Origin of the sequence: Streptomyces sp. NPDC047049, from assembly GCF_040643995.1 — a bacterium.
GTDB classification, from domain to species: domain Bacteria; phylum Actinomycetota; class Actinomycetes; order Streptomycetales; family Streptomycetaceae; genus Streptomyces; species Streptomyces mooreae.
The window spans coordinates 630,369-687,683 of the sequence record NZ_JBEYVM010000003.1; the positions used below are offsets into that span (position 1 = coordinate 630,369).

The 57,315-nt window shown below is 67.5% G+C and carries 49 protein-coding genes, 2 tRNA genes and 2 pseudogenes (2 of these 53 running past the window's edge); 41 read left to right on the forward strand and 12 right to left on the reverse strand.

The genetic code is table 11. The features are described 5' to 3' along the window. On the forward strand, positions 1-235 hold the 3' portion of the coding sequence (locus ABZ851_RS10770) for a cytochrome P450 (RefSeq protein ID WP_361124723.1). The gene continues 1,052 nt to the left of window position 1, outside the view; 235 of the gene's 1,287 nt are visible here — the last part of the coding sequence; its start codon lies off the left edge, out of view; it ends in the stop codon at positions 233-235. A 238-nt stretch (positions 236-473) separates the two neighbouring features. After that, complete coding sequence (locus tag ABZ851_RS10775; protein WP_361124962.1) at positions 474-1,358, forward strand: aminoglycoside phosphotransferase family protein; 885 nt, start codon at positions 474-476, stop codon at positions 1,356-1,358. Positions 1,359-1,612: 254 nt separating this feature from the next. On the opposite strand, the gene ABZ851_RS10780 is transcribed toward ABZ851_RS10775, so the two are convergent. Continuing rightward, positions 1,613-1,689 (reverse strand) — tRNA-Arg (locus tag ABZ851_RS10780). Positions 1,690-1,762: 73 nt separating this feature from the next. After that, a complete protein-coding gene (locus tag ABZ851_RS10785) occupies positions 1,763-2,146 on the reverse strand; it encodes a hypothetical protein (protein ID WP_361124725.1) in 384 nt (127 codons plus the stop codon). A gap of 588 nt (positions 2,147-2,734) precedes the next feature. Between ABZ851_RS10785 and ABZ851_RS10790 the strand changes: the two genes are divergently transcribed. From ABZ851_RS10790 to ABZ851_RS10805, 4 genes are all read left to right on the forward strand, one after another. Then, on the forward strand, positions 2,735-4,588 hold the full coding sequence (locus ABZ851_RS10790) for a Druantia anti-phage system protein DruA (protein WP_361124727.1): 1,854 nt from the start codon (positions 2,735-2,737) through the stop codon (positions 4,586-4,588). A gap of 107 nt (positions 4,589-4,695) precedes the next feature. After that, entirely contained in the window at positions 4,696-6,288 is a 1,593-nt protein-coding gene (locus tag ABZ851_RS10795; protein ID WP_361124729.1) for a hypothetical protein, read from the forward strand. Continuing rightward, positions 6,285-7,775: a hypothetical protein gene (locus tag ABZ851_RS10800; protein WP_361124731.1), complete on the forward strand. Its 1,491-nt coding sequence runs from the start codon at positions 6,285-6,287 to the stop codon at positions 7,773-7,775. The genes ABZ851_RS10795 and ABZ851_RS10800 overlap by 4 nt, the downstream gene beginning before the upstream one ends. 20 nt (positions 7,776-7,795) lie before the next feature. After that, positions 7,796-12,310, forward strand: a complete 4,515-nt coding sequence (locus tag ABZ851_RS10805; protein ID WP_361124733.1) for a DNA translocase FtsK — start codon at positions 7,796-7,798, stop codon at positions 12,308-12,310. Between the two features lie 366 nt (positions 12,311-12,676). Here ABZ851_RS10805 and ABZ851_RS10810 read toward each other — a convergent pair whose 3' ends face one another. After that, positions 12,677-13,006 (reverse strand): hypothetical protein, encoded by a 330-nt coding sequence (locus tag ABZ851_RS10810; protein ID WP_361124964.1) that lies wholly within the window; start codon positions 13,004-13,006, stop codon positions 12,677-12,679. Positions 13,007-13,053: 47 nt separating this feature from the next. Continuing rightward, on the reverse strand, positions 13,054-13,431 hold the full coding sequence (locus ABZ851_RS10815; protein WP_361124735.1) for an ATP-binding protein: 378 nt from the start codon (positions 13,429-13,431) through the stop codon (positions 13,054-13,056). On the opposite strand from ABZ851_RS10815, the pseudogene ABZ851_RS10820 reads away from it, so the two are divergent. After that, positions 13,388-14,302 (forward strand): annotated as a pseudogene (locus tag ABZ851_RS10820) (site-specific integrase); the annotation flags it as partial. The gene ABZ851_RS10815 and the pseudogene ABZ851_RS10820 overlap by 44 nt on opposite strands. 2,476 nt (positions 14,303-16,778) lie before the next feature. Here ABZ851_RS10820 and ABZ851_RS10825 read toward each other — a convergent pair. Next, the gene (locus ABZ851_RS10825; RefSeq protein ID WP_361124737.1) at positions 16,779-18,026 is read right to left on the reverse strand and encodes an XRE family transcriptional regulator; all 1,248 of its coding nucleotides are present in this window, start codon (positions 18,024-18,026) and stop codon (positions 16,779-16,781) included. Positions 18,027-18,185: 159 nt separating this feature from the next. After that, the gene (locus ABZ851_RS10830; RefSeq protein ID WP_361124739.1) at positions 18,186-18,521 is read right to left on the reverse strand and encodes a winged helix-turn-helix domain-containing protein; all 336 of its coding nucleotides are present in this window, start codon (positions 18,519-18,521) and stop codon (positions 18,186-18,188) included. 219 nt (positions 18,522-18,740) lie between these two features. On the opposite strand from ABZ851_RS10830, the gene ABZ851_RS10835 reads away from it, so the two are divergent. The 4 genes from ABZ851_RS10835 (at position 18,741) to ABZ851_RS10850 (ending at position 21,868) form a co-directional block, all read left to right on the forward strand. Continuing rightward, a complete protein-coding gene (locus tag ABZ851_RS10835; protein ID WP_361124741.1) occupies positions 18,741-19,133 on the forward strand; it encodes a hypothetical protein in 393 nt (130 codons plus the stop codon). Then, the gene (locus tag ABZ851_RS10840) at positions 19,130-19,897 is read left to right on the forward strand and encodes a hypothetical protein (protein ID WP_361124743.1); all 768 of its coding nucleotides are present in this window, start codon (positions 19,130-19,132) and stop codon (positions 19,895-19,897) included. The genes ABZ851_RS10835 and ABZ851_RS10840 overlap by 4 nt, the downstream gene beginning before the upstream one ends. A 316-nt stretch (positions 19,898-20,213) precedes the next feature. Continuing rightward, positions 20,214-20,408, forward strand: a complete 195-nt coding sequence (locus ABZ851_RS10845) for a helix-turn-helix domain-containing protein (RefSeq protein WP_361124745.1) — start codon at positions 20,214-20,216, stop codon at positions 20,406-20,408. A 5-nt stretch (positions 20,409-20,413) separates the two neighbouring features. Next, positions 20,414-21,868 (forward strand): tyrosine-type recombinase/integrase, encoded by a 1,455-nt coding sequence (locus ABZ851_RS10850; RefSeq protein ID WP_361124966.1) that lies wholly within the window; start codon positions 20,414-20,416, stop codon positions 21,866-21,868. Positions 21,869-22,001: 133 nt separating this feature from the next. Here the strand turns inward: ABZ851_RS10850 and ABZ851_RS10855 are convergent. Continuing rightward, positions 22,002-22,073 (reverse strand) — tRNA-Arg (locus tag ABZ851_RS10855). A gap of 245 nt (positions 22,074-22,318) precedes the next feature. Between ABZ851_RS10855 and ABZ851_RS10860 the strand changes: the two are divergent. From ABZ851_RS10860 to ABZ851_RS10980, 25 genes and pseudogenes are all read left to right on the forward strand, one after another. Continuing rightward, positions 22,319-22,663, forward strand: a pseudogene (locus tag ABZ851_RS10860) (response regulator); the annotation flags it as partial. A gap of 443 nt (positions 22,664-23,106) precedes the next feature. Further along, positions 23,107-24,252, forward strand: coding sequence for an ArgS-related anticodon-binding protein NrtL (gene nrtL / locus ABZ851_RS10865; RefSeq protein WP_361124747.1), 1,146 nt, complete (start codon positions 23,107-23,109; stop codon positions 24,250-24,252). 26 nt (positions 24,253-24,278) lie between these two features. Beyond that, positions 24,279-25,670 (forward strand): diaminopimelate decarboxylase, encoded by a 1,392-nt coding sequence (lysA, locus tag ABZ851_RS10870; protein ID WP_361124749.1) that lies wholly within the window; start codon positions 24,279-24,281, stop codon positions 25,668-25,670. A gap of 137 nt (positions 25,671-25,807) precedes the next feature. Beyond that, positions 25,808-27,100 (forward strand): homoserine dehydrogenase, encoded by a 1,293-nt coding sequence (locus ABZ851_RS10875; RefSeq protein WP_088800031.1) that lies wholly within the window; start codon positions 25,808-25,810, stop codon positions 27,098-27,100. An 8-nt stretch (positions 27,101-27,108) separates the two neighbouring features. Next, complete coding sequence (thrC, locus tag ABZ851_RS10880) at positions 27,109-28,194, forward strand: threonine synthase (protein ID WP_361124751.1); 1,086 nt, start codon at positions 27,109-27,111, stop codon at positions 28,192-28,194. Positions 28,195-28,555: 361 nt separating this feature from the next. Next, a complete protein-coding gene (gene thrB, locus ABZ851_RS10885; RefSeq protein ID WP_361124753.1) occupies positions 28,556-29,473 on the forward strand; it encodes a homoserine kinase in 918 nt (305 codons plus the stop codon). A 372-nt stretch (positions 29,474-29,845) separates the two neighbouring features. Continuing rightward, entirely contained in the window at positions 29,846-31,879 is a 2,034-nt protein-coding gene (gene rho, locus ABZ851_RS10890; RefSeq protein ID WP_361124755.1) for a transcription termination factor Rho, read from the forward strand. Between the two features lie 391 nt (positions 31,880-32,270). After that, the gene (locus ABZ851_RS10895) at positions 32,271-33,398 is read left to right on the forward strand and encodes an LCP family protein (protein WP_361124968.1); all 1,128 of its coding nucleotides are present in this window, start codon (positions 32,271-32,273) and stop codon (positions 33,396-33,398) included. Positions 33,399-33,573: 175 nt separating this feature from the next. Then, positions 33,574-33,798: a 50S ribosomal protein L31 gene (rpmE, locus tag ABZ851_RS10900; RefSeq protein WP_086716401.1), complete on the forward strand. Its 225-nt coding sequence runs from the start codon at positions 33,574-33,576 to the stop codon at positions 33,796-33,798. Positions 33,799-33,970: 172 nt separating this feature from the next. Further along, positions 33,971-35,050 carry a peptide chain release factor 1 gene (prfA, locus tag ABZ851_RS10905; RefSeq protein WP_088800040.1) on the forward strand — a complete coding sequence of 360 codons (1,080 nt, stop codon included), beginning with the start codon at positions 33,971-33,973 and terminating at the stop codon, positions 35,048-35,050. Positions 35,051-35,160: 110 nt separating this feature from the next. Beyond that, a complete protein-coding gene (gene prmC / locus ABZ851_RS10910; RefSeq protein ID WP_088800042.1) occupies positions 35,161-36,006 on the forward strand; it encodes a peptide chain release factor N(5)-glutamine methyltransferase in 846 nt (281 codons plus the stop codon). 70 nt (positions 36,007-36,076) lie between these two features. Then, positions 36,077-36,724: an L-threonylcarbamoyladenylate synthase gene (locus ABZ851_RS10915; RefSeq protein WP_088800044.1), complete on the forward strand. Its 648-nt coding sequence runs from the start codon at positions 36,077-36,079 to the stop codon at positions 36,722-36,724. Continuing rightward, positions 36,724-37,404 (forward strand): protein-tyrosine-phosphatase, encoded by a 681-nt coding sequence (locus ABZ851_RS10920; RefSeq protein WP_361124759.1) that lies wholly within the window; start codon positions 36,724-36,726, stop codon positions 37,402-37,404. Before ABZ851_RS10915 ends, ABZ851_RS10920 begins: the two co-directional genes overlap by 1 nt. Positions 37,405-37,547: 143 nt before the next feature. Beyond that, positions 37,548-38,930 carry a serine hydroxymethyltransferase gene (gene glyA, locus ABZ851_RS10925; protein ID WP_361124761.1) on the forward strand — a complete coding sequence of 461 codons (1,383 nt, stop codon included), beginning with the start codon at positions 37,548-37,550 and terminating at the stop codon, positions 38,928-38,930. 98 nt (positions 38,931-39,028) lie between these two features. Continuing rightward, entirely contained in the window at positions 39,029-40,372 is a 1,344-nt protein-coding gene (locus ABZ851_RS10930) for an MraY family glycosyltransferase (protein ID WP_361124763.1), read from the forward strand. A 289-nt stretch (positions 40,373-40,661) separates the two neighbouring features. Next, positions 40,662-41,099 (forward strand): hypothetical protein, encoded by a 438-nt coding sequence (locus ABZ851_RS10935; RefSeq protein ID WP_361124765.1) that lies wholly within the window; start codon positions 40,662-40,664, stop codon positions 41,097-41,099. Between the two features lie 279 nt (positions 41,100-41,378). Continuing rightward, positions 41,379-42,173, forward strand: a complete 795-nt coding sequence (atpB, locus tag ABZ851_RS10940; RefSeq protein ID WP_311622721.1) for a F0F1 ATP synthase subunit A — start codon at positions 41,379-41,381, stop codon at positions 42,171-42,173. 75 nt (positions 42,174-42,248) lie between these two features. Next, positions 42,249-42,497 carry an ATP synthase F0 subunit C gene (gene atpE, locus ABZ851_RS10945; protein WP_190839367.1) on the forward strand — a complete coding sequence of 83 codons (249 nt, stop codon included), beginning with the start codon at positions 42,249-42,251 and terminating at the stop codon, positions 42,495-42,497. A 40-nt stretch (positions 42,498-42,537) separates the two neighbouring features. Beyond that, positions 42,538-43,107 carry a F0F1 ATP synthase subunit B gene (locus tag ABZ851_RS10950; RefSeq protein ID WP_311622646.1) on the forward strand — a complete coding sequence of 190 codons (570 nt, stop codon included), beginning with the start codon at positions 42,538-42,540 and terminating at the stop codon, positions 43,105-43,107. Beyond that, positions 43,104-43,919, forward strand: coding sequence for a F0F1 ATP synthase subunit delta (locus ABZ851_RS10955; RefSeq protein WP_361124768.1), 816 nt, complete (start codon positions 43,104-43,106; stop codon positions 43,917-43,919). The genes ABZ851_RS10950 and ABZ851_RS10955 overlap by 4 nt, the downstream gene beginning before the upstream one ends. Before the next feature lie 217 nt (positions 43,920-44,136). Then, positions 44,137-45,729, forward strand: a complete 1,593-nt coding sequence (atpA, locus tag ABZ851_RS10960) for a F0F1 ATP synthase subunit alpha (protein WP_361124770.1) — start codon at positions 44,137-44,139, stop codon at positions 45,727-45,729. A 20-nt stretch (positions 45,730-45,749) separates the two neighbouring features. Further along, on the forward strand, positions 45,750-46,670 hold the full coding sequence (locus ABZ851_RS10965) for a F0F1 ATP synthase subunit gamma (RefSeq protein ID WP_336050209.1): 921 nt from the start codon (positions 45,750-45,752) through the stop codon (positions 46,668-46,670). A 5-nt stretch (positions 46,671-46,675) separates the two neighbouring features. Next, complete coding sequence (gene atpD / locus ABZ851_RS10970) at positions 46,676-48,118, forward strand: F0F1 ATP synthase subunit beta (protein WP_088800057.1); 1,443 nt, start codon at positions 46,676-46,678, stop codon at positions 48,116-48,118. Between the two features lie 108 nt (positions 48,119-48,226). After that, the gene (locus ABZ851_RS10975; protein ID WP_018087383.1) at positions 48,227-48,610 is read left to right on the forward strand and encodes a F0F1 ATP synthase subunit epsilon; all 384 of its coding nucleotides are present in this window, start codon (positions 48,227-48,229) and stop codon (positions 48,608-48,610) included. 148 nt (positions 48,611-48,758) lie between these two features. Further along, a complete protein-coding gene (locus ABZ851_RS10980) occupies positions 48,759-49,202 on the forward strand; it encodes a DUF2550 domain-containing protein (RefSeq protein WP_088800059.1) in 444 nt (147 codons plus the stop codon). 286 nt (positions 49,203-49,488) lie between these two features. Here ABZ851_RS10980 and ABZ851_RS10985 read toward each other — a convergent pair whose 3' ends face one another. Then, positions 49,489-50,181, reverse strand: a complete 693-nt coding sequence (locus ABZ851_RS10985) for a response regulator transcription factor (RefSeq protein ID WP_361124774.1) — start codon at positions 50,179-50,181, stop codon at positions 49,489-49,491. Continuing rightward, on the reverse strand, positions 50,178-51,413 hold the full coding sequence (locus ABZ851_RS10990) for a histidine kinase (protein WP_361124776.1): 1,236 nt from the start codon (positions 51,411-51,413) through the stop codon (positions 50,178-50,180). Before ABZ851_RS10990 ends, ABZ851_RS10985 begins: the two co-directional genes overlap by 4 nt. Before the next feature lie 171 nt (positions 51,414-51,584). Here ABZ851_RS10990 and ABZ851_RS10995 point away from each other — a divergent pair, with 171 nt between their 5' ends. After that, complete coding sequence (locus ABZ851_RS10995; protein ID WP_361124778.1) at positions 51,585-52,169, forward strand: hypothetical protein; 585 nt, start codon at positions 51,585-51,587, stop codon at positions 52,167-52,169. Between the two features lie 30 nt (positions 52,170-52,199). On the opposite strand, the gene ABZ851_RS11000 is transcribed toward ABZ851_RS10995, so the two are convergent. From ABZ851_RS11000 to ABZ851_RS11010, 3 genes are read right to left on the reverse strand one after another with little or no spacing between them, the layout of a single operon-like run. After that, positions 52,200-52,772: a cob(I)yrinic acid a,c-diamide adenosyltransferase gene (locus ABZ851_RS11000; RefSeq protein ID WP_088800066.1), complete on the reverse strand. Its 573-nt coding sequence runs from the start codon at positions 52,770-52,772 to the stop codon at positions 52,200-52,202. A 9-nt stretch (positions 52,773-52,781) separates the two neighbouring features. Next, the gene (locus ABZ851_RS11005; RefSeq protein ID WP_361124781.1) at positions 52,782-53,576 is read right to left on the reverse strand and encodes an ABC transporter permease; all 795 of its coding nucleotides are present in this window, start codon (positions 53,574-53,576) and stop codon (positions 52,782-52,784) included. Positions 53,577-53,585: 9 nt separating this feature from the next. Beyond that, positions 53,586-54,368, reverse strand: coding sequence for an ATP-binding cassette domain-containing protein (locus tag ABZ851_RS11010; RefSeq protein WP_361124783.1), 783 nt, complete (start codon positions 54,366-54,368; stop codon positions 53,586-53,588). A gap of 80 nt (positions 54,369-54,448) precedes the next feature. Between ABZ851_RS11010 and ABZ851_RS11015 the strand changes: the two genes are divergently transcribed. From ABZ851_RS11015 to ABZ851_RS11030, 4 genes are all read left to right on the forward strand, one after another. Beyond that, positions 54,449-55,090, forward strand: a complete 642-nt coding sequence (locus ABZ851_RS11015) for a TetR/AcrR family transcriptional regulator (RefSeq protein ID WP_361124785.1) — start codon at positions 54,449-54,451, stop codon at positions 55,088-55,090. A 212-nt stretch (positions 55,091-55,302) separates the two neighbouring features. After that, the gene (locus tag ABZ851_RS11020) at positions 55,303-56,151 is read left to right on the forward strand and encodes a 3-hydroxyacyl-CoA dehydrogenase family protein (protein WP_336050218.1); all 849 of its coding nucleotides are present in this window, start codon (positions 55,303-55,305) and stop codon (positions 56,149-56,151) included. A 147-nt stretch (positions 56,152-56,298) separates the two neighbouring features. Further along, complete coding sequence (locus ABZ851_RS11025; RefSeq protein ID WP_086718276.1) at positions 56,299-56,622, forward strand: STAS domain-containing protein; 324 nt, start codon at positions 56,299-56,301, stop codon at positions 56,620-56,622. A gap of 389 nt (positions 56,623-57,011) precedes the next feature. Beyond that, positions 57,012-57,315: the beginning of an ATP-binding protein gene (locus ABZ851_RS11030; protein ID WP_361124788.1), read on the forward strand. Its footprint extends 2,333 nt past the window's final position; the window shows 304 of its 2,637 coding nt (coding positions 1-304); it begins with the start codon at positions 57,012-57,014; its stop codon lies off the right edge, out of view.

Consider the following 57,315-nt stretch of genomic DNA (forward strand, 5'->3'; position numbering starts at 1 on the left):
GGAAATGGAACAGTTCGACCCCACCCGCAATGTCCCCTCCCACCTCGCCTTCGGCTACGGAATCCACCGCTGCGTAGGCGCCGAGTTGGCCCGCATGGAACTCCGCGCCGCCTACCCCGCTTTGGTGCGCCGCTTCCCGAACATGCGCCTCGCCGCCACACCGGAGGAACTGGAATTCCGCAAACTCTCGATCGTCTACGGAATCGAATCCCTCCCGGTCCGGCTGGACGGCTGACCACAACCCCTGCGGCGCCGCGGCGGTGTCCGGCACCGGCGCGGCACTGCCCCGCGCCCCGGGCCGACCGGCCGCCCTCCGCGCCGAACAGAAGCGCAAGCGCAACCTCATCCGCCTCTTGGGCCGGCGCGGCGTGTGACCGGGAAAGCGGCGGCACGGCTCGGAAAAGGCGTTCCGGAAAAGCGATTGACGCTCGCCCGCCCCGGCGATCGGATGGCGCCTCATGAGCCCAGCGCCGATGCATCCCGGCCAGCACCCCATCGACGACCACCTCGTACGGCAACTGACCGCCGGGCAGTTCCCGCAGTGGGCGGGGCTGCCAGTGGAACGGTTCCCGTCCGGCGGCACGGTCAACGCCATGTACCGGCTGGGCGAGGACATGGTCGTACGGCTGCCCCTGGTGGAGGGCGGAGCCCAGGACATCTCGCTGGAGCAGCAGTGGCTGCCCCGCCTCGCCTCCCGGCTGCCCACGGCGATCCCCGAACTGCTCGGGGCCGGGGAGCCCGCCGAGGGGTATCCGTGGCCCTGGTCGGTGTACCGGTGGCGGGAGGGCGAGAACCCCGCGGCGGGGGCGCTGAGCGAGCCCGTGCCGCTGGCCGAGGATCTGGCTGGCTTCGTGAGGGCGATGCGGAGCATCACCCTGCCCCGGGCGCCGATGGCCCACCGCGGTGGACCGCTCGCCTCGCTCGACGCATCGACCCGCGCGGCGATCGAGGAACTGCGCGGGCTCCCGCAGGAAGGCGTCGACTGCGATGCCGCGGCCGCCGTTTGGGAGGACGCGCTGCGGACGCCGGACTGGGAGCGCCCGCCGGTATGGCTGCACGCCGATCTGATGCCGGGCAACCTGCTGCTGAACGACGGCAGGCTGACCTCGGTGATCGACTTCGGGTGCACGGGGCGGGGCGATCCGGCCTGCGATCTGTTCCCCGCCTGGAACCTGCTGCCGGCCCACGCCAGGGAGACCTTCCGCGAGGCACTTGGCGTGGACGACGCCACCTGGCACCGCGGCCGCGGACGCACGCTCTCCCAGGCCCTGATCGCGCTGCCGTACTACCGGACGACGAACCCCGCGATGGCACACAACGCCCGGCACGTCATCCGAGAGGTGCTGGGAGAGGGCTGAGACCTCCTGACTCCGGGAGGGCTCAGCCGTCCTGGCACCGAGCCCGCCACCACGGCTCGGTGACCGCCGTAACCGCGGCCGCCCGAAGGCCTTTAGAGGAAACCCATGGCACATCAACACGACTGATCAAGGAGAAGCGACGCGTGCGGCTCGGCGGAGCAGGACCGCCTCCGGCGGCACACGGCTGCCCATACGCGAAGACCCCGTTCTCAGCGTTTCCGCTGGTGACGGGGTCTTGGGCACCTCATACAGGGTGCCCCCGGCAGGATTCGAACCTGCGCACACGGCTCCGGAGGCCGTCTGGCCTGAGCGCATCACCGCAGGCCGGGGCGCCTGAGGCTTCTGCGCCGCCCCTTTCCGTCCACGGGTGGTCCGTTACGGACTGTCGCCCTGAGCGAGTTCGATCAGGTGGAGGGTTCCCTGACCCAAAACGCAATGCGCTTGGTTTTTGCAGGCTCAGCGAGCGTCAAGGCAAATCCGTTACTGAAAGTGAATCTCCCCGTGGGATTCTTACTGACAGAATCACTGTCGATAGTATGCCAGGCCACGGAGCCCGTCCGCTGCAAGTCGATATCAATCGAATGACGTGTAAAGTTCAGACGCAGGATGTTTTCGACTGTTTCCGCAGACTCAAGGACTTGATCCATGAGTACATCAAGGTCCAAGTAGGTTTTTAGACTATTGATTCCGAACACTCGAAACGAACTCAGGGTTGCTCCGACTGCATGATCGGAGATCAACTTTGCGGCGGTGGCTACATCGGTGGCCTTGTTGGGCGAGCCGGGCATCCTGATTCCCTAAGGGGCGAGACGGTCATGTAAGGGGTTTGGTTTGTGATGAACCCTACCAACGCGGTCCGGGCGGCCGAGCCTGCTTGCTCAGTGTCGTGAGAGTGGGAGAGGTCGCCTACACGTCACTGCCGCGGCCTCTTGACACGCAGTCGTCGTCTCGGCGACCTGACGCACCCACCCGTCACGTCAGGGCAAGACCCCCTCCCTTGCGGCGCACAGCCACCTGCGCGAGTCAACCCATGGACTAGAGGTGGCGGAGCGACGCGAGGGCTGCGTCCGGGCCGTGGCGACCCTTGGCGCCGCTGGCGACCACGGCCCACTTGGCGGCTGCATACGATCTTCGTCTTGGCCCAGCGACGGGGACTAAGTCGCCTGCATAGCCGCCTGATGCTGAAGAACCGCGGTGAGCCGGTAGCCTTCACGGTGCGCAGCCAGCGGCAAGGTCATGATCGGAGGAGTCCACTGAACGCGGATGACAGGGGAACGCCGGCAGATGGGCGACCGGTGCAGGTCCAGTGGCACGAGGCCGATGGGTCTCTGTCCCTAACGTTCCCTCACGATGACTCGAGCAGCTACCCTGTGCTTATGGATGACCGCACCACTTTGCTTGTTCCCGTGGATAAGCTAGTTGACTTCCAGCCGCAGGAACTTGGCGCTCTTGGACCCAAGTTCAAGGAGATCGTCAAATCGCTAGACGGAGCACTCCCCAGTCAGATCCGCGAAGTGCTCAAGCGGGAGGCTGATAGCTGCCGACAAGACACTCCAACTGCTAAGTCATTCCGTGTAACCCTCCTCATCCTTCGGGATTACGTTGACTCGGGCTACTACCCTTTGATGCAGGGTGACGCCCTCGTTCTGGCGCCTCTACTCGAGGCAGAGAACGCTGACGAAGCGCAACGCCGTGAAGCGCTCCGAAAGTTGTATCGGCAAGCACGAACGAACGCTTTGAGGATTCCGGGACAGCGTAAGTCGCTTGAGCGCCTCTTGGGGACACTCACCAAGAGTCAGTATCGCTCGGAGGAATGCATCGCTTCGCTTGCGGACGGTCCACCAGAGTTGCAGCTCACTGTGGCAGGACAGGGCGCTGGGAGGGCGGTGTGGCGAGCCGTAAGAGCCACATGGTCCATGACTCCGGATGCTAGCGCACCAGGCCGCGAGGTCTCGGTGGTACTGGAGGACAGAAAGTTCCCGGGAACTCCTCTGGGGGTTGCGCAATTCCGCAACGTGGTCCCTGAGATCCGCTGCAGGGACTCATGGCTTGGTCTCACTTCGCGAAACTCAGAAGGCGGCCCCGGAGGTTTTGTTGACCGGTTGGATGGAGTTCCTGACGCCAAGGATAAAATTTCTGCCACGGTAGAGGTGCTGACATCTTTGCTTGACGCAGTCAATCCAGATGGGCTTCCGCCTATCGATCTTTCTGGCGGCACGCAGCAAGCGGAAAGCTTGCAAAAACTGGCTGCCCGATTGCGTATCGCCTACAACAACGCCCGCAAGTTGGGTCAGCGGGAGTTTTCCCGTCAACTCCTGGCGCAGACCAAGCGCGCTGAAACTGCTGCCGAGCTCAGCCTTGGGCTTGCCGGTCTCCGGGCCTGCCTTGAATCTCCGAATGCCGCTCAATTCCTTCGTGAGAATGTTCTGATGCGACGTTTGGTGGATTCAGGTCTGCGAAAGATCTGGCACTATCACATGGGTTTTGTTGCTCTCGAAATGAGTGTCTGTGGAGCTGCGCCACCCTTCGGCCCTATGAGGGCGGGCAAACTGGCGGCTTCGGTAGCCGGCAGCGAGACGGTACTCGAAGCCTGGGGTCGGGATCGCCCTCTGGGGCAGATCGCCGCCACCGTATATAAGCCCGAGGTGCGAGAGAAAATTCCAAATCCGGGTCCACTCGTAGTATTCACCAGCGGTCTATACCCAGGTCACAGTTCCCAGTACAATCGAGCTACTAGCGGCGGGCGTAGATGGATCCGGATCGGTGAAACGCGCGGTTTTGGATCGTTCCATGTTGCAGCCGACACCATTGATGCGATCGATGAATACAACGTGGCAGCCGATGGGTACTCGCACATCACAAGAACGTTTGGCGAAGGAGCTAGTGCACGCTTTAGGGCAATTGGAAAGGCTTTGTCCGGATTGGGGCTTCCTGATCTGAGGAGACACGACACCCGTCGCCCCATGTATGCCCTGCCTCTGGTCCATGACCCAGGAGGTGTGCTGCTGGGGTGGGAGGCTGCCAGGGACGTGTCTGGGGCAACAGCGATCGATCTCGCGAAGCAGTGGTGGGATCGGTGGGTCAGCGCGCGAGGCACCCTCCTGGCCGAACAAGCCCGATGCACCCCAGACCTCATCGATGAACTTGCCGGGATGATGCGAGAGGTCGGGCCAGTTCCCGATGAACCGAAGCGCCCCGACGAGCCGGAGCAACTAACGCTCGCCCTCTGATCGTTTTGCTTGAAGTTGCAGGTGATTGTCAGTCGCCTTCTGTAACGTGACCCGTGGGGAAACGTGGACAGAGCACAGGGGAGACGGCCATCATCCGCGACTCATCGATGACAGACCTAGCGACGCTGTTCCGACGCGGCGAAGTGTACGCAGACTCCTGGTCTGTTGAGGTCAGACGGCAACTCAACGTCGAGGACTCCCTAGTTGGGCTTGTGACACAGGCTCTCAACGACGGCCGACACGTAGTGATCACTGGCAACGCAGGAGACGGAAAGAGCCATCTCCTGTCGATGGCCCTCGACGCGAGTGCGCCGAAGCCATCCATTGAGGCGGACGATCGCTCTCCCGCGGCCCTGGCTCCAGGGGATCGCCTGTTCATCCGTGACGCGGCAACGCTGGACGATGAAGCGATCCTTGCCTGGACCCATGCGGCTACTGCGAACGGCAGCCAACTCGTCATCACCCTCAACGAGGGCCCGCTGTCGTCGCTGGCGCGGCTCCAAGGCGAAGGGCTCTACGAGCAGGTGCGTGAGGTCACGCACGCCCGCGCTCGGGGCGAGAAGATGGACGATCCGAGCGGTGTCCTCCTGGTCAACCTTGCGGGCCGGCAACTGGTTCACGCGGGTTTCGTCACGCGTGCCCTCGACCGCCTACTGCCTGCAGTCGATCCTTGCCGCACATGTGGTGATGACACTACGTGCCCGCGTACCGCTGGCCGAGACCTGTTGGCTCGGTCGCCCCAGGCGGCTGACCGCCTCACAAAGCTCCTATCACTGCTGGGGCAGTCCGGACTCCGACTCACGGCCCGAGAATTGTGGGTATTCCTTGCGGAACTGTTCTTCGGCTGGCAATGCCCGCCTCGTGGACGTGACGTCCAGAAGCTGGCTGGATGGTGGTGGTCCAGAGTCTTCGACCCTGCCACATCTCTGGGTCGAATGATTAGCCGAGAATTCGACCCTATCCACACCGCGAATTCGTCCGTTGACAGTCATCTATGGCTAGGCAACAACGAACGAGTTGGCGTCACACCCGAAGTACCGCTGTTCAATCCTGCTGTCATCCACAGAAAAGATCGAAACGGGGCACTCAAGGCCTTCGCGGCGGCCAAGCGTGCCAGATTCTTTCTTGCATCCGACTTGCGTGTTGAGGAAATCATCGACAGGCAGTCGCATATCCCAGACTACGTGGATCTCCTTCAGGAAGCTCGAGATGAGCCGCACCGCGCAGTCCAGCGGGTAGTCGCTGAAATAAATCGATACCGCCTCACGGTAGGCACAGGTAAGCAACTACATCTCAGTCGACACCATCGACTCACGGCTGTGACTCGGCCATCCGTACTTGCTGCTAGCGCATCCATTAGTTCGGATGAACTTACAGTGCGGTTGCCGTATCTCCACGAAGATCACGGGGTCGAATCCGCCGGATTTAAACCGTCAAAACTTGAGCTTTCATGGAAACAAGGTCGCGGCGCCGTCCTCTCGCTGGACTATGCAACATGGCGTCAGCTGCATCAGCCTCGAACAGTTCATTCGGATAGGACTCAGGAGGCGCTCGACATGGCGCTTGATCTCTTCATTGGTCAGGCGCCGGCCAGACCCGAAACTGATCCCGAGATCATTGCAGTTGATCACGCTACTGGTGTGGTTACGAAAGTTACCGTGCGAGGCGGGCGCCGCCCCGAAATTGAGGTGAATCCATGACGTTCGTAGCTGGCATCGAGCTAACCCCATGGTTCAGAGAGAACGTCACGGATACTCTTGTTTTCAGCACGGCCACCACGAATGCGGAGCCTGTCCATGTGCTGAATGGCTTCCTCGCGCAGTGTCTGGTAGGCCCTCGAGCGCCGAAACTGGCGAGCGCTCTGATTGCCAGAAACAGCAGTTCGTGGGCGACAGCTGAACAACCTCTTCGGCAAGTACTTGCGCGGGCACCAATTCCCTTCAAGGTCCCGGCATGTTCTGCCGAGCTAGACTCAGTTCGCCATTTGCTGAGGGCGCTGCTAGCAGGCGATAAAGCAGTATTCGCTTCTATGCAGTCATACCAAGTTGCGCATCCGGCCTTTATCACAAACGACCGTACGGGTGCGGCAATGGGGATTCTCTGCGCCTCCCTCCTACTTAATCACGCCTCTGGGGCTGGTGCGCTCACGTCTTTGGTGGAGCGCCTTTGTGAGACGCAGCCAAACCCGTACTGGGTGCTGCAGTCAGCCCTTGCAGGGCCGATTGATCCGAGCAATTTCAGCATCTCGGAGGTCCGCCCGGTTCCGTGGGTAACGAACCATGTCACCGAAGAGTTCGCGAATAACCTCGGCAGTTTGCTACGCCGAGCGGTGCAACTAGGCAGTGTGGCTGCTGATAGCCTCGACGCGCTGAAAGTGCTCGCCAATGCCATAGAGTTCGTATGTGTTCTCGCATACGCCCAAGTTCCGAACTTGTCGGTTACTGGCAGCCTGACACCGCTTCTGGCAGTAGTTTCCCCAGATGCAGATACTGTTCTCGACTCATCCGCTCGAGGCTCACTCCCTCTGATGCACAGTGCTATGGACAACTGGATCGCATCAAGATTGCAGCGGACCGTTCGCGAGCGACTTGGGGATGCGGTGCAAGACAAGAATGCTGCGGAAGCCTTTCTCCTGCAGACGGTCCCGTTCTCAGCAGGAGCAAAGGAGAAGCGCCTCGAGCGTAGCCGGCTGTTGGTTGAGAAGACTCCCGAGGCCCTCGAACGCTTGACCCCTAAAGCGAGTACGACACATGCTCCGCAGGATCTCAGCGGACCAGTCGCGCTGGTGCTGCTTGATCTCCTCAAGACAACAATGGCGCAGAGCTATTCGCAGTGGTTTGACCATCATGCTCGACGTTGCGGCTTTTTGGCGCCGCGTAGGGGGAACACGAGTAAGCGCTTCTGCATTGAAGCGAACCTAATAACGACGCTCATCCTGGCTGTGCTCGAAGAGCAAGAGTCAGAAGTCTCCTATGACGAGTTTCTAACGAGGCTTGAAACTCGGTTCGGCATCGTAGTGGGCCCAACAGAACAAACGCGCTCCATGGCGCCGCGAGCATCGGAGTCGGAGCTGGAGTCAAACAGGGATGTATTGGCAGACCTTCTGACGCGCCTTGGCCTAGCTCGTGCCTACAGCGATAACACAACAGAGGTGCTAAACCCGCTCAAGATTTGGAACGTCCGGTGAACCGTGCAGAGGGGTCGGCAATGGATGCTCAGGATGTCCTCACCGAGGCAATTTGCGTAACCGTCAGAAGTAAGTTTGAGACAGGCTACGGTTACCTACGGCTTCCCTTCCTATCACCTGAAATGCCTCTGGAGCGGGTCATCAGCCGGCTCTCTGAAGAGGTGGCTGGACTTAATGTTGCAAATTTCGCCTCTACTCGGATCGAGCGCGACAATGTGACAGATCGGGTCACGGTAGCCATCCGCTGGCGAAACGAGGGGAGGCGCCCAATCCTCGTAGTTGGTGACCTTCATCGGAATAGGGCCCATGGGCTGATGAATGTGCCACAGGTAACTGCCGATGAAGTAAGGCGCGCAGCTTTTGCCACCCTGGGAGCCGAAGACGCGCAGGGAGTTAGCGATAACGTTGTGCCGCTTTTGGCTGCCTTGCAAGAGCGCAACGTTCCACTGGACTACGTGGCAGATTATTGCGCTGCCCTGAACCCGCTGAAGCCGGGGAGTGGCGATCTCTCGCGCAAGTTCCTTTGGCGGCTGGGTTTGCTGCCCGATCACCGAACTGCCCAATCAATCGATCCGAATCGTCTGCAGTTGAATGAGCAGACGGTGGATTCTGTCAGGATGGCAGATCCGGGAACTCTCCAGCGGTTCATCGCAAACTCCACTGCCGAGTACGCCAAGCTCCGAGAATTCGGCAGGTCTGGCAGGAGAGAACTGCTTGCAGGGTTGAACCTGGACGACGTCATTGATGCTATGCGAGTTGCCGCGATCCGCTCACGTACGAGATTCAGAGATGACACCCACGGTCCGGACGACCGAGTTGATATCTTGGAGTTGGTCGATTCAGGAGAGGTCTCAGAAGCGGATCTACTTGAAGCTGTTCGAGATCATGACGGCGGTAATCAACTCGACCTCAATAGCGGCGGTGTGACATGGGATGCTCCGAGCTTGGAGCAGGTGCTTAACGACCCGTCTCTGGTCGCCGCTGAGCCGGGCGCTTCGGTGCAGGCAGCAGATGAGTCCAGCACGCTGTTTGACAGTCCGGATGGCGAGGAGCCGGCCGCTGAGGATAGCCTAGCGACGTTTTACGGCTCTATGGCTGGCGGAACTACCTCAAAATTCGGCACATCCACACAGTGGCAGTCACTGGGAGATCTTCGCCAGGATCTCGAGGATCTGGCTGATGATGCGCCCGTTGCTGGACGTCTGGCTCTGAATGCTTTCGACCGGTTGGCCGATAGCAGAATGGCTCTGGCTCACTTCGCACCGTCCATCGCAACCGAAGGCCTCAGGCTTTTCGTGAGTTCACAGACTCTGCGTAGCCAAGGTGATGAGCTCGTATCCTCGTGGGAAGACCTTTGGTCAGCTCTCAGGCAGATGCGCCAGGAGATCCCCAACGAACAAGCCACTTTCGTGAAGCGCTTGGCTGACTCTCTCACGCTGGTGGACGTCGTTGCAGAGCGCGACTCCGAGGGAACTCGCGCCCGCCTTCTGCCGCTGCACCCTGTCGTCCTCGAGCCGCGGGTTCGGGCGGCGACGATGCTCCGCGAAATGCAATCGGTTGGTGAACTGGACAGCGAGTTCATCGATACTGTGTCAGCCAACATCGATCCTGCTGCACCCTCATTGGGAATCGTAATAGGGAAAGATCCGGAGGCCTTGGCTTTCTCCGGTATTTCTGAGACTGGAGAACCAGTCTATGGAAAGAGGCGACTCGCGTCGGGTACGCCTGAGACGACGCATGCTGTCCAGCAAGTCATCGATCGGTTCCTTGTAGCCTATCCGTTCGCGCAGCTTAGTCTGTGCGTTGCCTTGATCCGTCCCACTCCGACGGTAGTGCGACGTCTTTTCGAGCGGTTGCAAGATCCTAAGTTTTGTTCTGCGATGCGCATTGTCTTGCGCGTTTTCAGCCGGGAGAACGCTACCGAGATCAGGAACTTGGTTGCGGCAGCTGCAGCGGAACACGATGACCGCAGCCGTGTAGATGTGCAGATCTTCGAAATGGATCCTGACCTGACTGCGCTTCAGGACGGCGGAGCGCCGCACGTGACCTTCCTGTTTGACGTCTCCGACAGTGGGACCGCTGGGTTCGGAAGCCTCCTGCAGTCGGAGCAGCAGGGGAGCGTTGTCACAGAGTGGACATTTGTTACGCACAAACGCACGACCGTCATTAAGCCCGCGGCGTCTGGTCGTCTGGCTGCGCTCCTAAATCAGCAGAGTGAACTGTCCAGTGCCGATCCAGCCGAACTGGATCGCAGTCCGCTGCTTTCACCCGGGGAAACCACTCATCTTTCAGAGCTCGGGCAGGCAACCAGTTGGCTAGTACTAGTTGAGTCAACGAGTGCCCTCGCTGCACCAGAGACCATTGAGCCGCCGGAGTCTGTTGATGAGCAACTCTCCGAGGGCGGATATGACGGACGACTCCACCTTCTTGGGCGGGTAGGAACAGGTTCGCACACGGCCTACGTTTACTGTCGGGACCTGACGTTGTTGGTCGACCCGCCTTTGCGCATGATGCAAGGAAACAGTTGGCTTGACCCCGAACCTAACAGTCTGATGACTTTCCTTACCAACACGGTTCGCCGTGCTCTTCCTGAAGGGCTTCTAGGGTTTTTCGGGACTAAGGGACCGCTCAGCGATGATGCGATCCTCGGAAGGATCGGGGTTGCTGCAGTCCTAGCTGAGCTACAGGAGGACGAAGGCAGTCTGGTTATGAGCCTGGACACTGATGCTGCGCGCAAATGGCTGCAACGTCGTCGCAGCAACAGGCGTGCTGATCTTCTGCAAATCAAATGGACCGAAAGCGGACCATGCGTCAAGGTAATTGAGGTTAAGTCAACTCGCGATGCCTTGGACGGCGGAACCATTCCTCCGCATGTGCACGAGGCCTCTGGCCAAGTACTCGAGATGATGGATGTCCTGCGCGGCGTCTTTGCTCAGTCCAGCAGGGACCTCTTCGCCGCGAGCCGTCGCGAAATTCTTAAGCGTCAGGTCTTCCTGGAAGCGTTGCAACAGTGGGAAGAGACTCGCGTTCAGGACTGGCCTGAGTACAGGAAACGTCTACGTAGTCTGAACGATCTTTTCAAGCTGGATTCTTCTTCGGCGCCGGTCCATCTGGATGGCGAGGTCGTGGTGGTGGGTATTGATGCCCCACAGACCAACCTCCCTGACCGGATCGGAGAGGCCGGCCTGCCATTGAAGGTCCTGGGCGGCGATTGGTTGCGACGTGCACTGCGTCATGGAAGAGATCAAGTAGCCGTCCCCGGCTACCTTGGTGAACTCATTTCCAGCCTCGGCGGAGAAACGCCTCAGGATGCCATGACGGCGACAGCAGTCGAACCTCAGACGTCTAGGACGCCCACCACTGATGTCGAGCAAGATACACAGACGCGGTCAGAGTCTGAGAAGGTGGCGGAGAAGCGGGATGACGAAGCGCAGCGCGCCGGACTAGCTCAGCAAGTGGTCAATGCTTTGCGAGCCCGTAATGTTCCCCTGCGTAGTCTGAACGAGAAGGACATTGTTACCGGCCCATCAGTTTTGCGGGTTCCGTTTGAGCTGGAGCCGGGAGCCAGGCTTTCAACACTGGCAAATCAAGAAATGGATATTGCTCGCGATCTTGGAGTTTCCGGGATCCGGGTCGATAACCTTGCCGGACGGGCGCGCTATGCAGTCCTTGAAATCCCGCGGCAGCAGCGGAGCATCGCAGATGTATCAGAATTGGTGGCTCCGGCTGGGCATGCCATCTCGGTAGCTCTCGGTACAGACTATGAATTCAACCCGTTCTGGGTGCCGCTGCACGAGCTTCCCCATCTCCTGATCGCTGGCACAACTGGGAGCGGAAAGAGTACTTTGCTCCGCTCCATCCTGTGGCAACTTACGCGAATGTACCCTTTCGATGCTCTCGACCTAGTGCTCCTGGACGCTAAGGGTATGGGGGACTTCAGGGATCTCGCCAGAGCGCCTCAGATTCGGCAGAGCAGTGACTATCATCTCGGGGCCGACGGAGCTCTGGATCTACTCGGTGACATCGTGGAGAGGCGCATTCCGGAGCGCATCGAAACCTTCAATCAGTATGCCGAAGCGGCGATGTATCGTCCTGATCCGAAGAACATCACCGATGTGGTTTCACTCTGCGAGGATGCAGCCGCACGCGGTATGGATGCTCCGCTGAGGCCGCTAGTTGTTGTGATTGACGAGTTCTCCGAAATTGCACTTTCCTCTTCGGATCGTCGACGCTTCGAAACTCTGGTTACCCGTTTCGTTCAGCGGGCTCGAGCCGTTGGGGGGCATCTGATCACTGCGACGCAGCGTCCAAGCGTAGAGATCGTGCCTGGGGTAATGAAGGCCAACTTCGCGCGCCTCTCTCTCATGGTGAGGAGTGCGACGGATAGCAGAGTCATCCTCGATGCGTCAGGCGCAGAAAGGCTGCTACCAATGGGCGACATGCTTTTTGCGTCTCCGCACCAAGGTCTGGTTCGTCTACAGGGTTTCTCTGCACCAGGGCCATATCTTCCTGTCTCTGGCGGTACAGCGGTTTAGATGCAGCAGACGCTTGTAACTCTTAGGTCGGCGGAGCGGCTTTGGGCTGGAGTTGCTTTGGCGCGAGTGATCCTGGCCCCGTAAGCTTCCGGCGCGTCGGGCAGTCTGTGGACCTGCCGGTAAAGCACGACGTTGGGGCCATGATCTTCGAGGCTCGCGCCAAAGTGGCTGCCTAAAGCCGTGGAGCCGACCGCCCCAGCCACGACGTATCCCTTCTCTGGCATCAAGTGGCTGATTGCTCTGAGCGCGGTACGGGCGCCGGCCGGGCTGGAGCGGGGCGGAGACAGGAGCGCAGGCCCGGCCGGGGGCCGGGCCGCGCGCGGGGAGCGGAGCGAGCCGCCTTGAACCAGTAGAGAAAGTTGTAACTCACCCCGTCGAGTGTGGCTTGAAGGTCTGGGCGCAGGCCGGGAGTTCGGCGCCGTGTCGGTGCATGAGTGGCAGGAAGAGCACCGGACGGATCATCCACGTGATCCGCGTGCTGGCGTGGGTCACCGACACCGTGCACGGCTCGGATCGCAGCAGAGCTCGACGGGTCTCGATACGGCCCTCGTACAGCCACTCCCAAGCCTCGTCAGACGCGTCCGCGTCCAGGGCCGGTGAGATCGTCCGCAGCGTGACCGCCACCCAACGGTCCGCCTGCGGTGCCGAGTAGGCGTCGAACGCTGCCAGCCGTGCCGGCTGCCATCCGTCGGCCAGGTCCTCGGTCCAGCACTCGCACCAGTAACCCCACTACGGTGGCTTCATCAGCACAGGTGGTCTCCCCGCCGTGCGTCCGCGTACAGCTCGGCGGTGACCGTGTGCCCCTGGTCGCTGTGGTGGACGACGACTCGATGAGCGATCGCGCTGATCATGCCCAGTCCCCGGCCGTGCTCGGCGTCCTGGTCCTGGTGCTCGACCTTAGGTGCTGTGTCGGCGCCTCCGTCGTCCGTGACGGACAGGGCGACTACCTGCGCCGAGACCGCAACGGCTAGGTGGAAGCTGCCGTATGCCTGGCCGCTGGCCGTGTGGAGAATCGCGTTCGCGCTCAGCTCGCTCACGATCAACTCGGCGTCCTCGGCTAAGGGCGAGCCTCGCACGTCCAAGGCGGCTCGACCGCTCGCTGATCTCAGCGAACCTGCCACGGCACGCGCAGTCCTCGACTCGTTGAAGCTCAAGCTCAAGCTCGACGGCACGGCAGCAGCGGCAGAAACCGTGCGGCGTAAGCGTCGGACGCTCGTCAACGCGGCGAACTACGCCGTCGACCTGGGGGAACTGCGAGAGAACCCCATCACGGCTGTTCGCTGGCGGTAGCCCAAGGTGTCCAGCCAGGTGGACCCGCGGGTTGTCGCCAATCCGGAGCAGGCTCGCAACCTCCTGGCGGCGGTGTCCTACGTGGGCGGCTATCGGCGTGCTCGCGGTCGGCGTCTCGTCGGTTTGCTCGCGGCGATGTACTTCGGTGGCCTGCGGCCTGCTGAGGCGGTCGGCCTGGTCGAGACTGACCTTGTCCTCTCTGAGCAGGGCTGGGGATCGGCGTTGCTCCACCGGACCTGGCCTTCGGTCGGCAAGCAGCGGACCGACTCGGGGGAGACCCACGACGACCGCAGGCTCAAGAATCGGCCGACTGAGGACGTTCGGCGTGTACCTATTCCGCCCCAGTTCGTCGCCGTGCTGCGCGAGCATCTGGCCACGTTCGGCACGGCGGAAGACGGGCGGCTCTTCTTCAGCGAGAAGGGTTCGGTCGCCCCGTCCTCGACCTAATACCGCGTGTGGCAGGAGGCTCGTCTCCTGGCGCTTCCGCCGGCCGGCGCGGCCTCGCCGCTCGCGAGTAGGCCGTACGACCTTCGGCACTCGGCGCTGTCAACGTGGCTCAATGCTGGTGTGGATCCCACTGAGGTTGTCGAACGCGCCGGCAACAGCGTTGAGGTCCTGCTGACCCGGTACGCGAAGTGCCTCGACGGACGGCAGGACGTCGCCAACCCGCGCATTGAGGACCTGCTCCGCGAGTACGGGTGAGACCAGTTGCACGCGTCCGAGGCCTCTGGCATCTCCCAGGGGCCTCATTGCTGCGCTGCCTGTCAGTCGCGTCCAGCGGCCTGGGATCGTTCTGTCGTGAGCAGGCGATCGAGGTCATTCCGCGCGTTGCGGAGCGCGGAGAGAATCTGCATACGGGTCTGTGCGAAGTGGGGATCGACCTCGACACCCAGTTCGTGCCGCAACGTGACCCGTAGTAGATAGACGCCATCGGACAGAGGGCCGCCGAACCATGTCTTCGCCCGCTGGTACGCCCCGCCGAGATCGGGGCTGCTCGGCAACTGTTTGACGACTGAGTACCCAACTCCGAGCGACCTGTTGAGTGCCGAGGCTACTTGTAGGACATCCTTCGCCAGTGTCATTTGGGCCTGGGAGTACTGGTCAGCCCAGGCATCTTTGGCGGCGTTGAGGAGCGCCGAGTCGAGGCTTTCACCGCGTTCGGCTGCTAGGACAGCGTCTCGGGCGGCGACTCGATAGGCGCGAGCTGCGGTGTTCAGACGGGCATAGAGTTCGCGCTTTGCTTGTAGCGCTTGCTCATCACGGTCGGCACGCCGGTTCTGCTCCGCCGCTTCAGCCTAACTGGCGCGCCGGCTGAGCACTGCCCCACCCAGGGTCCCCCGACACTGATGAGCGTGACCGCAAGCGTTGTCACATCCACGAGATCCCCAACTCGTCCAGGTGTGAGTCGGCAGGCGACGCGACGGCTACCTGCCATGCCCATGCTCCCTACCCTTCGGCACATGGTTCAAGACCGAGCCGACAGGAAGGTAGGTCTGTTTGACTCTCAGAAGACTCATCACCTGCGGGAATGCCCCAAGATCCCGTCCACGCCTCGTCCACAGACCCCGACATAGGGTCGCTTCGGGCCGCATACACCTGCACATACGCGAAGACCCCGTCTCAGCGAAAGCGCTGATGGCGGGGTCTTTAGGCACCTCATACAGGGTGCCCCCGGCAGGATTCGAACCTGCGCACACGGCTCCGGAGTGATTGCGCCGTTGATGCCTCACACCTGCTATGACCTGCGGCGGAGCGGATCAGGGGGAGTGTGGCGACGCAGAGTGTGTCGGAGGTGTGTCGCACGCCCTGAAGAACAACCGAACCGACTGCCTGACGCGGGCCGCCGGAACGCCGCCGCATGAGCGGCCAATGCACTAGCCCGGCACGGCCGAGAATCGTTCCGCTTCCGCGGGGAGGTGCACAGGGAGGTGCCGGGGAGGCAGGGAGTTCTCCCTGACTGCCTCCCTGGGGTGCCTCCCCGTATCTGACCTGCGAAGATCAGCGATGAGGGAGGCAGGGAGGCGCGCAGGTCACACCCGTAAAACCCCCTCCAGGCGCCTTCCGGGAGGGGGTGTCTCTGCCTCCCTGAGTCGTGCGGGCAGGATTCCGCTTCTGCGCATAGAGCAAGGCTGAGCCAGCACGTACAGGGGGCCCAGGGGAGGGTGCCGTGCCACCCCACCAACGCTGCTAGGCCTAGCGGTGCGGGCTGCTAGGTCTAGCACCCCCGCTAGCGCCCCAAAGGGCCTGTGATCAGGCACCTAGCGTCTAGCGCCCGTCTGGCCCAACCCCCGAAAGCCGCCCTGGAACGGGAGTTGACCCATGGTCCTTCCCGCTAGCTCGGCAAGGGACGCCTTCGGCGGACGACTCTCGGGCGTCAAGGACGTACCCCTTGCCGGCCGTCTTGGAGCCTTGGTCCGCGTGTGTCCGAGGTTCGAATTTCTGCGTCACCGCGTCACCTGCGACACCCGGCACCTCTGACCTGCACTTTTCGGGTGACGCAGAGGTTCGGAGGTGCGTCAACGGTGACGCGGGCGTCCGTCAACGGTGACGTAGGTGACGCAGCGGTGACGCAGGATTCGCCGTCTGCGTCACCGCTGTATGCGCAGGTCACAGGGCGTTTTTCATGATCAGGTGACGCGGTGACGCAGCTTTCCCCTTCTTAGGAAAAAAGAGGGGGTGGTTTCTGTTGTGGTGCGGCGTCGCTTCAAGCGTGAAGAAGGAGCCGCTGCGCGGCACGACCGTTGGGCGGCGTTCCGCCGAACAGCAAGAGGAGCACCCCCCACCATGCCCGGGGTGCTCCTCTTGCTGTTCGGCGCGGCGCTCTAGGGGCGGCTCACTGCGTGGGCGACCTTCCCTGCGGTGGTGGATGAGGAGGCTCTTCAGTGGGGGGCATCGGGCTGACACCTTCCGGGTGCCGCTCGACGATCCGCAGCGGACGGAATGGGCGCCCACTGAAGAGCCCCCCCGCCGCTGGCGACCCCAGCTCCGCCGAACCGGCCCGCGCGCCGTCCGGCAGTGGTGCGCCGAAGGTCGTCCGCCGAAGGCGGTCCTTCTCAGCTCTGGCGGTCAGAAGCCCGGTAGCGGGAGTTATCCGCTACCGGCCCCCCTTGCCGCTACCTCGATCATGCCCCTGACCTGCACGGTAGCGGAGGTAGCGGACATGGGAGGAGGGAGGTGATTACTGCGGCAGGAACCCAGGCTTGGCCTGTCCAAGCTCGCGCAGGTGCGCAAGGTACTCCTGTGCGGCGGGTTCCGACGCGTACCTGCGCCTCATCTCGGCGGCCAACTCGCGGCTGGTCATGATGAGCGAAGGCACCGACTGACGGTCACCTTCGAGGGCCCGCTCACCCATGATGAGTGCTTGTTCGAGGTCGCCTCCCCGCGCAGCGGTCACGCCCAGCGTGACGCGCGCCTCCGCGTTGCGCATGGGCATGCGCTCCGTGCCGTCGAAGTCTGTACCCGCGCGGAGGACTTCCTCAGCAAGCGTCTGGGCAAGCTTGTCCTCGCCGACCAGGCGGTAGCAGTCCATCGCGTAGAAGTCGAACTTCGCGGGATCCACCACGAAGTGGTTGTCCAGGTTCTCCGGGTGCGGCATCCCTTCGAGCAGTCTGCGCCCCTTGTCGAGCGCTACCTCAACCTGCCGTCGGTCCCCCAGCCGGGCCCACGCCTTCGCCTCTTGTCCAGCAAGCTGCACGGCGACCCCGTGGTGTGCTGCCAGCTCCGTCCCGGCCTGCGCCGCCGCGATGACGCCGCGATAGTCGCCGGTGGTGAGGGCGAACCACGCCCGCATCTCGTGAGCCCACCCGCCAACCTCGGCGTGGTCAGCCTCGGTAGCGAGCGACAGAGCGGCCCGGCGCGTCGACTCAGCGGCATGACGAGCACCCGTGTCGTACTCAACACAGCCCACCAAGAGGGCGAGCCAGCCAGAGAGCGCCAGGACCTCGCGATGCTGTGCGAGCGTGAGGCTCTTCGAGTGGAGCTCCACGACTCGTCGCAGCCATTGCCGCCCCTCGATAAGGAGCTGTTCGCTCGGCATGTACGGGTACTCCGAGCAGAGCCGATCCGTCGTCATGCGCAGAGCGTCGAGCGTGGCTGTATCCACGTCGGAGCGGTTGAGACGGCTCACGATCTCAAGCGTCTCCATGCCGCTCGCCGCGAGAATTTCCCTGTCCCCGTCCCTGCGCGCCGGCGCTGGGAAGAGCGCATGCGTCACGGTGCCGAAGACTGCTGCGATGAGTGGCCGGTAGAACTCGTTCGGGATCTGCCCGGACTCCCACCGCTTCCACTGCCGGATCATGCTGTCGTCGGCGGGAAGTTCATCTGTGGAGTGTGCCCGGAGCGCCTTCACAGCGTCTCGTTGTGACCAGTCGCGAGCCGCCCGCTCAGCCGCGATGCGCCGCGCCCACGCGGGCCTGTCCTCGCTCATACGCCCTCCTCCGAGTGCCTACCTGCCGAGTCTCGCGCACCGACCGAGGGGACAGGGAAGGGGACAGCCAGGTGACACTGAGCATGTCCCCGCCCCACTTCGCTGCCCCCTCTGTGTCACTTACCTCACACGCTCCGTTCCCCGCATGCTGGTTGCAGATCACGCACCACTGGGGGCGGAGCGGCTTTCGAGTTCTGCGACCCGTTCAGTCAACGCCTGAATCTGGGAGCGGATTTCCTTGATGTCATCGCGCACGTGGTCGTTGGGGGCGGAACCGTCGCTGACGAAGTTGCCGAGGTTGCCGGCCGAGACAATCAGCCCTTCGGTCCGGAGCGCGGCCAAGCCATTCTGGATGGTCTGGCTGGCGAACCCGAAGCGGTCGATCAACTCACGCTGGGACGGTAGGCGGTCACCCGGCTTCATCTTCTTGATGTCCTCGCGGAGCGCGTCCGCGACCTGCACCGCCTTCGGTTTGGGCCCACCTGTGACAGTCATGCTCTGAGGGTACCCACCACAGCGAACTAGCGCACAGCACCGCACGAGGGTTGTGCATCACAGCGGACTAGTGCAGGCTAGTCAATAAGCGGGTCACTCCCTCTCGGGAGGGTGGTTTTCCGCAGAAAAGCCCTGGTCAAAGCCAGGGCCCGTACAGGGAGCGGCGCTCGCGGCCAAGCAAAGTCACCGCTCCCCGACCCACGAAGGGGCACTTCCATGATGCCTGGAATCGTTAGCGAGCCGTCCACCGCTGGTCAGATCGTGGACAACGTCGATGTCTTCGGTGAGCCCGAGCCGGGCACGCCGACACGCGTCGAGGTGCAGGTCCGAGCCTGCCTTTCGTTCGGTGAGCTGCTTGCGCTGCTGGCGTTCACGCCCGGTCTGAACCTCCTGTGGGAGGAACTGGACGACGATGACGCGGTCCAGCACGCAGTGCGGTTCGCTGCGCTGACCGTCGACATCATGGGCCTGCATTACCTGGCTGCGTACGCCACGGCCCTCTATCAGGGCGCTGAGGTGCTGGACACGGGGCGCGTGTACCCGACCGTGGACGACGAGTATCTGACGGCCGTCGGCCGTGCCGTCACGCGCGTATTCGGGGTGGCGGCATGAGCGCCCTTACGCAGCAGGTGCGAGCCCTGTTCGCTCAGATGCCCCTCGACCCGGACGGTGCGCTCCTGGTCCGCCGTACGGGCGCCACGGGGGTGCTGTCGGTCCCCGTGGCCGGAATGGAGCTGTGCCGGGAGGAGACGGCCGCAGCGCTGTTCGAGGTCTACAGCGACGAATACGGCCTTCCTGGCATGAGCACGGACACTCTGTACGACCTGCTGGGCGCGGCCGTGTTCGAGATGGGCCCGGCGGGTCTCCTGGAGACCACCGATGTGTTCTCCGGACTGGATTCGGTGGAGTTTCCGGAAGTGGGGGTGTGCCGCTGGTACGCCTATCGGCTCGCCGTGTCGTTCTGGTACGAGGGGGCCCGGTCGCGCCCGATGACGGCCGGTGAAGCCGCCGCCGCCCTCTATCTGTCCGACCACGCCCGCATCGCTGGCGCCCCAAGTGCCGATCCGCGTCGTCTGGCACGGCACGTCCGTCAGGGCGCCGGACAGGTCCCTACAGCCGCCCTGCTGCGTCTCGGGTCGGCTGTGAGCGCGGACCTTGCCCGCGTACCCGACGCCCGGGGCGACGGTGGATGGCTGTACCGGCGCCTGATGCCCGACCGGCAACGTGCCCGGCGCTGCCTCGACCTCATCCGCAGCAGCACCCCCGTACCCCTGCCGCTCATCGTCCGGACCGAGACCGGTGACTACCTGACGGGCGCCACACCGCCGCCGGGACCCGGTAACCGGTGGGCCCGCCCGCTGCGGGCGGAATGGTGAGCGCCGCCGGCCAGATCGATCGGGCGTCGCGGCCGCCAATCGGCCTTGGTGGAAATCGGGTGGTCCGTGCGGACTCCTGGGGCGTGACGCCGGGTGTGACGCGAGCCGTCACGCTGGTCAGCGCCTGTCCGATGAGCACCCCGATCGGACGGGGGCACTTGGGTCGCGAACTGCCGCTTTCGGCTCGACTCGATCATGCCCGACTGTCTGCGCCCAACAGGGGCGAACGGTCCACTGCTGACCAGTCCATTCCCCTTGCATGCCTGACCGACCGATCGACCGGTCCCCGGTCCTCTGAGGAAGAAGGATCGACGCCATGAGTGCCCGCTCGCTGGACGAGAAGATGACCGTCTCGGAGATCCTGGCTGATCTCAAGGTCGCCCCGTCGACTTTCTACCGGTGGCGCCAACGCGGGAAGGGGCCCCGCGCGATCAAGTTGCCGAACGGCGACGTGCGCATTCGGCGGTCGGAGTACGAGCGTTGGCTCGCGGAGCGGGAGGACGCTGCGTGAGCGCCATGAACGACACCCCGGCCGGGCGCCCTCGCGGGTCGGCCCGGCCGGGGTACTCCTTCGACGTCAAGCTGTGGAAGATCTCCAAGACCGGCCGCAAGTCCCGCCCATGGCGCCTTCGCTGGGTGGTGGCAGGCCGGGTGTGTGGCGATACGTTCGCCACGTACCCGCTCGCCGAAAGTCGACGCAATGAGCTGTGGCAGGCCATGAACCGGCGCGGCGAGGCATTCGAGATCGAATCCGGCCTGCCGGAGTCCGAGGTGCGTGCGGCAGTCGAAGCCGCCGAAGCAGCGGACGCCGCGCCTTCGGCGCGATGGTTCGAGTTCTGCCGGAAGTACGTGGCCGGACGGTGGCGTACAGGCGCCGCCAAGACCCGTGAGGGCATGGCGGACGGTCTTGCGGCCGTGACGCTCGCCATGGTCAAACGGGGGGACGCCGCTCCCGACGACGAGACCCTTCGGCTGGCCTTCAGGTGGGGGGTTGTGCCAGCGAACGCGGGGGACGAACCGCCGGCCGAACTCAAGGCCGCGTACGACTGGGTCACGACGGCCGACCGGCCGTTGGGTGACCTGGTCGACCCCGAGGTGTTCGAAGACGTGCTGTACCGCGTCAGCTACAAGCTGGATGGCACCCCGGCCGCAGGCGACACGTACAAGCGCCGCCGCCGCGCACTGAACACCGCCCTCGAACACGCCGTACTCGTGGGGGAGCTCCCGGAGAACCCGCTTCAGCGCACCCGCCGGAAGCACGTCGGCGCCACCGACGTGGTAGACCGGCGCGTCCTCGTGAACGCCGTCCAGGCCCGGCAGTTGCTCACGGCGGTCTCCTACGTTGGGTCGTGGGATCGCTGCCGTGGGCGGCGCCTGGTGGCCTTCTATGCGGTCCTGTACTACGCGGGTCTGCGGCCCGCTGAGGCAGTCGGGATGAGGCGGTCGGACTGCCACCTCCCGACGACGGGTTGGGGCACGCTGACGCTGCGAGAGACACGCCCCGTCTCCGGCAAGCAGTGGACCGACTCCGGGGAGCGGCACGACCGCCGGGGCCTGAAGGCGCGGGAGGCGACCAACGACCGGCCGGTGCCCATCCCGCCCATCCTGGTCGCCATCCTCCAGGCCCACCTGAAGGAGTTCGGGACAGCCAAGGAGGGGCGCGTGTTCGGCAACGAGCGCGGGGGATTGGTCGGTTCATCCACCTACTGGCGGGTGTGGGAGGAAGCGCGGGAGTACGCCCTACCGCCTGAACGTGTCGACTCGCCGTTGGCTGGGCGCCCGTACGACCTACGGCACGCCTGCATCACGCGTTGGCTCAACGCCGGGGTGCCGATCGCCGAGGTGGCCCGCCGGGTCGGCAACTCCCCGGAGGTGATCCATCGCCGGTACCACGGCTGCATCGACGGCCATGAGGAAGCTGCCAACGCGAAGATCGCAAAGGCACTGGAGGAGGAGGGCGACACGGCCTGACGAGTGTGTCGGAGGTGTGTCGCGAACACTGAGAGATAGCGAGAAAGAGCGGGAGTCAGTGAGACTGACTCCCGCTCTCTCGTGTCGGCATCCGCCCTGGTCACATACGAGTTTTTGTAGGTGAGATGGCGAGTGCCCCCGGCAGGATTCGAACCTGCGCACACGGCTCCGGAGGCCGTTGCTCTATCCCCTGAGCTACGGGGGCGTTGCCGCCTGTGTTCTTGTGGCGACGGGTAGAACCCTACCAGCTCTGATGGGGTGTTCATGAACAGGTTTCGCGGGCGGCGGGGGAGGGGGCCGGGAGGGGCGGCGGGACCGTGTGGCGGAGCTTGTAGCGCATCGTGGGGAGGTGGCGGTGGCGGTCGGGGAAAGGTCCCTCACACGGGGGCGGAAGTGGGGAAAACCGGGACGCAGTCTCCGGCGGGGTCCTAGTCTCATGGTGTGCCTGGCTTGTCCGGTCGGATCCTTGTTGTCGATGACAACAAGGTGATCCGGCAGTTGATCAGGGTCAATCTCGAGCTGGAGGGCTTCGAGGTCGTGACCGCGGCTGATGGTGCCGAATGTCTGGACGTGGTGCACCACGTGAGACCTGATGTCGTGACCCTTGATGTCGTGATGCCGCGGCTCAACGGGCTGCACACCGCGGCGCGGTTGCGTTCCGATCCGCGGACGTGGGACATCCCGATCGCCATCGTCAGCGCATGCACCCAGGGTGAGGTGGACAACGGCGAGTCGGTGGGGGTGGACGCGTTCCTTGCGAAGCCGTTCGAGCCGGCGGAGCTGGTGCGGACCGTGGGGATGCTGGTGCGGGAGAGGCGCCAGCGGGAGCGTGGGCCCGAGGGCGGGGCCGAGGACGAGGACGGGGAGAGCGACGGGGGCAGGGGGAGCGACGGGGGCGGGCGGGCGGCGGAGCGTGGCACTCCGTCCGGCAGGGCCGCGGCGGCCGGTGGGGTTCCCGCGTGCGGTCGGGTTCCGGCCTCCGGCGGGGTTCCCGCGTCCGGCCTGGTTCCGGCCTCCGGTGCGGCTCCAGCGTCCGGCCTGGTTCCGGCCTCCGGTGGAGCCCCGGCGTCCGGTGGGGTGGGGACGGTGGACGCCGGTGGGGAGTAGCGCGGTCCGCGGGCGGTGAGCCCGGAGTCGTGCTCAGGTGTGTGCCGGCTCCGTCCTGGATCGTCGCGCGGAGTGTCCACAGGGCGAAACCGGGTCGCAGACCTACCCCTGGTCTCCCATACGCTTGTCCTGTGACCCCCGCTGAGCTCTCCCGTACCGTCTTGCGCTCCGTGCGTGGTGCGGTGGCGGAGCAGGAGCTCTCCGTGCCGGTGCCGGCGCGGATCGTCGTCGAGCCGCCGCCGCGGCCCGGGTGCGGGGACTACGCCTCCAATGTCGCGTTGCAGCTCGCGGGGCCCGCGGGGAGGCCGGCCCGCGAGGTTGCCGAGATCCTGCGGAAGCGGCTGGCCGGGAGCGCCGGGATCGCCCGGGTCGAGATCGCCGGGCCGGGCTTTTTGAACTTCACCCTGGGGGACGGGGCGCTGACCGCGCTCGTCCGGGACGTGCTGGCGCAGGGGGACGGCTACGGCGGGACGTGGGCGGCGCAGAGGCTTGATGACGTCGGTGAGGTCCCCGGCGATGGCTCCGGTGAGGCCATCGATGGAGACCTTGAGGGGGGCTTCGGTCCGGGGGCCGGTTTCTCGGCGGGCGGTGCCCGTGAGGCCGTGGTCGGTGAGGTGCTGGGGCGGATCGACGCGGCGGCCGGGCTCGGTGGCCACCGGGACGGTGACCGCCCCGCTCTCGCGCCCGTTCCGTACGACCTTGACACCCTGACCGCCCGGCTCGGCTCCGACGAGGCGCGCTGGGTGCTGTTGCGGCCGGCCGCGCACGATCCGGTGCGGCTGCCCGAGCGGCCCGTACAGCGGGAGAGCAATCCGCGCTTCCGGGTGCAGTACGCCTGCGCGAGGGCGCGGGCACTGGTGCGGAACGCGGGTGAGCTGGGGTTCGTGAGCGAGCCGGGGGACGTGGGGGAGGGGCAGCCTGCGGTGGTTGCCGGGACCGCGGCCGACGCGCGCGCCGCCTCGCGGCCCTCGCCACGGCACACCGCGGCATCCCCTTCGCCCTCCCCGAGCCTGCACGCACTGCAGACCCTGCTGGCCACCTACCCCTCCGTCATCGACGTCGCCGCGCGGCTGCGGGCACCGGACCGTGTGGTGCGGCATCTGGAGGCGACGGCCGACGCGTTCTTCCGGTGGCATGACGACTTTCCGCCGCTGCCTGTCGGGGAGCAGAAACCCTTGGCCGTGCACCGTGCCCGGCTGGCCCTTGCCGAGGCCGGCGGAACGGTGCTCGCCAACGGCCTGCGTCTGCTCGGCATCTCCGCTCCCGCCCACCTCTGAACGACTTCGAGGGGATCTCCACAGCCATGAGCCGCTCCGCGCACCCTGCAGGGCCCCGGCACGCTGACGTACTGCCCGAGGGGCACTACGCCGGGCCGCCCGCCGATCTCAACACCCTCGACCCGCGGGTCTGGTCCCGTACGGTCTCCCGCAATGCCGACGGTGTGGTCACCGTCGGCGGCCTGGACGTCACCGCGCTCGCCGCGGAATTCGGCACTCCGGCCTACTTCCTGGACGAGGACGACTTCCGGGCCCGCTGCCGGGCGTGGAAGGACGCCTTCGGGCCGGGGGCGGATGTGTTCTACGCCGGGAAGGCCTTCCTGTCGCGGGCCATCGTCCGCTGGCTGCACGAGGAAGGGCTCAATCTCGACGTCTGCTCCGGCGGCGAACTGGCCACGGCGCTGGCGGCGGGAATGCCGGCCGAGCGGATCGCCCTGCACGGGAACAACAAGAGCACCGAGGAAATCACCCGGGCCGTGGAGGTGGGGGTCGGGCGGATCGTGCTCGACTCGTTCCAGGAAATCGTGCGGGTCGCCCATATCGCGCAGCGGCTGGGCAAGCGGCAGCGCGTACAGATCCGGGTCACGGTCGGTGTCGAGGCGCATACGCACGAGTTCATCGCGACCGCGCACGAGGACCAGAAGTTCGGAATTGCGCTGGCGGACGGGCAGGCCGCGGAGGCCGTGCGCCGTGCGCTGAATCTGGACGGGCTGGAACTCGTCGGGATTCACAGCCATATCGGGTCGCAGATTTTCGATATGGCGGGATTCGAGGTGTCCGCGCGCCGCGTGGTGCAGCTGCTGACCGAAGTGCGTGACGAGCACGGAATCGAACTGCCCGAGATCGATCTGGGGGGCGGGCTCGGTATCGCGTACACCTCGGACGACGATCCGCGGGAGCCGCACGAGATCGCGTCGGCGCTGGGCGACATCGTGAGCAAGGAGTGTGCGGCGGCGGGGCTGGGCGTGCCGCGGCTGTCGGTCGAGCCGGGACGGGCGATCGTGGGCCCCACGGCCTTCACGTTGTACGAGGTCGGCACGGTCAAGGAGCTGGAAGGCCTGCGGACGTATGTGTCCGTGGACGGCGGGATGTCGGACAACATCCGCACGGCGCTCTACGACGCGGAGTACAGCGTGGCGCTGGTGTCGCGCACCTCCGATGCCGCGCCGATGCTCTCGCGCGTGGTGGGCAAGCACTGTGAGAGCGGGGACATCGTCGTACGCGATGCCTTCCTGCCGGCCGATGTGGCGCCCGGGGATCTGCTCGCGGTGCCGGCCACCGGTGCGTACTGCCGTTCCATGGCGAGTAACTACAACCACTCGCTGCGGCCGCCCGTTGTAGCGGTAAGGAATGGCCGGGCGCGGGTGATCGTCCGCCGGGAGACGGAGGAAGATCTCCTGCGGTTGGATGTCGGGTAGGGCCGGATCGCCGGGTCCCTGACCCGGATGAAATAAATGTCTCGGCATCTGGACGAAGGGCGGAAACCGCCGTCCGGTGCGTGAGACTTGTGCATAGCCAAGCTGGAATTCGCTGATCGATGAGAAGCAGAGGTCAAATGATGCGTACGCGTCCGCTGAAGGTGGCGCTCCTGGGCTGTGGTGTTGTCGGCTCAGAGGTGACGCGCATCATGACGACGCACGCCGATGACCTCGCCGCCCGGATCGGTGCGCCCGTGGAGCTGGCCGGGATCGCCGTCCGCCGCCCCGACAAGGTGCGCGAGGGCGTCCCGGCCGAGTTGGTCACCACCGACGCGACCGCACTCGTCAAACGGGGCGACATTGATGTCGTGATCGAGGTCATCGGCGGTATCGAGCCGGCCCGTACGCTGATCACCACCGCCTTCGAGCACGGCGCGAGCGTCGTCTCCGCCAACAAGGCGCTGGTCGCGGCGGACGGCGCGGCGCTGCATGCGGCGGCCGAGGCCAATGACGCGGACCTCTACTACGAGGCCGCCGTCGCGGGTGCGATTCCGCTGGTACGGCCGCTGCGCGAGTCCCTGGCCGGCGACACGGTCAACCGGGTGCTCGGCATCGTCAACGGCACCACCAACTTCATCCTCGACAAGATGGACTCGACCGGGGCCGGCTACAGCGAGGCGCTGGACGAGGCGACCGCGCTCGGCTACGCCGAGGCCGACCCGACCGCCGACGTCGAGGGCTTCGACGCCGCCGCCAAGGCCGCGATCCTGGCCGGTATCGCCTTCCACACCCGCGTGACCATCGACGATGTGCACCGTGAGGGCCTGACGGAGGTCACCGCGGCCGATATCGCCTCCGCCAAGCGGATGGGGTGCACGGTCAAGCTGCTGGCCATCTGCGAGCGGGCCGCGGACGGGGCCTCCGTGACCGCGCGGGTGCACCCCGCGATGATTCCGCTGACGCATCCGCTCGCCTCCGTCCGCGAGGCCTACAACGCGGTCTTCGTCGAGGCCGAGGCGGCCGGCCAGCTGATGTTCTACGGGCCGGGCGCGGGCGGCGCGCCGACCGCCTCCGCGGTCCTCGGCGACCTCGTCGCGGTCTGCCGCAACAAGCTCGCCGGCGCCACCGGACCGGGTGAGTCCGCCTACACCCGGCTGCCCGTCAGCCCCATGGGCGCGGTCGTCACGCGGTACCACATCAGCCTCGATGTGGCCGACAAGCCCGGTGTTCTCGCTCAGGTCGCCACGATCTTCGCGGAACACGGCGTATCGATCGATACGGTCCGTCAGTCGGGCAAGGACGGCGAGGCATCCCTCGTCATCGTCACCCACCGAGCGGCGGACGCGGCCCTGTCGTCGACCGTCGGGGCTCTGCGCGAGCTCGACACCGTTCGTGGTGTCGCCAGCATCATGCGGGTCGAAGGGGAGTAAAGGAACCCATGTCTGCCAATTCCACTGTGACCACGGCAAGCAGCCAGTGGCGCGGAATCATCGAGGAGTACCGCGACCGGCTTCCGGTCAGCGACACGACCGAGGCCGTCACCCTCCGCGAGGGCGGCACGCCGCTCGTACCGGCCCAGGTGCTCTCCGAGCGCACCGGCTGCGAGGTGCACCTCAAGGTCGAGGGCGCCAACCCCACCGGCTCCTTCAAGGACCGCGGCATGACGATGGCCATCACCCGGGCCAAGGAGGAGGGTGCCAAGGCGGTCATCTGCGCCTCCACCGGCAACACCTCCGCCTCGGCCGCCGCCTACGCGGTCCGGGCCGGCATGGTCTGCGCGGTGCTCGTCCCGCAGGGCAAGATCGCGCTCGGCAAGATGGGTCAGGCGCTGGTCCACGGCGCGAAGATTCTCCAGGTCGAGGGAAATTTCGACGACTGTCTGACGCTGGCCCGGCGGCTGTCCGACAACTACCCGGTCGCACTTGTGAACTCCGTGAACCCGGTGCGGATCGAGGGCCAGAAGACCGCGGCCTTCGAAATCGTCGACATGCTCCGCGACGCGCCCGACATCCATGTGCTGCCCGTCGGCAACGCCGGCAACATCACGGCGTACTGGCGGGGCTACCAGGAGTACGCGGCCGACGGCATCGCCTCGCACACCCCGCGGATGTGGGGTTTCCAGGCCGCCGGCAGCGCGCCGCTCGTGCGCGGTGAGGTCGTCAAGGACCCGCAGACCATCGCCACCGCCATCCGCATCGGCAACCCCGCCTCGTGGTCGTTCGCGGAGCGGGCGCGGGACGAGTCCGGCGGCTTCATCGACTCCGTGACCGACCGTCAAATCCTGGCCGCCTACCGCCTGTTGGCCGCACAGGAAGGGGTCTTCGTGGAGCCCGCCTCGGCCGCTTCCGTCGCCGGTCTGCTCAAGGCCGCCGAGGAGGGCAAGGTCGACCCCGGCCAGCGCATCGTCTGCACGGTGACCGGCAACGGCCTCAAGGACCCGGACTGGGCGGTGGCCGGAGCGCCGCAGCCGGTCACGGTCCCGGTCGACGCGGACGCCGCGGCGGAACGCCTCGGCCTCGTCTAGACGGGCCGGCGCCCCCGCGCGGGGGCGCCGCCGTACGGCAGGACCTGCGCGTACGGCACCCGGGGGCGGGACCGCGGAGGTCCCGTCACCCCTCGCAGCAAAGTGTGCAAAGGCTGCAAAGTCCGGGGAAGGCAGCGTCGGGGCACAGGAAGGCGCGCGACACGCATCGTGCGCCTCCTGTGCGCCCTATGTCGCGACAGAACCTTCCTTCGATAGGCTGGAGCCAACTCCCCTCCCCACGGCATAACGCAGTGGCGTTCAGGGCAGGTCAGAACAGACCCCACGAGCCGGCCGGGCACTTCGGTGCCGCGGCGCTGTGTGGGGCAGTACCGCAGCATCAATCAAGGAGAGTCATCGAGCGATGGCCGGTCCCGCGTTCCGCGCCGCCGCCGTCCGGGTGCGCACCCCCGCTACCAGCGCCAATCTCGGTCCCGGCTTCGATGCCCTGGGTCTTTCCCTGGGCCTGTACGACGATGTCGTGGTGCGCGTCGCCGACTCCGGCCTGCACATCGACATCGCAGGTGAGGGCGCCGGCTCCCTGCCGCGCGACGAGAGCCACCTGCTCGTCCGGTCGATGCGCACCGCCTTCGAACTGCTCGGCGGACAGCCGCGCGGCCTGGAAATCGTCTGCGCCAACCGCATTCCGCACGGCCGCGGCCTGGGGTCTTCCTCCGCCGCCATCTGCGCGGGCATCGTCGCCGCCCGCGCGGTGACGATAGGCGGTGAGCAAAAGCTCGACGACACCGCGCTGCTGGAGCTGGCCAACGAGATCGAGGGCCACCCCGACAATGTCGCCGCCTGTCTGCTGGGCGGTTTCACGCTCGCCTGGACCGACACAGGCACCGCCCGCGCGATCCGGATGGATCCCGCCGATTCCATCGTTCCGGTGGTCTTCGTCCCCGGAAAGCCGGTGCTGACCGAGACCGCCCGTGGACTGCTGCCGCGCACCGTCCCCCATGTGGACGCTGCGGCCAACGCCGGTCGCGCCGCACTGCTCGTCGAGGCCCTGACCAGGCGCCCCGAGCTGCTGCTCGCCGCGACCGAGGACCGACTCCACCAGGAATACCGCGCTCCCGCGATGCCGGAGAGCGTGGCCCTGGTGAACCGACTGCGTGCGGACGGCGTCCCTGCAGTCGTGTCCGGTGCGGGCCCGACGGTGCTCGCGCTGGTCGAGGAAGCGGCGGCCGAGAAGGTCGCGGCACTGGCGGGAGAGGGGTGGGCGGCCAACCGGCTGACCCTCGACGCGGCGGGCACCTGTGTGCTGCCGCTCGCCGGGTGATCACGCGGGTGCTCGACGATTGCCGGTCTTGGAGAGGGGGAATGTTTGTTGGACCCGGTAGTGTTAACCTCAAGTCAGTACTCGACGCCTGAGCGGCGCGGTGCTTCGTGTCCCCCATAGGGACCACCTTCTTCCGGGAGCCTCCCAAACTGCTTGGAGCCATGGCCTGAGCAGGAGTGAGCACGCTCCGGAATCGGCGTGACGACATGGCCAGTCTGCATCTCTTCACGTCGGAGCCATGAACTGATTCTCTCCGCCACTTCCGGCGGGACCACCGCCCCGGCCCGGTCCACAAGACCAAGGACCCAGCCGGACAGCACAACCGGTCGCCGAGCCAGACAGGCCGACGCCCGCTCCAGGGAAGGACCCTTCGTGAGCGACACCACCGATCTGATGGGCGCGCGCACCGATGGCAGTGCCACCGAGCCCGCCGCGGACGCTCCCGCCGCTCCTGCTACCGCACGGCGCCGCCGTTCCGGCACCGGCCTTGACGGCATGGTCCTGGCGGAGCTGCAGCAGGTCGCCTCCGGCCTCGGTATCAAGGGCACCGCGCGGATGCGCAAGAGCCAGCTGATCGAGGTCATCAAGGAGAAGCAGGCCTCCGGCTCGGGCTCCGCGGCCAAGGCCGAGGCGCCCGCCGACACCGAGACCAAGCCCAAGCGCCGTACGACCTCCAAGGCCCGTACCGGCGAGGACAGCGCGGAGCAGACCGCGGGCAAGGCCGCCAAGGGCGGCAAGGCCGCGGACAAGTCCGGCGCCCAGCAGCAGATCGACATCCCCGGCCAGCCTGTCAGCGACGAGCAGCCGGCCGGCGAGCGCCGCCGGCGCCGTGCCACCGCCGCCGCGGGCAGCCCCGAGGGCGCCTCGGGCGACGTCAAGACCGAGACCAGGGTCGAGACGAAGACCGAGGTCAAGGCGGATGCCAAGACCGACACCGCGACCGCCCCGCAGGAGTCCGGCGAGGGCCGGACGGGCAGGGGCGGCGAGCGTCAGGACCGCGGCGACCGCCAGGACCGCGGCCAGAAGGGCGACCGCGGCGACCGCGGCCAGCGCCAGCGCGACCGCGGTGACCGCCGCAAGGGCGACGCCGGTGACGGCGGCGGCCAGGGCGGTCAGGGCGGCCAGCGCCAGCGCGACCGCCGTACCGATGACGACGACGACTTCGAGGGCGGACGCCGGGGCCGTCGCGGCCGCTACCGTGACCGCCGGGGCCGCCGCGGGGGTCGCGAGGACTTCGGCAACGAGCCGCAGGTCTCCGAGGACGACGTCCTGATCCCCGTCGCGGGCATCCTCGACATCCTCGACAACTACGCGTTCATCCGGACCTCCGGCTACCTGCCCGGCCCGAACGACGTGTACGTCTCGCTCGCCCAGGTCCGCAAGAACGGCCTGCGCAAGGGCGACCACGTCACCGGCGCGGTCCGCCAGCCCAAGGACGGCGAGCGGCGCGAGAAGTTCAACGCGCTGGTCCGGCTCGACACGGTCAACAGCGTGGCGCCCGAACAGGGCCGCGGGCGGCCGGAGTTCGGGAAGCTGACGCCCCTTTACCCGCAGGAGCGGCTGCGCCTGGAGGGTGAGTCGGGCGGTCTGACGACCCGGATCATCGACCTGGTCACGCCGATCGGCAAGGGCCAGCGCGGTCTGATCGTGGCCCCGCCGAAGACCGGCAAGACCATGATCATGCAGGCGGTCGCCAACTCGATCACCCGCAACAACCCCGAGTGCCACCTGATGGTCGTCCTGGTCGACGAGCGTCCGGAAGAGGTCACCGACATGCAGCGGTCGGTGAAGGGCGAGGTCATCTCCTCGACCTTCGACCGCCCGGCCGAGGACCACACCACCGTCGCCGAGCTGGCCATCGAGCGTGCCAAGCGCCTCGTTGAGCTGGGGCACGACGTGGTCGTCCTGCTGGACTCGATCACCCGTCTGGGCCGTGCGTACAACCTCGCCGCCCCGGCCTCCGGCCGCATCCTGTCCGGTGGTGTCGACTCGACCGCGCTCTACCCGCCGAAGCGCTTCTTCGGCGCCGCGCGCAACATCGAGGACGGCGGCTCGCTGACCATCCTGGCCACCGCGCTGGTCGAGACCGGCTCGCGGATGGACGAGGTGATCTTCGAGGAGTTCAAGGGCACCGGCAACCTGGAGCTCAAGCTCGACCGCAAGCTCTCGGACAAGCGCATCTTCCCGGCGGTGGACGTCGACGCGTCCAGCACCCGTAAGGAAGAGATCCTCATGGGCAGCGACGAGCTCGCCGTCGTGTGGAAGCTGCGCCGGGTGCTGCACGCCCTGGACCAGCAGCAGGCCATCGAGCTGCTGCTGGACAAGATGAAGCAGACGAAGTCCAACGCGGAGTTCCTGCTGCAGATCCAGAAGACGACGCCGACCGCGGGCAACGGCAACGACTGACGCCCGCAGGGCGCACGGCGCCGTACCGCACAGCCCCCCTCACCCTTCTGCGGGTGAGGGGGGCTGTGTGCTGGGCGGGCGGGCGCGGTACGGCGCCGGGTGCCCGGCCCGCGCTCCGCGGGCCTATACATGCCGCGCTTGAGACCTTCCGCACAGATCCATGCAAGCCGCATGGTTTCAGCCAAGCTGGGAAAACGGCCGAAAGCCCAGGTGGGAAGGACCAAGGTCCCGGACCTGCGGAGCGGACCGCCGCGCGTTTCTAAGAAATCGCTCATGACTCGCTGTGCAACCCTTCCCGTCGACCTCCCGTCTGACAAGGAGCAACGGGCCGTGTCAGCACACAGCACGGCGGCGGCGAGGGGCAGCCGAGCGAATGAGAACTGAGGAGCAGATGGCGGACAGCAACGGGGCCGCGCAGACGGCCGAAAGCCGTGCCCGCGGCATACGTGCCACGGGCCGCCGGCGCAAGGGCCCGACCCGACGCCGCCGAGCAGTGACCATCACCCTGTGCACGCTGACCAGCGTCGTTCTGCTGGGTGGGGCCGGACTCGGCTACGTCTACTTCAAGCTCAACGGCAATCTGAAGGGCGTCGACATCAACGCCGCCCTCGGACACGACCGGCCGAAGAACGTCGACGACGGCTCGATGGACATCCTCGTCATGGGCTCCGATTCCCGCGCCGGCAAGAACGGGGAGTACGGCAAGGACGAGGGCGGCGCCCGCTCCGACACGGCGATGATCGTGCACGTGTACAAGGGCCGTAAGAAGGCCAGCGTGGTCAGCATCCCCCGGGACACCATGATCAAGCGCCCCGACTGCACCACCAGGGACGGCAAGGACGCCCCCGGCGCGCAGCGCGCGATGTTCAACACCGCGTTCGAGGTCGGCGGGCCGGCCTGCTCCGTCAAGACCGTGGAGTCGATCAGCGGGGTCCGGATGGACCACTTCGTCGAGGTCGACTTCACCGGCTTCAAGAAGCTCATCGACGCGCTCGGCGGGGTGGAGGTCACCACCAAGAAGCCGATCGACGACAACAACAGCCATCTGCACCTGCCGGCCGGCAAGCACACCCTGGGCGGCGAGCAGTCGCTCGGCCTGGTCCGCACCCGGCACGGCGTGCCCGGCGGCGACGGCAGCGACCTGGGCCGCATCCAGCTGCAGCAGACGTTCATCAAGGCCCTGATGAACCAGGTCAAGAACGTCGGGGTGCTCACCAACCCCACCAAGCTCTACGACATCGCCGACACGGCCACCAAGGCCGTCACCACGGACACCGACCTCAACTCGGTCAGCGAACTGACCGGTCTGGCCAAGAGCCTGGGCAACATCGGGTCGGACCACATCGACATGGTGACGATGCCGGTGACGTACGACCCCGCCAACCCGTCCCGCGTGGTGCCGCTGACGAAGAAGAGCGAGCAGGTCTGGGACGCGCTGCGCCAGGACAAGGACATCCCCAAGTCCGCGATCAAGGGCTCGGCCGGTGACCAGGGCGGCACGGACAAGTACGTGAAGTAGCCGGAAGGTGTGCGTTCCGGGGCCCGGCGGCCCCGGAACCGGCCCGGGGAATAGCCGCGGCCGTACCCCGGTTTTGGGAGATACGGCTAGTCCTGGCAGACTGGACCGTCGGCCCCGGTTCACGTGACGCAACCCGCAGCACGACCCGGTGCACTCCCGAACCTAGGAGAATCCCTTGAAGCGCGACATCCACCCGGAGTACGTCGAGACCCAGGTCAGCTGCACCTGTGGCGCGTCCTTCACCACCCGTAGCACGGTCGCCGGCGGCACCATCCGCGCCGACATCTGCTCCGAGTGCCACCCGTTCTACACGGGCAAGCAGAAGATCATGGACACGGGCGGCCGCGTGGCCCGCTTCGAGGCCCGCTTCGGCAAGGGCGCTGCAGCCGCCAAGAAGTAGCGACCCGCACGGCGCCGGTCTCCGGTCGCCCCTCCCCAGGGGTGACCGGACCGGCGTTTTGTCGTCCTGGCCCTTGGCTCCCGTACGGGGGGCCGGGGCCCGCGGCGCAGCCGCAGATGTGCCAGCGCCCCGGTACCCGGGTCACCACAGCAGCCAGTAGAGGAACCCCACGATGTTCGAGGCGGTCGAGGAACTGATCGGCGAGCACGCCGATCTCGAGAAGCGGCTGGCCGACCCCGCGGTCCACGCCGACCAGCGCGAGGCCATGCGGCTCAACAAGCGCTACGCGGAGCTCACCCCGATCATCGCGACGTACCGCGACTGGAAGCAGACCGGCGACGACACGGAGACCGCGCGCGAACTCGCCGCGGACGACCCGGACTTCGCCGACGAGGTCAAGGAGCTCGACGCCCGGCGCGAGGAGCTGACCGAAAAGCTGCGGCTGCTGCTGGTCCCGCGCGACCCCAGCGACGACAAGGACGTCATCCTCGAGGTCAAGGCCGGTGAGGGCGGCGAGGAGTCCGCGCTGTTCGCCGGCGACCTGCTGCGGATGTACCTGCGCTACGCCGAGCGGGCCGGCTGGAAGACCGAGATCCTGGAGGCCAACGAGTCCGACCTCGGCGGCTACAAGGACGTCCAGGTCGCCGTGAAGACCAAGGGCGGGGGCGGCGCCACCGAGCCGGGGCAGGGCGTCTGGGCGCGGCTGAAGTACGAGGGCGGGGTGCACCGCGTCCAGCGGGTGCCCGCCACCGAATCGCAGGGCCGCATCCACACCTCCGCGGCCGGCGTGCTGGTCACCCCCGAGGCCGAGGAGGTCGAGGTCGAGATCGGCCCCAACGACCTGCGGATCGACGTCTACCGCTCCTCCGGGCCCGGCGGCCAGTCCGTCAACACCACCGACTCCGCGGTGCGCATCACCCACCTGCCCACCGGCATCGTCGTCTCCTGCCAGAACGAGAAGAGCCAGCTCCAGAACAAGGAGCAGGCGCTGCGCATCCTGCGCTCCCGGCTGCTGGCCGCCGCCCAGGAAGAGGCCGAGCGGGAGGCGTCGGACGCCCGCCGCAGCCAGGTCCGCACGGTTGACCGCTCCGAGCGCATCCGTACGTACAACTTCCCGGAAAACCGCATCTCGGACCACCGGGTCGGCTTCAAGGCGTACAACTTGGACCAGGTGCTCGACGGCGAACTCGACCCGGTCATCCAGGCGTGTGTCGACGCCGACTCGGCCGCCAAGCTCGCCGCCGCCCAGTAGGCCGCAGGACCCGTAGCCCCAGCCCCAGCCCCGGCCCGGGCCCCGTCGCCGGGGCACCGCAGGCCCCGGCACCGCACAATGAAGACGCAGCGCACTAGGAGGAAGGCCCCGTGAACCTTCTGCTCGCCGAGGTGGCCCAGGCCACCCAGCGGCTGGCCGACGCCGGTGTGCCCTCGCCGCGCTTCGACGCCGAGGAACTCGCCGCGTTCGTGCACGGCGTCAAGCGGGGGGAGCTGCACCACGTCAAGGACGCGGACTTCGACGCCCGCTACTGGGAGGCCGTCGCCCGCCGCGAGGCGCGTGAACCGCTCCAGCACATCACCGGCCGGGCGTTCTTCCGCTACCTCGAACTCGCCGTCGGGCCCGGGGTGTTCGTGCCCCGCCCGGAGACCGAGTCGGTGGTCGGCTGGGCGATAGACGCCGTACGGGCCATGGACGTCGTCGAGCCGCTGATCGTCGACCTGTGCACCGGCTCGGGGGCCATCGCACTGGCCCTGGCCCAGGAGGTGCCCCGCTCGCGGGTGCACGCCGTGGAGCTGTCCGAACAGGCACTGGACTACGCCCGCAAGAACGTCGAGGGGTCCCGCGTCGTTCTCCATCACGGCGACGCGCTGACCGCGCTTCCCGAACTGGACGGGCAGGTCGACCTGGTCGTCTCCAACCCGCCGTACATCCCGCTGACCGAGTGGGAGTACGTCGCACCCGAGGCACGCGACCACGACCCCGAGCTCGCGCTGTTCTCGGGCCAGGACGGCCTGGACACCATCCGGGGCATCGAGCGGACCGCACACCGCCTGCTGCGCCCCGGCGGAGTGGTCGTCATCGAGCATGCCGACACCCAGGGCGGGCAGGTGCCGTGGATCTTCACCGAGGAGCGGGGCTGGGCCGATGCGGCCGATCACCCGGACCTCAACAACAGGCCCCGTTTCGCCACCGCGCGCCGGGCGACGCCATGACGCGTTCCGCTTCGGCGCCTGATGCAGCCGATGCATCCGAAGTATTCGTTTCGCACGAGGAGGTCCCGTAATGGCACGGCGATACGACTGCAGCGACGCGACCGACCGCACCACCGGTCTGCGCGAGGCCGCCTCGGCCGTCCGCCGCGGTGAGCTGGTCGTGCTGCCCACCGACACCGTCTACGGCATCGGTGCGGACGCCTTCAGCGCCGAGGCAGTCGGCGACCTGCTGGAGGCCAAGGGCCGCGGCCGCGGTATGCCCTCCCCGGTCCTCGTCGGGTCCCCCAACACCCTGCACGGGCTGGTCACCGACTTCTCCGAGCAGGCCTGGGAGCTGGTCGACGCCTTCTGGCCCGGGGCGCTCACCCTCGTCGCCAAGCACCAGCCGTCGCTGACCTGGGACCTGGGCGAGACCCGGGGCACGGTGGCGGTGCGGATGCCGCTGCACCCCGTCGCGATCGAGCTGCTGACCGAGTTCGGCCCGATGGCCGTCTCCAGCGCCAACCTCACCGGCCACCCGTCCCCGCAGGACTGCGACGCCGCACAGGAAATGCTCGGCGACTCCGTCTCCGTCTACCTCGACGGCGGCCCGACGCCCGCCGCCGTGCCCTCCTCGATCGTCGATGTCACCGGCAAGATCCCGGTGCTGCTGCGCGAGGGCGCGCTCAGCGCGGAGGAGCTGCGCAAGGTGGTACCCGAGCTCGAGGTGGCCAATTGATGGCGCCCCTGGGGCGTGGCATAGCGGGACCAGGCACCGGCACCCACCCCCCTGTACCCCCCTCACCCCCTTTTCGGATCCTCCACGTCAGCACCGGCAACGTCTGCCGCTCGCCGATCACCGAGCGGCTGCACCGCCGTGCCCTGGAGCTGCGGCTGGGCGACGCCCGCAGCAGCGGGCTGCTCGTGGAGAGCGCCGGCACCTGGGGCCACGAAGGCGCACCGATGGAGACCCACGCCGCGACGGTGCTCACCGACTACGGCGCCGACCCGGCCGGGTTCCTCGGCCGGGAACTGCTCGACGAGCACGTCATCCGCGCCGACCTGGTGCTCACCGCCACCCGTGACCACCGTGCCCAGGTCATCTCGATGGGGCACTCCGCGGGGCTGCGCACCTTCACGCTCAAGGAGTTCAACCGGCTGGTGCGGGCCATAGACCCGGCCACGCTGCCCGAGCCCGACCCGGATCTGCCGGACGGCGGGCTGGTCGAGCGCGCCCGCGCGCTGGTCGGTGCCGCCGCGGCGCTGCGCGGCTGGCTGCTGGCGCCCAACCCGGAGTCCGACGAGGTCTACGACCCCTACGGGGCGCCTATCACCTTCTTCCGCTCCATCGGCGACGAGATCAACCAGGCGCTCGACCCGGTCGTCACCGCCCTCACCGGGGTCCCGGCGCGGGCCTGAGGCCCCGTTCGCCCTCAGACCGGGGGAGGGGCCCTCAGCGGCCCTGTGCGGGCGGCAGGACCCGGTCGGCCCGCACACCGCGCCCGAACTCCCCGCCGCGCCTACATTGGGACTACGTCCCCGTACGAGGCCGGGAGCAAGCGATGCCTGCCACCACCGCGTCACCCCGTCACGAGACCGAGGCCGGCCCCCGGGCCGCCGAGCCCGCCGCCGGGGCGGCCGAGACCGCCGAGGACCGCGCACGGGCCGCCGCCCGTGACGCCGCCGCCCGGCCGGCCGGCGCCCCGGACTTCGCCGCCCTGCTGCACCAGGACCCCGAGATCGCCGGCGTACTGCTCGGGGAGAGCGCCCGGCAGAGCGACGGACTGCAGCTGATCGCCGCGGAGAACTTCACCTCACCGGCCGTCCTCGCCGCCCTCGGCTCCCCGCTGGGCAACAAATACGCCGAGGGCTACCCGGGGGCCCGCCACCACGGCGGCTGCGAGATCGTCGACCTCGCCGAGCGGATCGCGGTGGAACGCGCCAAGGCTCTTTTCGGCGCCGAACACGCCAACGTCCAGGCACACTCCGGGTCTTCGGCCGTACTGGCCGCCTACGCCGCCCTGCTGCGCCCCGGCGACACGGTCCTGGCCATGTCCCTCCCGCACGGCGGGCACCTCACCCACGGCTCGCCCGCCAACTTCTCCGGCCGCTGGTTCGACTTCGCCGGCTACGGCGTCGACGAGGAGACCGGACTGCTGGACTACGACGCGGTCCGGGAGCTGGCCCGTGCCCGCCGGCCCAAGGCCATCGTCTGCGGGTCGATCTCCTACCCGCGGCACATCGACTACGCCGCCTTCCGCGACATCGCCGACGAGACCGGCGCGTACCTGATCGCGGATGTCGCGCACCCGCTCGGGCTGATCGCCGGGGGAGCGGCCCCCAGCCCCGTCCCGTACGCGCACGTGGTGTGCGGAACCACACACAAGGTCCTGCGCGGGCCACGCGGCGGGCTGATCCTGTGCGGCGCGAAGCTGGCCGAGCGCATCGACCGCGCGGTGTTCCCCTTCACCCAGGGCGGCGCCCAGATGAACGCGGTCGCGGCCAAGGCCGTCGCCTTCGGCGAGGCCGCCACACCCGCCTTCGCCGCGTACACCCATCAGGTCACCGCCAATGCCCGCGTGCTCGCCGGGGCACTGGCCGCACAGGGCCTGACGGTCACCACCGGTGGCACCGACACCCATCTGATCACCGTCGACACCGCTCCCCGCGGCCTGGACGCCCGCACCGCCCGGGGGCGGCTGGCCGCCGCCGGGATCGTGCTGGACACCTGCGCGCTGCCGTGTGCCGAGGCCCCCGACCACCTGGCGGCCCGTCCGGCCGGCCTGCGGCTGGGGACCGCCGCGGTGACCACACAGGGGATGGGCGAGGCGGAGATGACGGCGGTCGCCGAGCTGATCGTGGCGGCACTGGAGGAGGACGGTACGGCCCGTTCCAGGACCGTCGCTTTGGTCCATGGCTTTCCGCCTTATCCCGATCGCGGGTGACGGGGGAACCATCCGCTGACGCCAGGCGTCTATTCCTGTATTCACGGCCAGGGGGCTGACACGCATAGGGTGTGGGGCTGTGATGGCCAGCTATACCAATGGGGCAGCCCGTGCGTGAATACCTGCTGACGCTGTGCGTCACGGCCGCGGTGACCTACCTGCTGACCGGGCCGGTACGGAAGTTCGCGATCGCGGCCGGTGCGATGCCGGAGATCCGCGCCCGCGACGTGCACCGCGAGCCGACACCGCGGCTCGGCGGTATCGCCATGTTCGGCGGGCTGTGCGCCGGTCTCCTGGTGGCCTCGCACCTGACCAACCTCAAGAGCGTCTTCGAGAACTCCGACGAGCCCCGGGCGCTGCTCTCCGGCGCCGCCCTGATCTGGCTCCTCGGCGTCCTGGACGACAAGTGGGGCGTGGATGCCCTGGTCAAGCTCGGCGGCCAGATGATCGCCGCGGGTGTGATGGTCCTGCAGGGCCTGACGATCCTCTGGATCCCGATCCCCGGCGTCGGCACGGTCTCGCTGACCCCCATGCAGGGCACCCTGCTGACCGTCGCCCTCGTCGTGATCACCATCAACGCGGTGAACTTCGTCGACGGCCTGGACGGCCTCGCCTCCGGCATGGTGTGCATCGCCGCCGCGGCGTTCTTCATGTACGCGTACCGCATGTGGTTCGGCTACGGCATCGAGGCGGCCGCGCCGGCCACGCTGTTCTCGGTCGTCCTGATGGGCATGTGCCTGGGCTTCCTGCCGCACAACATGCACCCGGCGCGGATCTTCATGGGTGACTCGGGCTCGATGCTGATCGGCCTGGTGATGGCCGCGGGCGCGGTGTCGGTGACCGGCCAGGTCGACCCGGACCTGCTCAATGTGAAGGCGGGCGGTCTGCGTGAGGCGACCCACGCGATGGTGCCGGTCTACATCCCGCTGCTGCTGCCCCTGACGGTCATCGCGGTGCCGGTGGCCGACCTGGTCCTGGCGATCGTGCGGCGTACGTGGAAGGGCCAGTCGCCGTTCGCGGCCGACCGCGGGCACCTGCACCACCGGCTCCTGGAGATCGGGCACTCGCACAGCCGGGCCGTTCTGATCATGTACTTCTGGTCGGCCCTGATCGCCTTCGGCGCGGTCGCGTACTCGGTGAACAACGCCAGCATGTGGATCGTGCTGGGCATCGTGCTGCTGAGCGCGGTCGGACTGGTACTGCTCCTGCTGCCGCGCTTCACCCCGCGCACGCCGCGCTGGGCGGAGTGGATGGTCCCGCCGCGCTACCGCCGGGTCTCCCGTGCAACCGCTCCGGGGGCGCCGGCCGCGGAGTGGGACGAGGAGAGCGTCACCGCGCCGCAGGAGGAGCGGGAACCGGTCCCCGCGGGCATCAACGGCGCCACCGCGATCGGCGACCGCTCACGCTTCGTGGAACACCGCAGGGCGGACAGTCACCACTGATCCGCACCGTCGGTCGCCCGAACGTGCTACAGGAATCGGGTCGGTTGACCCCATACCAGACATAAAGCTGGCTGTCCGTGCACCAACGCGCAGGTTCACGCTCAGGTGTGACAGGGTCCACACGAACCAGGTAAAGACCTCATCAAATAGTTTGTGATACCGTTCACGAAACCCGGCGATAGAGCCGAAGGGCCGTAGTGCGACTGCCCTTGGGCCGCAGGTTCCGCCTCAGGCCGGGTCTACGCTCGTCCATGACGACACACCCCACATCTTTTGCCGGAGCGCCGCCATGCAGTCGAATGACGCCCGACTACTCCTTCACGCCGTTGTGCCCACCCTCGCCGCCGGCGCTGTCGCCGTTGCCGTGAGCGGAGCGGTCGCAGGCGTGGCGGGAGCACTCGGCGCCGTCATCGGCACGGTGCTGGTGCTGCTCGTCATGGGGGCCGGCCTGGTCGTCCTGCAGAAGACGGCGAAGAACCACCCGCAGTTGTTCCAGATGATGGGGCTGCTGCTGTACACGGTGCAGATCCTGTTCGTGGCGGTCTTCCTGATCGCGTTCAAGAACACCACCTTCTTCGACACCAAGGCTTTTGCCTTCACGTTGCTCGGCGCCACCCTCGTATGGATCGCGGCACAGACCCGCGGACATATGAAGGCGAAGATTCTGTACGTGGAACCCGACTCCGCCGAGCAGAAGAAGGCGGAGACGGCGGGGTCGCCGACGTGACACGTAGGGCCGAGATAAATGCCCTCTTGCGGGCCTGCTATCGTCCGGTTTCAACTGCGGCACAGTTGGCGCAGGCGGCTGAGCTCCCGGGTTCCACTCGATGGAACGGGCAGTTCTCGCGGCCGATGCCTGTGATGTGGCCGGGCCCCATGCCCGCCAGCCGCCCCCTAATCCGTAAGACCAGTCCAGTGCCGCTCCGTGGCTCAACGCCGCGCCGACACAACGAGGTTGCCGTACCCATGCGCCACGCTGAAGGAGCTCGCGGTGAGTGCTGAAACGATGCTCGCCTTCGAGACCGACTGCCACATCTTTTCCGGGTGCGGCTTCCCTGCTCCCGGGCTTCATTCGTTCGTCTTCAAGCCGCTGTTCACCATCAACGGCTTCGAGTTCAACAAGATCATGCTGCTGGCGCTGCTCAGCACCGTCGTGGTCGTGTGGTTCTTCTGGGCGGCGTTCGGCAAGGCCAAGGTGGTCCCGGGCAAGCTGCAGATGATCGGCGAAGCGGGCTACGACTTCGTACGCCGCGGGATCGTCTATGACGCCCTCGGGAAGAAGGAGGGCGAGAAGTACGTCCCCTTCATCGTCTCGCTGTTCTTCTTCGTCTGGATCATGAACCTCTGGTCGATCATTCCGGTCGCCCAGTTCCCGGTGACGTCGGTCATCGCCTTCCCGGCCGGTCTCGCCGCGATTGTCTACATCACGTGGGTCACCCTGACCTTCAAGAGGCACGGCTTCGTCGGTGCGCTGAAGAACTTCAGCGGCTACGACAAGTCGCTCGGCCCGGTCCTGCCGATGCTGATCGTCATCGAGCTCCTCTCGAACCTGGTCATCCGGCCCTTCACTCACGCGGTGCGGCTCTTCGCGAACATGTTCGCCGGTCACCTCCTGCTGCTGATGTTCACCATCGGCACCTGGTACCTGCTGAACGGCATCGGCATCGTCTACGCCGGCGCCTCGTTCATCATGACCATCCTGCTGACCGCGTTCGAGCTGTTCATCCAGGCCGTCCAGGCGTACGTCTTCGTGCTCCTGACCGCGAACTACATCCAGGGCGCGCTCGCCGAGCACCACTGAGCCCCCGCTTTCCCAGCCCCATAGACGCCCGGTGGCCAACCCCCACCGGTCCGTGAAAGAGAAGGAAGTAACGGCATGTCCGCTGCTCTCGAGACTGTCAACCTCGCCGCCGGCGTCACCGGCAACCTCGGCTCGATCGGTTACGGCCTCGCCGCGATCGGCCCCGGCGTCGGCGTCGGCATCATCTTCGGTAACGGCACCCAGGCCCTGGCCCGTCAGCCCGAGGCTGCCGGCCTGATCCGCACCAACCAGATCATGGGTTTCGCCTTCTGTGAGGCGCTCGCCCTGATCGGCATCGTCATGGGCTTCCTCTTCAGGACCTGACGGACCGCTGCAAACCCCCTGACCGACGGAAGGCATTGATGTGAACGCCCTGGGCTTCAACATGGCGGCGGAGGTTCCTCAGAACCCCCTGATCCCGCCGATTCCAGAGCTGGTCATCGGCCTGGTCGCTTTCTTCATCGTCTTCGGCTTCCTGGCCAAGAAGCTCCTCCCGAACATCAACAAGGTTCTGGAAGAGCGCCGGACGCTCATCGAAGGCCGCATGGAGGAAGCCGAGGCGAATCAGGCCGAGGCTCAGCAGGTGCTCGCGGACTACCGCGCACAGCTGGCCGACGCCCGCCACGAGGCCGCGCGACTGCGCCAGGAGGCGCAGGAGCAGGGCGCGACGCTCATCGCTGAGATGCGCGCCGAGGGCCAGCGGCAGCGCGAGGAGATCATCGCTGCCGGTCACGCCCAGATCGAGGCGGACCGGAAGCAGGCTGCGCAGGCGCTGCGCCAGGACGTGGGCAAGCTCGCCGTCGACCTGGCCGGCAAGCTCGTCGGGGAGTCCCTTGAGGACCACGCCCGGCAGAGCCGGACCATCGACCGCTTCCTCGACGACGTCGAGGCCAAGGCGGCGTCCGACGCGACGAAGGCTGAGGCCGGACGATGAACGGAGCGAGCCGCGAGGCACTCGCCTCCGCACGCGAGCAGTTCAACGCGCTGACGGATGACACGTCCGTCGACGCCGCGAAGCTCGCCGAGGAGCTGGCTGCCGTCACCGCTCTGCTCGACCGCGAGGTGTCGCTGCGTCGGGTCCTGACCGACCCGGCGCAGGCCGCCGAGGCGCGCGCCGAACTGGCCGGACGACTGCTGGGCAACCAGGTGGGCGGCCCGGCCGTCGACCTGGTGTCCGGCATGGTCCGCGCCCGCTGGTCGGGTTCGCGTGACCTGACCGACGCGCTCGAGGAGCTGGCCTACAGCGCCGACCTCGTCGCCGCGCAGCGGGCCGGCCAGCTCGACGACGTCGAGGACGAGCTCTTCCGGTTCGGCCGCATCGTCAGCTCCAACGGTGAGCTGCGCGGTGCGCTGACCGACCGGAACGCGACGGTCGCGGCCAAGACGGAGCTGCTGCGTGCGCTGCTGGGCGGCCGGGCCAACCCGGTCACCGAGCGCATCGTCATCCGTCTTGTCGTACAGCCGCGGGGCCGTAGCCTGGAAGCGGGGCTCGACGCCCTCTCCAAGCTGGCGGCGAGCCGCCGGGACCGGATGGTCGCGGTGGTCACCTCCGCGGTGCCCCTCAGTGAAGGGCAGCGGCAGCGCCTGGGCGCTTCCCTGGCGCAGCTGTACGGACGGCAGGTCCACCTGAACCTCGACGTGGACCCCGAGGTCCTCGGCGGAGTCCAGGTCCGGATCGGCGACGAGGTCATCAACGGAACCATCGCGGCGCGCCTCGAAGAGGCGGACCGGCGGATGGCCGGCTGACCCAGCCACACCAACTCAAGAGCTGCACAACCGGCGGTCGGACGCCGGACCAGCCGGCCGGACCACGCGGTCCGGCTTGCGGTCCGGACGAAGCCCCGGGGACCAGCACAAGCATGACGGCGGCCCGAGTTGGGCCGTAAGCGGAAACCCCCTGGGGGACAGACCCCCGGACACCCGCAAGTAACTTCGGGCCCAACAAGGAGAGCAGGGAACCCAGATGGCGGAGCTCACGATCCGGCCGGAGGAGATCCGGGACGCGCTGGAGAACTTCGTCCAGGCGTACAAGCCGGACGCGGCCTCGCGCGAGGAGGTCGGCACGGTAAGCGAGGCCGGAGACGGCATCGCGAAGGTCGAGGGCCTTCCCTCGGCAATGGCGAACGAGCTGCTGAAGTTCGAGGACGGCACGCTCGGTCTTGCGCTGAACCTGGAAGAGCGCGAGATCGGTGCGGTGGTCCTCGGTGAGTTCAGCGGCATCGAGGAGGGCCAGCCGGTGCAGCGCACCGGTGAGGTGCTCTCGGTCGCCGTGGGCGAGGGCTACCTCGGCCGCGTCGTCGACCCGCTGGGCAACCCGATCGACGGCCTCGGCGAGATCGAGTCCGAGGGCCGCCGCGCCCTGGAGCTGCAGGCTCCGGGCGTCATGGTCCGTAAGTCGGTCCACGAGCCCATGGAGACCGGCTACAAGGCCGTCGACTCCATGGTGCCGATCGGCCGTGGCCAGCGTCAGCTGATCATTGGCGACCGCCAGACCGGCAAGACCGCCCTGGCCGTCGACACGATCATCAACCAGCGCGACAACTGGCGCTCGGGCGACCCGAAGAAGCAGGTCCGCTGCATCTACGTCGCCGTCGGCCAGAAGGGCTCCACCATCGCGTCCGTGCGCGGCGCGCTGGAGGAGGCCGGTGCCCTGGAGTACACCACCATCGTCGCCGCCCCGGCGTCCGACCCGGCGGGCTTCAAGTACCTGGCGCCCTACACCGGCTCGGCCATCGGCCAGCACTGGATGTACCAGGGCAAGCACGTCCTGATCATCTTCGACGACCTCTCGAAGCAGGCCGACGCCTACCGCGCCGTGTCCCTGCTGCTGCGCCGTCCGCCGGGCCGTGAGGCCTACCCGGGCGACGTCTTCTACCTGCACTCGCGTCTGCTGGAGCGCTGCGCCAAGCTCTCCGACGAGATGGGCGCCGGCTCGATGACCGGTCTCCCGATCGTCGAGACCAAGGCGAACGACGTGTCGGCGTTCATTCCGACCAACGTCATCTCCATCACCGACGGCCAGTGCTTCCTGGAGTCGGACCTGTTCAACGCGGGCCAGCGCCCGGCGCTGAACGTCGGTATCTCCGTCTCCCGTGTCGGTGGCTCCGCCCAGCACAAGGCCATGAAGCAGGTCTCCGGGCGACTCCGCGTGGACCTCGCCCAGTACCGCGAGCTGGAGGCGTTCGCCGCCTTCGGTTCCGACCTGGACGCGGCCTCCAAGGCGCAGCTGGAGCGCGGTAAGCGGATGACCGAGCTGCTCAAGCAGGGTCAGTACGCCCCGTACGCCACCGAGGACCAGGTCATCTCCATCTGGGCCGGCACCAACGGCAAGATGGACGACGTCCCGGTGGAGGACATCCGCCGCTTCGAGCGGGAGCTCCTCGACCACCTGCACCGGGAGAAGAAGGACCTCCTGACCAGCATCGTCGAGGGCGGCAAGATGTCCGATGACACCATCGGTGCGATCGCCGAGGCCGTCGACGGCTTCAAGCGGCAGTTCGAGACCTCGGACGGCAAGCTGCTCGGCGAGGACGCCCCGGCCGGCACCAGCAAGTGACGACGGAAGGGACCTGATCCATGGGAGCCAAGCTCCGGGTCTACAAGCGTCGCATCCGCTCCGTCACCGCGACCAAGAAGATCACCAAGGCGATGGAGATGATCGCCGCCTCGCGCGTCGTCAAGGCGCAGCGCCAGGTGGCGGCGTCGACGCCGTACGCGAGTGAACTGACCCGCGCGGTGACAGCGGTTGCCACGGGCTCGAACACCCAGCACCCGCTGACGACGGAGGTGGAGCGTCCCTCGCGGGCCGCGCTGCTGCTCATCACGAGCGACCGTGGTCTGGCCGGCGGCTACTCCTCCAACGTCCTCAAGGCCGGCGAGCAGCTCACCGAGCGGCTCAAGGCCGAGGGCAAGGAGGTCGACGCCTACATCGTCGGGCGCAAGGGCGTGTCGTACTACAGCTTCCGCGAGCGCAAGGTCGTGGAGTCGTGGACCGGCTTCACCGACAACCCGACGTACGCGGACGCCAAGGCGATCGCCGCACCGCTGATCGACGCTGTCCAGCAGGACACGGCCGAGGGCGGCGTGGACGAACTCCACATCGTCTTCACCGAGTTCATCTCGATGATGACGCAGACGGCGCTCGACGACCGGCTGCTGCCGCTCAGCCTCGACAAGGCGGTGGCGGAGTCGGAGGAGTCGGCCAAGGGCGAGATCCTTCCGCTGTTCGAGTTCGAGCCGTCGGCCGAGGACGTCCTCGACGCCCTGCTTCCGCGGTACGTCGAGTCGCGGATCTACAACGCGCTTCTGCAGGCCGCCGCCTCCAAGCACGCCGCCACGCGTCGTGCGATGAAGTCGGCGACCGACAACGCGGAAGAGCTCATCAAGTCGCTCTCGCGGCTTGCCAACGCGGCCCGACAGGCCGAAATCACCCAGGAAATCAGCGAGATCGTCGGTGGCGCCAGTGCTCTGGCCGACGCGACCGCGGGGAGTGACTGACCACTATGACCACCACTGTTGAAACGGCCACGGCAACGGGCCGCGTCGCCCGGGTCATCGGCCCGGTCGTCGACGTGGAGTTCCCCGTCGACGCGATGCCGGACATCTACAACGCGCTGACCGTCGAGGTCGCCGACCCGGCCGAGCAGGGCAAGCTCAAGACCCTGACCCTCGAGGTCGCCCAGCACCTGGGCGAGGGCCTGGTCCGCGCGATCTCCATGCAGCCCACCGACGGCCTGGTCCGCCAGGCCACGGTGACCAACACCGGCACCGGGATCACCGTCCCCGTCGGCGACATCACCAAGGGCAAGGTGTTCAACACCCTCGGTGAGATCCTGAACAAGCCGGAGGCGGCGTCCGAGGTCACCGAGCGCTGGGCGATCCACCGCAAGGCGCCGACCTTCGACCAGCTCGAGTCCAAGACCGAGATGTTCGAGACCGGCGTCAAGGTCATCGACCTGCTGACCCCGTACGTCAAGGGCGGCAAGATCGGTCTGTTCGGTGGTGCCGGTGTCGGCAAGACCGTGCTGATCCAGGAAATGATCTACCGCGTGGCCAACAACCACGACGGTGTGTCGGTGTTCGCCGGTGTCGGCGAGCGCACCCGTGAGGGCAACGACCTCATCGAGGAAATGACGGACTCCGGCGTCATCGACAAGACCGCGCTGGTCTTCGGTCAGATGGACGAGCCCCCGGGCACCCGTCTGCGCGTCGCCCTGGCCGGTCTGACCATGGCGGAGTACTTCCGCGATGTGCAGAAGCAGGACGTGCTCTTCTTCATCGACAACATCTTCCGCTACACCCAGGCGGGTTCCGAGGTCTCCACGCTGCTCGGCCGTATGCCGTCCGCGGTGGGTTACCAGCCGAACCTGGCGGACGAGATGGGTCTGCTGCAGGAGCGCATCACCTCGACCCGTGGTCACTCGATCACCTCGATGCAGGCGATCTACGTCCCCGCGGACGACCTGACCGACCCGGCGCCGGCGACCACGTTCGCCCACCTGGACGCGACCACCGTTCTGTCGCGCCCGATCTCGGAGAAGGGCATCTACCCGGCGGTCGACCCGCTGGACTCGACGTCCCGGATCCTGGACCCCCGCTACATCTCGCAGGACCACTACGACTGCGCCTCGCGCGTCAAGACGATCCTGCAGAAGTACAAGGACCTCCAGGACATCATCGCGATTCTGGGTATCGACGAGCTCGGCGAGGAGGACAAGCTCACCGTCCACCGTGCCCGTCGTATCGAGCGGTTCCTGTCGCAGAACACCCACGTGGCGAAGCAGTTCACCGGTGTCGACGGCTCGGACGTCTCGCTCGACGAGTCGATCACCGCGTTCAACGCGATCGCGGACGGTGACTACGACCACTTCCCCGAGCAGGCGTTCTTCATGTGCGGTGGCATCGAGGACCTGAAGGCCAATGCCAAGGAGCTGGGCGTCTCCTGACCCCGGCACCGGTCCCGGGGGCGGCCCTGGCCGCCCCCGGCCCGTACGACCACTAGTATTTGACCCAACATCTGCCGAGCCAGGCAGGTGGAGACCCGAGGAGCCATCGTGGCTGAGCTGCACGTCGAGTTGGTCGCCGCGGACCGTCAGGTCTGGTCCGGCGAGGCCAGCCTGGTCGTCGCGCGCACCTCGTCGGGCGACATCGGCGTCATGCCCGGACACCAGCCGCTGCTCGGCGTGCTGCAGTCGGGCCCGGTGACGATTCGTACGACCGGCGAGAGCGGGGACGGCACCGTCGTCGCCGCGGTGCACGGCGGCTTCATTTCGTTCGCCGACAACAAGCTGTCTCTGCTCGCGGAGATCGCGGAACTGTCGGACGAGATCGATGTCCAGCGCGCGGAGCGGGCCCTGGAGCGAGCGAAGTCGGACGCTGACGCGGCCGCCGAGCGTCGCGCCGATGTCCGGCTGCGTGCGGTGACGGGCGTTCACTGAGCCCCGTCGCCGACGAGATCGATCCTCAGCCGCGGGCTGCCCGGAGTTGTCCGGAGCGGCCCGCGGCTGAGGCAATGCAGATGCGTTACTCTCCTCCACGCCCGACCGGCGCGGGGGAACCCCCATCGAGGCGAGGAGGTCGGTCGAGATGGTCCTCGCTCTGCTTGTGAGCGGCGTGGTCGTGGTCCTGGTGCTGCTGGGGCTGTTCGTCTTCGGACTGAGGCGACGGCTGATCCAGCGGTCCGGTGGCACCTTCGACTGCAGTCTGCGCTGGCATGTGCCGGAGAACGAGACCGGTGGCAAGGGCTGGATCTACGGTGTGTCGCGCTACAACGGCGACCGGGTCGAATGGTTCCGGGTGTTCTCGTACGCGCCCCGGCCGCGCCGCCTCCTGGAGCGCTCCGCCATCGAGGTCCTGGAGCGCCGCACCCCGCAGGGTGAGGAAGAGCTGGCGCTGCTCTCCGACTCCATCGTGCTCGCCTGCCGGCACCGCGGCACCCGCCTGGAACTGGCGATGAGCGAGGACGCGCTCACCGGTTTCCTGGCCTGGCTGGAGGCGGCACCGCCTGGCCAGCGAGTCAATGTGGCTTAGAAAATAGCGCCTCGCTGGATGGGGTGCCCCCGGACGAAGTCTGGGGGAGGGTGAACGTGGCCTGATCTGGGCGGCCTGGGGAATATCCTCGGTCGCTGCCGGATTGTGGCCCCGCAAGGGGGCCGTGCGTCCCCTACGGGATGCGTTCGGCCGCCCCCTACGGCGTCCGCCGCCGCGGCCTTGTGCGGGCCGCCGCCGCGCCGCCCCTCGGCCCGTTGCCACCTCTCCGGGGCCCGCCGCGCCACCCCGGCGGCTTGTCTGCCCCCTCCCGGGCCCGCCCCGCCCCCTACGGCCCGTCCACCCCCAACTCCTGTGCCAGTACGGCCGCTTGCACCCGGCTGCGCAGGTCCAGCTTTGCCAGCAGGCGGCTGACATGTGTCTTCACGGTGGCCTCCGCCATGGCCAGCCGCAGCGCGATATCGGCGTTCGAGAGCCCCCGCCCCAGGCACCCCAGCACTTCCCGCTCGCGCGGCGTCAGCGGGTCCAGGACTGCCGGATCCGGTGTCTCGCCGTCCCGCGCAGGCCGCCGGAGGGCCGTACGCGGACTGGCGAACTCCGCGATCAGCCGCCGGGTCACCGCCGGAGCGATCAGCCCCTCGCCGGACGCCACGGTGCGCACCGCGGTCAGCAGCGCGGCCGCGTCGCTGTCCTTGAGGAGAAAGCCCGCCGCCCCCGCCCGTAGCGCCCCGAAGACGTATTCGTCCAGGTCGAAGGTGGTCAGTATCAGCACGTCCGCCAGCTTTTCGGCGACCACCTGCCGGGTGGCGGAGACCCCGTCGAGGCGGGGCATCTGGATGTCCATGAGGACGAGGGCGGGGCGCAGATCGCGGGCGAGCCGTACCGCCTCCTCGCCGTCCTCGGCCTCCCCGACCACCTCGATGTCGGGGGCGGAGCGCAGGATGAGGACCAGCCCGGCCCGTACGGCGGACTGGTCCTCGGCGACGAGAACCCGGATCGGCTGCGCGTCGGCGCCTGTCATCGTTGTTCTTCCTCCTCGGCGGCGGGCAGCGCTGCCCGCACCAGCCAGACTCTGCCGGCCGGCCCGCTCTCCGGGCCGGCCTCGAATGCTCCGCCCAGCAGGGCGGCCCGCTCGCGCATCCCGACCAGACCGCTGCCGGAACCGGGCGCACGGGGGCCGGGGCGGTCGGCGTACGGGCTGCGGACGGCGACGGTGAGCACCCCGCCGCGGTCATGGGCGAGGCGCACCCGCACCTCCCCGGGCGCGGCGTGCTTGAGCGCGTTGGTCAGCGACTCCTGGACGATGCGGTAGGCGGCCAGGGCGACCGGCGCCGTCGGCTTCGGTCCGGCTCCGGGCCCCTCCGGGCTCCGGGCGTCCTCCAGCGCAAAGGTGAGTCCGCTGCTGCCGCCGCTCGTACGGGCCTGGTCGATCAGCGCGTCCAGCCCGTCGAGCGTGGGGGTCGCCGCGGGCTCCTCGTCCCCGTCGGCCGTCTTGGGGTCCCGCAACAGCCCGATCAGACGGCGCATTTCGGCCAGACCTTGCACGCTGTTCTCACGGATCACCCCGAGCGCTTCGCGGGTCGCCGTCGGGTCGTCGATGGACTGCGCGGCGGTGGAGTGGATGGCGATGGCGGACAGATGGTTGGCGACCATGTCGTGCAGCTCGCGTGCCATCCGGGCCCGCTCGCCGACCACGGCCTGCGTCCGGTCGATCTCGGCCAGCAGCGCGATCTGCTCGGCCCGCAGCTGTGCGGCCTGCGCGGCGTCGCGGTGGTGACGGATGAGGAAGCCGGTCCAGGCCGGGGCGATGGTGATCAGCGCGATGCTGATGATGACCATCACGACCTGCGGGTCCTGCCAGGCCGCGGTCAGTGCGATGGCCGCCAGGACGGTGACCAGGACGGAGTGCGGCGGGATCCGCCGGGCCGCGTTCGCCGGTCCGTAGAGGACCGCCGCATAGACCACGTCCGTGAACATCAGGACGGTGGCGACCAGGGTGCCGGCAGCGATGTCCAGCGCCAGCGCCGGCACCGCGAGGGCCAGCGCCGCCATCGGGGCCGTGCGGCGCATCAGCGCCGCCACCGACATCACGGTGAGCGCGACCAGGGTGAGCGAGGGGGACAGCCCCAGGCGCGAGGGCCCGCCGTGCAGATTCATCGCCCAGAGCAGCAGCCCGCCGAGCAGCCCGCCGCCCGCGATGAGCACATCGAGACGGTGCGGCCGGCCGGGCGCGGCGGGGGATCTGGCGGTCACCCCTCCATCAAACACGGCGCCGGGGCCCGCTGCCTCCATGTCCGGGGCATCCCCGAAGGCCGTGCGCTACATCGAAAGATGCAGTCCGGATCATCGCGCGCGACGACGTGGCGGGCGGCGGCCGCTGGAAGGCTTGAGGTGTTCGGTGGAGAGCCCTGAAAGGAGACAGCCGTGATCGTCGCGCTGATCATCGCCTGCGAGGTCGGCTTCTGGGTGCTGCTGGCCCTCGGCCTGGCGCTGCGTTACCTGGCCAAGATGCCGCGGACCGGGGCGGCGGTGCTCCTGATGGAGCCGCTGCTGGAGCTGGTCCTGCTGATCGTCACGGCGATCGACCTGAAGAACGGCGCGCCGGCGGACTGGAAGCACGGCCTGGCCGCCGTGTACATCGGCTTCACGGTCGCCTACGGCCACTACACGATCAAGTGGGTCGACCGGCACGTCGCGTACCGCTTCGCCGGCGGACCGCGGCCGGTGAAGCGGTACGGACTCGACTACGCCAAGCACGAGGGGAAGCTGTTGTTGCGCACGGTGCTGATGGCCGTGGTCGCGTGCGGGCTGCTGCAGGCCGCGATCGGGTACGTCGGTGGTGGGGGTGACACGACCTCGCTGCACGAGTGGCAGGGCACCTCGCTGAAGATCGTCAGCATCCACGCGGTGATCGCGCTGACCTACCTCATCTGGCAGAAGAAAGACCCGCGCGGCCGGACCGAGGTCCCCGGGGAGGCGCCTCGGCCGCAGCAGAAGACGCTGCGCTAGGAGGCGTCCGGGCCGGTAGCCGGTGGCCGCTCAGCGCTCTCCGCCGGGCACCCACAGCACGTCCCCGACCTCCTTGTTGGCCGTACGGGCCAGGATGAACAGGAGGTCGGAGAGGCGGTTGAGGTAGGTGGCCGTCAGCGGGTTCATGGTCTCGCCGTGCTCCTCGAAGGCGGCCCAGGTCGCGCGCTCCGCGCGGCGGACGACCGTGCACGCCTGGTGCAGCAGCGCGGCGCCGGCCGTACCGCCGGGAAGGATGAAGCTGCGCAGCTTCTCCAGCTCCGCCAGGAAGCGGTCGCAGTCCGCCTCCAGCTTGTCGATATAGCTCTGCTCGACGCGCAGCGGCGGGAATTCCGGGTTCTCCACCACGGGTGTCGACAGGTCGGCGCCGACGTCGAACAGGTCGTTCTGCACCCGCAGCAGCACCGCCGCGACGTCCTCGGGGAGCGAGCCGAGCGCCAGGGCGACGCCGATCGCCGCGTTGGCCTCGTTGGCGTCCGCGTACGCCGAGATCCGCGAATCCGTTTTGGCGGTGCGGCTCATATCGCCCAGGGCGGTGGTGCCCTTGTCGCCGGTGCGGGTGTAGATGCGCGTCAGATTCACCATGGGGCGAGCCTACGCCGCGGACCTGCGGAAGACCCGGGTGCAGTAGGTCACGGACAGGGCGGCGAAGGCGGCCGCCACCAGCACGCCGTAGAGCACGGCCGAGGAGGCGTAGGAGCCCACGAAGGCCGCGCGCACCGCGTCCACGAGATAGCGGAACGGCATGAAGTGCGACAGCACATCGAGCCACCCGGGCCCCAGCGACATCGGCAGCATCAGCCCGGACAGCAGCATCGAGGGCATGGTCACGGCGTTGATGACCGGTCCGAACTCCTGCGGTGTGCTGACCTTCAGCGCCAGCGCGTACGACAGCGAGGCCAGCGCCACGGTCAGCACGGCGACGAACGCGAAGCCGATGAGGATGCCGGGCAGCGGTGCCCGCAGCCCCATGGCCAGCGCGGCCAGCACCAGCAGCACCGCCTGGAAGACGAACAGCGCGGCGTCCCGCAGCACCCGCCCCAGCAGCAGGGCCAGTCGGCTCACCGGAGTCACCCGCATCCGCTCCACGACCCCGTACTGCTTCTCGACGATGATGCCGAAACCACAGAACGAGGCCCCGAACAGGGCGAGTTGGAGCAGCAGGCCGGGTACCAGCACCTGCCAGGAGCTGCCGGACGAGGACAGCGGCAGATCGGTCAGCAGCGGCCCGAAGAAGAGCAGATACAGCAGCGGCATCAGCACGCCGAAGAGCATCTGGAGCTTGGAGCGCAGGGTCTGGCGGGCGTACCGGCCGAAGATCAGCGCGGTGTCGGAGAGGAGGGAGGAGAGGGAGGGCGAGGTGGACGAGGAGGGGGTCGAGGTGGACAAGGGGGGCTCCTAGAGGGCGACGGGGGCCGGGTCGTGGGGCGTGGCGCGGCGCCCGGTGAGGGCGAGGAAGGCGTCCTGCAAGGACGCGTCGGGGGAGCCGGCGTGGGCGCGCTTGAGGGCGTCCGGGGTGCCCTCCGCGACCACCACGCCCTTGTCGACGATCACCAGCCGGTCGGCCAGCGCATCGGCCTCGTCGAGGTAGTGGGTGGTCAGGAAGACGGTGGTGCCGTGTTCGGTGCGGATCCGGCGGACCAGGTCCCACAGATCGGCGCGGCTGCCCGGGTCGAGCCCGGTGGTCGGCTCGTCGAGGAACAGCACCTGGGGACGGTGGGTGAGCCCCATGGCGAGGTCGAGCCGGCGCCGCTCGCCGCCGGAGAGCGTGGCGGTCTTGCGGTCGAGCAGGTCGCCCAGCCCCAGGTCGGCGGCCAACTCCTCGGCGCGGGCCAGGGCTTCGGCCTTGCCGAGGCGGTAGAGGCGGGCCTGGGTGACCAGCTCCTCGCGCAGCGAGACATGGGGGTCGACGCCGCCGGACTGGGCGACGTAGCCGACGGCGCGGCATACGCCCGCCGGATCGCGGACGAGGTCGCAGCCGGCGACGGTCGCGGTGCCGTGGGTGGGCGCCAGCAGGGTCGTGAGCATCCGCAGGGTCGTGGTCTTCCCGGCGCCGTTGGGGCCGAGGAAGCCGAGGATCTCGCCGCGCTCGGCGGTGAGATCGATCCCGCGTACCGCGTCGACGGTGCCGCGTGGGGTGGTGAAGGTCCGGGCGAGTCCGGACGTGTGGATGACGGCCATGCCCCTAGAAAAACAGAGTGAATGAAAAATTGCAACGCCCCCAAAATTTCATGAAGCCCAAAGAAGGGTAGGGTGAGGGCATGGCAGAAGGGCTCAGGGAGCGGAAGAAGCGGCAGACCCGCCAGCACATCTCGGACGTGGCCACCGGCCTGTTCCTGGCGCGGGGCTTCGACGCGGTGACCATCGCGGAGGTCGCCGAGGCCGCGAACGTCTCCGTGAACACCGTCTACAACTACTTCCCGGCCAAGGAAGACCTCTTCTTCGACCGGAGCAAGGGCATCGTGGACCGGCTCTCGCGCTTTGTGCGCGGCCGGGCGGCCGGGGAGTCGGCGGCCGCCGCCGTGCTGCGGGAGCTGCGCGAGGAGGTCGAGGCGGTTTCGCCGCGGGTGGGCCTGATGGAGGGTTACGACCAGTTCATGCGGGTGGTGCACGGGGCGCCCACCCTCAAGGCCCGCCTCTGGTACATGCAGCAGGAGACCCACCTCAACCTGGAGGAAACGCTCCGGGAGGAGACCGGCGCCGCGGCCGACGATCCGCTGCCGGGCCTGATGGCGGGCCAGATCGGCTGGGTGCACCAGAGCCTGATGGGCTGGATCACGCAGCAGATGCTCGCCGGCCGCGAGCCCGCCGAGGTCTCCCGCGAGGCTCTGACTCTCCTCGACGAGATGGCGGAGCTGCTGGGGGAGAAGGTCCTCAACTATGCCGTACGGGCGACCGGCTGACGGCGGGCGCTCCCCCTCCGCGCGCCGCCCGGAGGTCCCGGCGGTGTGACGTCCGTCATGGATAATCGGCGCCGTGGTCCGAAGGGCCTCGTTACGGGGTGGTGGCCGGGTGACGGGCGGGCGTGACGCGCATCTCTTACCCCCCAAACGATCGCCCACGAGCGCTAACGTCACCCAGGACCGTCAAATGCACAGGGTGTGAGGGGACAGCAGTGGCAAAGAAGCTCGCCGTCATCGGGGCCGGACTCATGGGGTCCGGTATCGCGCAGGTCTCCGCCCAGGCGGGCTGGGACGTGGTTCTCCGCGATGTGACGGACGGGGCGCTGGCCCGGGGCAAGGGCGGTATCGAGGCCTCGTTCGAGAAGTTCGCCGCCAAGGGCAAGCTGTCGGCGGCCGACGCCGAGCAGGCGCTGGCCCGCATCACGACCACGACCGACCTGGAGGCCGTCGCCGACGCCGATATCGTCGTCGAGGCCGTGTTCGAGCGGATCGACGTCAAGCGCGAGATCTTCCAGTCGCTGGACAAGCTGGTCAAGGACGAGGCGGTGCTGGCCTCCAACACCTCGGCCATCCCGATCACCAAGATCGCCGCGGTCACCTCCCGTCCCGAGCGGGTCGTGGGTACGCACTTCTTCTCGCCGGTGCCGATGATGCAGCTGTGCGAGCTGGTCCGCGGCTACAAGACCAGCGACGAAACCCTGGCCACCGCCCGGGAGTTCGCCGAGTCGGTCGGCAAGACCTGCGTCGTCGTCAACCGCGATGTGGCCGGCTTCGTCACCACGCGCCTGATCTCGGCGCTGGTCGTCGAGGCCGCCAAGCTCTACGAATCGGGCGTGGCCAGTGCCGAGGACATCGACACCGCCTGCAAGTTGGGCTTCGGCCATGCGATGGGACCGCTGGCCACCGCCGACCTGACGGGCGTCGACATCCTGCTGCACGCCACCGACAACATCTACACCGAGTCCCAGGACGAAAAGTTCGCACCGCCGGAGATCATGCGGCGAATGGTCGATGCGGGCGATATCGGTCGCAAGAGTGGGCAGGGCTTCTACGAGCACTGAGGCCGCGTCAGCCCCCTCGGGCCGGCGGTGTCGCCCCGAGGGGTGAATTCGGTATCGGTTCGCTTACAGGCGGCAACTTCGCCGTATGAGAGGCAGTCAGTTCTGTAGACGTTCAGGCGTCACCACCCATGACATCGGGGAGCGCATATGCACATCAGGGGCGACCACGCCGAGCTGGTTGTCGGGGGCCGCCTCGACGTCCGCAGCGCGGCGGACGCCCGTACGGCCCTGCACGCCGCCGTCGACTCCGGTCGGGGCGACCTCGTGCTGGACCTGACCGAGCTGGATTCCTGGGACGCCACCGGCCTCGGCGTGATCATGGGCGCGCACCGCCGCGCCGGCCGGGTGGGCCGCCGGCTGGTGCTGCGCGGAGTGCCGCCCCAGATGCAGCGCCTGCTCGTCGCCACCCGGCTGCACCGCATCCTCGCCATCGAGGGCGGCATCGAAGCGGAATCGCTTCCCCGGGTGTGAGGCGGGCGGGGCGGGCCGCCCGGCGTCCCGCACAGGGCCCGGCCGGCGTCCCGCCCCCGGCCGGCGTCCCGCGCCCGGCTCCGGTGTCCGGGTCCGGAGCGCTCCCCGGGCGATCAGGATCGCGCCCGAAGCATGACGAAAACTGAAGAGCGGGGCCACGGAAATGTCGTAAACCGTGTGACACCGACCAATCCAGGAAGTTCCGGTCAGAGCCGCCCCCCGGCGGTACACCTGCCCACTCTCCGGGGCTAAGGTTCGCATCCCGCCCGTATGTCATCATCCGCGGCGGGCACCGGACCAGACGCGACGGCTGAGGACGACCTGCCGGAGCCGGGGGAGTGCGGACGGCCGGAAGCGCAGTCGGCACGCCAGATCTGGGAGCTTGCAGCATGGACCCGAACAGCCACCGGGGACCCGAGGAGTACGGCGAGCAGGGCGGCCCCGCCGAGCCGCCGGTCCCCGCGGTGGGCGGCGCACGCAGCGGCTCCGGCGGGCAGGCCCGCGTCGTCCGGCTCGTCTCGGGCCCCTACCTCGTCACCGTCAACCCCGTCGACGGCAGCGAAATAGAACCCTGCCCGCCCGGGGAGCGCCCCGAGGCCCCCAGCAGGCTCGACCCGCAGGAGCGCGCCGCGGCCGCCCGCGCCGCCGCACCCCCGGTGCCCCCGGGCGCGCCCGGGGAAGCCGGTCACGAGG

Coding starts and splice junctions, on each gene's coding strand:
- ABZ851_RS10985 (WP_361124774.1), bottom strand. CDS start 50,181: ATGACAGGCGCCGACGCGCAGCCGATCCGGGTTCTCGTCGCCGAGGAC.
- thrB (WP_361124753.1), top strand. CDS start 28,556: ATGGCCGGTCCCGCGTTCCGCGCCGCCGCCGTCCGGGTGCGCACCCCC.
- glyA (WP_361124761.1), top strand. CDS start 37,548: ATGCCTGCCACCACCGCGTCACCCCGTCACGAGACCGAGGCCGGCCCC.
- atpA (WP_361124770.1), top strand. CDS start 44,137: ATGGCGGAGCTCACGATCCGGCCGGAGGAGATCCGGGACGCGCTGGAG.
- ABZ851_RS10965 (WP_336050209.1), top strand. CDS start 45,750: ATGGGAGCCAAGCTCCGGGTCTACAAGCGTCGCATCCGCTCCGTCACC.
- ABZ851_RS10785 (WP_361124725.1), bottom strand. CDS start 2,146: ATGCCCGGCTCGCCCAACAAGGCCACCGATGTAGCCACCGCCGCAAAG.
- ABZ851_RS10805 (WP_361124733.1), top strand. CDS start 7,796: ATGGATGCTCAGGATGTCCTCACCGAGGCAATTTGCGTAACCGTCAGA.
- ABZ851_RS10920 (WP_361124759.1), top strand. CDS start 36,724: ATGGCGCCCCTGGGGCGTGGCATAGCGGGACCAGGCACCGGCACCCAC.
- ABZ851_RS10875 (WP_088800031.1), top strand. CDS start 25,808: ATGATGCGTACGCGTCCGCTGAAGGTGGCGCTCCTGGGCTGTGGTGTT.
- ABZ851_RS10775 (WP_361124962.1), top strand. CDS start 474: ATGCATCCCGGCCAGCACCCCATCGACGACCACCTCGTACGGCAACTG.
- atpB (WP_311622721.1), top strand. CDS start 41,379: ATGCTCGCCTTCGAGACCGACTGCCACATCTTTTCCGGGTGCGGCTTC.
- ABZ851_RS10845 (WP_361124745.1), top strand. CDS start 20,214: ATGAGTGCCCGCTCGCTGGACGAGAAGATGACCGTCTCGGAGATCCTG.
- ABZ851_RS10895 (WP_361124968.1), top strand. CDS start 32,271: ATGGCGGACAGCAACGGGGCCGCGCAGACGGCCGAAAGCCGTGCCCGC.
- ABZ851_RS10830 (WP_361124739.1), bottom strand. CDS start 18,521: ATGACTGTCACAGGTGGGCCCAAACCGAAGGCGGTGCAGGTCGCGGAC.
- atpE (WP_190839367.1), top strand. CDS start 42,249: ATGTCCGCTGCTCTCGAGACTGTCAACCTCGCCGCCGGCGTCACCGGC.
- ABZ851_RS11025 (WP_086718276.1), top strand. CDS start 56,299: ATGCACATCAGGGGCGACCACGCCGAGCTGGTTGTCGGGGGCCGCCTC.
- ABZ851_RS10790 (WP_361124727.1), top strand. CDS start 2,735: ATGGATGACCGCACCACTTTGCTTGTTCCCGTGGATAAGCTAGTTGAC.
- thrC (WP_361124751.1), top strand. CDS start 27,109: ATGTCTGCCAATTCCACTGTGACCACGGCAAGCAGCCAGTGGCGCGGA.
- ABZ851_RS10800 (WP_361124731.1), top strand. CDS start 6,285: ATGACGTTCGTAGCTGGCATCGAGCTAACCCCATGGTTCAGAGAGAAC.
- ABZ851_RS10915 (WP_088800044.1), top strand. CDS start 36,077: ATGGCACGGCGATACGACTGCAGCGACGCGACCGACCGCACCACCGGT.
- ABZ851_RS11015 (WP_361124785.1), top strand. CDS start 54,449: ATGGCAGAAGGGCTCAGGGAGCGGAAGAAGCGGCAGACCCGCCAGCAC.
- ABZ851_RS10825 (WP_361124737.1), bottom strand. CDS start 18,026: ATGAGCGAGGACAGGCCCGCGTGGGCGCGGCGCATCGCGGCTGAGCGG.
- ABZ851_RS10850 (WP_361124966.1), top strand. CDS start 20,414: ATGAACGACACCCCGGCCGGGCGCCCTCGCGGGTCGGCCCGGCCGGGG.
- lysA (WP_361124749.1), top strand. CDS start 24,279: ATGAGCCGCTCCGCGCACCCTGCAGGGCCCCGGCACGCTGACGTACTG.
- ABZ851_RS10935 (WP_361124765.1), top strand. CDS start 40,662: ATGCAGTCGAATGACGCCCGACTACTCCTTCACGCCGTTGTGCCCACC.
- ABZ851_RS10795 (WP_361124729.1), top strand. CDS start 4,696: ATGACAGACCTAGCGACGCTGTTCCGACGCGGCGAAGTGTACGCAGAC.
- ABZ851_RS10835 (WP_361124741.1), top strand. CDS start 18,741: ATGCCTGGAATCGTTAGCGAGCCGTCCACCGCTGGTCAGATCGTGGAC.
- ABZ851_RS10840 (WP_361124743.1), top strand. CDS start 19,130: ATGAGCGCCCTTACGCAGCAGGTGCGAGCCCTGTTCGCTCAGATGCCC.
- ABZ851_RS10930 (WP_361124763.1), top strand. CDS start 39,029: ATGGGGCAGCCCGTGCGTGAATACCTGCTGACGCTGTGCGTCACGGCC.
- ABZ851_RS11010 (WP_361124783.1), bottom strand. CDS start 54,368: ATGGCCGTCATCCACACGTCCGGACTCGCCCGGACCTTCACCACCCCA.
- ABZ851_RS11000 (WP_088800066.1), bottom strand. CDS start 52,772: ATGGTGAATCTGACGCGCATCTACACCCGCACCGGCGACAAGGGCACC.
- prfA (WP_088800040.1), top strand. CDS start 33,971: ATGTTCGAGGCGGTCGAGGAACTGATCGGCGAGCACGCCGATCTCGAG.
- atpD (WP_088800057.1), top strand. CDS start 46,676: ATGACCACCACTGTTGAAACGGCCACGGCAACGGGCCGCGTCGCCCGG.
- ABZ851_RS10955 (WP_361124768.1), top strand. CDS start 43,104: ATGAACGGAGCGAGCCGCGAGGCACTCGCCTCCGCACGCGAGCAGTTC.
- ABZ851_RS10980 (WP_088800059.1), top strand. CDS start 48,759: ATGGTCCTCGCTCTGCTTGTGAGCGGCGTGGTCGTGGTCCTGGTGCTG.